Annotated in this window: 50 protein-coding genes and 1 pseudogene (1 of these 51 cut by a window edge); 24 read left to right on the top strand and 27 right to left on the bottom strand. The window is 39.6% G+C overall.

What is annotated here, in order from left to right; all coding sequences use genetic code 11:
* On the bottom strand, nt 1-1,938 hold the 5' portion of the coding sequence (gene aceE / locus MKL35_RS08590) for a pyruvate dehydrogenase (acetyl-transferring), homodimeric type (RefSeq protein WP_032011024.1). It extends 780 nt beyond the left edge of the window; 1,938 of the gene's 2,718 nt are visible here — the first part of the coding sequence; the start codon lies at nt 1,936-1,938; the stop codon falls past the left edge of the window.
* Between the two features lie 250 nt (nt 1,939-2,188).
* Nucleotides 2,189-2,881, bottom strand: coding sequence for a M23 family metallopeptidase (locus MKL35_RS08595; protein WP_002053809.1), 693 nt, complete (start codon nt 2,879-2,881; stop codon nt 2,189-2,191).
* A 107-nt stretch (nt 2,882-2,988) separates the two neighbouring features.
* Between MKL35_RS08595 and MKL35_RS08600 the strand changes: the two genes are divergently transcribed.
* A complete protein-coding gene (locus tag MKL35_RS08600) occupies nt 2,989-3,429 on the top strand; it encodes a DciA family protein (RefSeq protein ID WP_004711488.1) in 441 nt (146 codons plus the stop codon).
* A 97-nt stretch (nt 3,430-3,526) separates the two neighbouring features.
* Here the strand turns inward: MKL35_RS08600 and lpxC are convergent, their stop codons facing one another.
* The 8 genes from lpxC to gshB all read right to left on the bottom strand — a co-directional run bounded on the left by lpxC (nt 3,527) and on the right by gshB (nt 12,763).
* On the bottom strand, nt 3,527-4,429 hold the full coding sequence (lpxC, locus tag MKL35_RS08605) for a UDP-3-O-acyl-N-acetylglucosamine deacetylase (protein ID WP_002053908.1): 903 nt from the start codon (nt 4,427-4,429) through the stop codon (nt 3,527-3,529).
* Nucleotides 4,430-4,539: 110 nt separating this feature from the next.
* Nucleotides 4,540-5,715, bottom strand: coding sequence for a cell division protein FtsZ (ftsZ, locus tag MKL35_RS08610; protein ID WP_002053783.1), 1,176 nt, complete (start codon nt 5,713-5,715; stop codon nt 4,540-4,542).
* Nucleotides 5,716-5,879: 164 nt separating this feature from the next.
* The gene (gene ftsA / locus MKL35_RS08615; RefSeq protein ID WP_002053865.1) at nt 5,880-7,142 is read right to left on the bottom strand and encodes a cell division protein FtsA; all 1,263 of its coding nucleotides are present in this window, start codon (nt 7,140-7,142) and stop codon (nt 5,880-5,882) included.
* Between the two features lie 60 nt (nt 7,143-7,202).
* Entirely contained in the window at nt 7,203-8,057 is an 855-nt protein-coding gene (locus MKL35_RS08620; protein WP_004884912.1) for a cell division protein FtsQ/DivIB, read from the bottom strand.
* Nucleotides 8,058-8,059: 2 nt separating this feature from the next.
* Complete coding sequence (locus tag MKL35_RS08625; RefSeq protein ID WP_000063661.1) at nt 8,060-8,986, bottom strand: D-alanine--D-alanine ligase; 927 nt, start codon at nt 8,984-8,986, stop codon at nt 8,060-8,062.
* 37 nt (nt 8,987-9,023) lie between these two features.
* Nucleotides 9,024-10,472 carry a UDP-N-acetylmuramate--L-alanine ligase gene (gene murC / locus MKL35_RS08630; protein WP_004884918.1) on the bottom strand — a complete coding sequence of 483 codons (1,449 nt, stop codon included), beginning with the start codon at nt 10,470-10,472 and terminating at the stop codon, nt 9,024-9,026.
* An 11-nt stretch (nt 10,473-10,483) separates the two neighbouring features.
* A complete protein-coding gene (murG, locus tag MKL35_RS08635; RefSeq protein ID WP_000132437.1) occupies nt 10,484-11,581 on the bottom strand; it encodes an undecaprenyldiphospho-muramoylpentapeptide beta-N-acetylglucosaminyltransferase in 1,098 nt (365 codons plus the stop codon).
* A 234-nt stretch (nt 11,582-11,815) separates the two neighbouring features.
* Nucleotides 11,816-12,763 carry a glutathione synthase gene (gene gshB / locus MKL35_RS08640; RefSeq protein WP_032011027.1) on the bottom strand — a complete coding sequence of 316 codons (948 nt, stop codon included), beginning with the start codon at nt 12,761-12,763 and terminating at the stop codon, nt 11,816-11,818.
* Between the two features lie 161 nt (nt 12,764-12,924).
* On the opposite strand from gshB, the gene MKL35_RS08645 reads away from it, so the two are divergent.
* Together MKL35_RS08645 and MKL35_RS08650 are read left to right on the top strand one after the other, a co-directional pair.
* Entirely contained in the window at nt 12,925-13,137 is a 213-nt protein-coding gene (locus MKL35_RS08645; RefSeq protein ID WP_004711478.1) for a DUF1737 domain-containing protein, read from the top strand.
* 226 nt (nt 13,138-13,363) lie between these two features.
* Nucleotides 13,364-15,556: a TonB-dependent receptor gene (locus MKL35_RS08650; RefSeq protein ID WP_032011030.1), complete on the top strand. Its 2,193-nt coding sequence runs from the start codon at nt 13,364-13,366 to the stop codon at nt 15,554-15,556.
* A 52-nt stretch (nt 15,557-15,608) separates the two neighbouring features.
* On the opposite strand, the gene pyrE is transcribed toward MKL35_RS08650, so the two are convergent.
* Nucleotides 15,609-16,259, bottom strand: a complete 651-nt coding sequence (gene pyrE, locus MKL35_RS08655) for an orotate phosphoribosyltransferase (RefSeq protein WP_000211303.1) — start codon at nt 16,257-16,259, stop codon at nt 15,609-15,611.
* A gap of 38 nt (nt 16,260-16,297) precedes the next feature.
* Here pyrE and MKL35_RS08660 point away from each other — a divergent pair, with 38 nt between their 5' ends.
* On the top strand, nt 16,298-17,122 hold the full coding sequence (locus MKL35_RS08660) for an exodeoxyribonuclease III (RefSeq protein ID WP_006582457.1): 825 nt from the start codon (nt 16,298-16,300) through the stop codon (nt 17,120-17,122).
* Nucleotides 17,123-17,578: 456 nt separating this feature from the next.
* Nucleotides 17,579-17,929 carry an arsenate reductase gene (locus MKL35_RS08665; RefSeq protein ID WP_002053925.1) on the top strand — a complete coding sequence of 117 codons (351 nt, stop codon included), beginning with the start codon at nt 17,579-17,581 and terminating at the stop codon, nt 17,927-17,929.
* A 38-nt stretch (nt 17,930-17,967) separates the two neighbouring features.
* Here MKL35_RS08665 and MKL35_RS08670 read toward each other — a convergent pair whose 3' ends face one another.
* The gene (locus MKL35_RS08670; RefSeq protein ID WP_002053814.1) at nt 17,968-18,405 is read right to left on the bottom strand and encodes a DUF2147 domain-containing protein; all 438 of its coding nucleotides are present in this window, start codon (nt 18,403-18,405) and stop codon (nt 17,968-17,970) included.
* A gap of 149 nt (nt 18,406-18,554) precedes the next feature.
* On the opposite strand from MKL35_RS08670, the gene MKL35_RS08675 reads away from it, so the two are divergent.
* Together MKL35_RS08675 and MKL35_RS08680 are read left to right on the top strand one after the other, a co-directional pair.
* Nucleotides 18,555-19,466 carry an alpha/beta hydrolase gene (locus MKL35_RS08675; protein ID WP_004884930.1) on the top strand — a complete coding sequence of 304 codons (912 nt, stop codon included), beginning with the start codon at nt 18,555-18,557 and terminating at the stop codon, nt 19,464-19,466.
* 178 nt (nt 19,467-19,644) lie between these two features.
* Nucleotides 19,645-20,838: a GGDEF domain-containing protein gene (locus MKL35_RS08680; protein ID WP_031953553.1), complete on the top strand. Its 1,194-nt coding sequence runs from the start codon at nt 19,645-19,647 to the stop codon at nt 20,836-20,838.
* Here MKL35_RS08680 and dsbD read toward each other — a convergent pair whose 3' ends face one another.
* The 4 genes from dsbD to MKL35_RS08700 form a co-directional block, all read right to left on the bottom strand.
* Nucleotides 20,839-22,647 carry a protein-disulfide reductase DsbD gene (dsbD, locus tag MKL35_RS08685; RefSeq protein ID WP_032011032.1) on the bottom strand — a complete coding sequence of 603 codons (1,809 nt, stop codon included), beginning with the start codon at nt 22,645-22,647 and terminating at the stop codon, nt 20,839-20,841.
* Between the two features lie 18 nt (nt 22,648-22,665).
* Nucleotides 22,666-23,433, bottom strand: coding sequence for a transporter (locus tag MKL35_RS08690; protein WP_002053755.1), 768 nt, complete (start codon nt 23,431-23,433; stop codon nt 22,666-22,668).
* A gap of 12 nt (nt 23,434-23,445) precedes the next feature.
* Nucleotides 23,446-23,991, bottom strand: coding sequence for an ankyrin repeat domain-containing protein (locus tag MKL35_RS08695; RefSeq protein ID WP_004711466.1), 546 nt, complete (start codon nt 23,989-23,991; stop codon nt 23,446-23,448).
* A 158-nt stretch (nt 23,992-24,149) separates the two neighbouring features.
* Complete coding sequence (locus MKL35_RS08700; protein WP_002053923.1) at nt 24,150-24,500, bottom strand: HPF/RaiA family ribosome-associated protein; 351 nt, start codon at nt 24,498-24,500, stop codon at nt 24,150-24,152.
* 252 nt (nt 24,501-24,752) lie between these two features.
* Here MKL35_RS08700 and puuE point away from each other — a divergent pair, with 252 nt between their 5' ends.
* From puuE to MKL35_RS08725, 5 genes are all read left to right on the top strand, one after another.
* Nucleotides 24,753-25,718, top strand: a complete 966-nt coding sequence (gene puuE / locus MKL35_RS08705; RefSeq protein ID WP_032011035.1) for an allantoinase PuuE — start codon at nt 24,753-24,755, stop codon at nt 25,716-25,718.
* Between the two features lie 99 nt (nt 25,719-25,817).
* A complete protein-coding gene (gene uraD / locus MKL35_RS08710) occupies nt 25,818-26,321 on the top strand; it encodes a 2-oxo-4-hydroxy-4-carboxy-5-ureidoimidazoline decarboxylase (protein ID WP_004884938.1) in 504 nt (167 codons plus the stop codon).
* Nucleotides 26,318-26,641 carry a hydroxyisourate hydrolase gene (gene uraH / locus MKL35_RS08715; RefSeq protein WP_032011037.1) on the top strand — a complete coding sequence of 108 codons (324 nt, stop codon included), beginning with the start codon at nt 26,318-26,320 and terminating at the stop codon, nt 26,639-26,641. The genes uraD and uraH overlap by 4 nt, the downstream gene beginning before the upstream one ends.
* Nucleotides 26,642-26,665: 24 nt before the next feature.
* Complete coding sequence (locus tag MKL35_RS08720; protein WP_065286467.1) at nt 26,666-28,033, top strand: nucleobase:cation symporter-2 family protein; 1,368 nt, start codon at nt 26,666-26,668, stop codon at nt 28,031-28,033.
* Nucleotides 28,034-28,154: 121 nt separating this feature from the next.
* The gene (locus tag MKL35_RS08725) at nt 28,155-28,880 is read left to right on the top strand and encodes an outer membrane protein OmpK (protein WP_002053945.1); all 726 of its coding nucleotides are present in this window, start codon (nt 28,155-28,157) and stop codon (nt 28,878-28,880) included.
* A gap of 55 nt (nt 28,881-28,935) precedes the next feature.
* On the opposite strand, the gene hpxO is transcribed toward MKL35_RS08725, so the two are convergent.
* Nucleotides 28,936-30,093: an FAD-dependent urate hydroxylase HpxO gene (gene hpxO / locus MKL35_RS08730; RefSeq protein WP_032011044.1), complete on the bottom strand. Its 1,158-nt coding sequence runs from the start codon at nt 30,091-30,093 to the stop codon at nt 28,936-28,938.
* Nucleotides 30,094-30,292: 199 nt separating this feature from the next.
* Here hpxO and alc point away from each other — a divergent pair, with 199 nt between their 5' ends.
* Nucleotides 30,293-31,303 (top strand): allantoicase, encoded by a 1,011-nt coding sequence (gene alc, locus MKL35_RS08735; RefSeq protein ID WP_031953558.1) that lies wholly within the window; start codon nt 30,293-30,295, stop codon nt 31,301-31,303.
* Nucleotides 31,300-31,803 carry an ureidoglycolate lyase gene (locus tag MKL35_RS08740; RefSeq protein WP_032011048.1) on the top strand — a complete coding sequence of 168 codons (504 nt, stop codon included), beginning with the start codon at nt 31,300-31,302 and terminating at the stop codon, nt 31,801-31,803. The genes alc and MKL35_RS08740 overlap by 4 nt, the downstream gene beginning before the upstream one ends.
* Before the next feature lie 119 nt (nt 31,804-31,922).
* On the opposite strand, the gene parE is transcribed toward MKL35_RS08740, so the two are convergent.
* Nucleotides 31,923-33,806 carry a DNA topoisomerase IV subunit B gene (parE, locus tag MKL35_RS08745; protein ID WP_000195970.1) on the bottom strand — a complete coding sequence of 628 codons (1,884 nt, stop codon included), beginning with the start codon at nt 33,804-33,806 and terminating at the stop codon, nt 31,923-31,925.
* Nucleotides 33,807-33,820: 14 nt separating this feature from the next.
* A complete protein-coding gene (locus MKL35_RS08750) occupies nt 33,821-34,402 on the bottom strand; it encodes a YqiA/YcfP family alpha/beta fold hydrolase (RefSeq protein WP_032011049.1) in 582 nt (193 codons plus the stop codon).
* A gap of 211 nt (nt 34,403-34,613) precedes the next feature.
* Here MKL35_RS08750 and MKL35_RS08755 point away from each other — a divergent pair, with 211 nt between their 5' ends.
* A complete protein-coding gene (locus MKL35_RS08755) occupies nt 34,614-35,957 on the top strand; it encodes an alpha/beta fold hydrolase (protein ID WP_209796400.1) in 1,344 nt (447 codons plus the stop codon).
* 63 nt (nt 35,958-36,020) lie between these two features.
* On the opposite strand, the gene MKL35_RS08760 is transcribed toward MKL35_RS08755, so the two are convergent.
* The 6 genes from MKL35_RS08760 to gshA form a co-directional block, all read right to left on the bottom strand.
* A complete protein-coding gene (locus MKL35_RS08760; protein ID WP_032011053.1) occupies nt 36,021-36,746 on the bottom strand; it encodes an SH3 domain-containing protein in 726 nt (241 codons plus the stop codon).
* Between the two features lie 112 nt (nt 36,747-36,858).
* Nucleotides 36,859-37,599 (bottom strand): lysozyme inhibitor LprI family protein, encoded by a 741-nt coding sequence (locus MKL35_RS08765; RefSeq protein WP_032011055.1) that lies wholly within the window; start codon nt 37,597-37,599, stop codon nt 36,859-36,861.
* The gene (locus MKL35_RS08770; RefSeq protein WP_032011057.1) at nt 37,586-39,490 is read right to left on the bottom strand and encodes a glycoside hydrolase family protein; all 1,905 of its coding nucleotides are present in this window, start codon (nt 39,488-39,490) and stop codon (nt 37,586-37,588) included. The genes MKL35_RS08765 and MKL35_RS08770 overlap by 14 nt, the downstream gene beginning before the upstream one ends.
* A complete protein-coding gene (locus tag MKL35_RS08775) occupies nt 39,480-42,773 on the bottom strand; it encodes a type VI secretion system Vgr family protein (protein WP_106479482.1) in 3,294 nt (1,097 codons plus the stop codon). Before MKL35_RS08775 ends, MKL35_RS08770 begins: the two co-directional genes overlap by 11 nt.
* Before the next feature lie 167 nt (nt 42,774-42,940).
* Nucleotides 42,941-43,456, bottom strand: coding sequence for a disulfide bond formation protein B (locus MKL35_RS08780; protein ID WP_006581420.1), 516 nt, complete (start codon nt 43,454-43,456; stop codon nt 42,941-42,943).
* Nucleotides 43,457-43,470: 14 nt separating this feature from the next.
* On the bottom strand, nt 43,471-45,048 hold the full coding sequence (gshA, locus tag MKL35_RS08785; RefSeq protein WP_006581421.1) for a glutamate--cysteine ligase: 1,578 nt from the start codon (nt 45,046-45,048) through the stop codon (nt 43,471-43,473).
* Nucleotides 45,049-45,216: 168 nt separating this feature from the next.
* Between gshA and MKL35_RS08790 the strand changes: the two genes are divergently transcribed.
* From MKL35_RS08790 to MKL35_RS08810, 5 genes are all read left to right on the top strand, one after another.
* The gene (locus MKL35_RS08790; RefSeq protein ID WP_004711430.1) at nt 45,217-45,756 is read left to right on the top strand and encodes a DUF924 family protein; all 540 of its coding nucleotides are present in this window, start codon (nt 45,217-45,219) and stop codon (nt 45,754-45,756) included.
* A gap of 58 nt (nt 45,757-45,814) precedes the next feature.
* Nucleotides 45,815-46,378 (top strand): CC0125/CC1285 family lipoprotein, encoded by a 564-nt coding sequence (locus MKL35_RS08795; RefSeq protein ID WP_004884951.1) that lies wholly within the window; start codon nt 45,815-45,817, stop codon nt 46,376-46,378.
* A gap of 13 nt (nt 46,379-46,391) precedes the next feature.
* Nucleotides 46,392-47,702, top strand: coding sequence for a DUF445 domain-containing protein (locus MKL35_RS08800; RefSeq protein ID WP_004884953.1), 1,311 nt, complete (start codon nt 46,392-46,394; stop codon nt 47,700-47,702).
* 27 nt (nt 47,703-47,729) lie between these two features.
* The gene (locus MKL35_RS08805; protein ID WP_004884954.1) at nt 47,730-48,884 is read left to right on the top strand and encodes a pyridoxal phosphate-dependent aminotransferase; all 1,155 of its coding nucleotides are present in this window, start codon (nt 47,730-47,732) and stop codon (nt 48,882-48,884) included.
* A gap of 105 nt (nt 48,885-48,989) precedes the next feature.
* Nucleotides 48,990-50,357, top strand: a complete 1,368-nt coding sequence (locus tag MKL35_RS08810) for an MATE family efflux transporter (RefSeq protein ID WP_006582440.1) — start codon at nt 48,990-48,992, stop codon at nt 50,355-50,357.
* 56 nt (nt 50,358-50,413) lie between these two features.
* Here the strand turns inward: MKL35_RS08810 and MKL35_RS08815 are convergent, their stop codons facing one another.
* Entirely contained in the window at nt 50,414-51,247 is an 834-nt protein-coding gene (locus MKL35_RS08815; RefSeq protein WP_002053911.1) for an SDR family NAD(P)-dependent oxidoreductase, read from the bottom strand.
* A 196-nt stretch (nt 51,248-51,443) separates the two neighbouring features.
* Here MKL35_RS08815 and MKL35_RS08820 point away from each other — a divergent pair, with 196 nt between their 5' ends.
* From MKL35_RS08820 to phoR, 3 genes are all read left to right on the top strand, one after another.
* Nucleotides 51,444-52,115 (top strand): TetR/AcrR family transcriptional regulator, encoded by a 672-nt coding sequence (locus tag MKL35_RS08820; protein WP_002053829.1) that lies wholly within the window; start codon nt 51,444-51,446, stop codon nt 52,113-52,115.
* Nucleotides 52,116-52,370: 255 nt separating this feature from the next.
* A complete protein-coding gene (gene phoB / locus MKL35_RS08825) occupies nt 52,371-53,081 on the top strand; it encodes a phosphate regulon transcriptional regulator PhoB (RefSeq protein WP_000650776.1) in 711 nt (236 codons plus the stop codon).
* Nucleotides 53,082-53,090: 9 nt separating this feature from the next.
* A complete protein-coding gene (phoR, locus tag MKL35_RS08830; protein WP_002053999.1) occupies nt 53,091-54,449 on the top strand; it encodes a phosphate regulon sensor histidine kinase PhoR in 1,359 nt (452 codons plus the stop codon).
* Nucleotides 54,450-54,516: 67 nt separating this feature from the next.
* Here phoR and MKL35_RS08835 read toward each other — a convergent pair whose 3' ends face one another.
* Nucleotides 54,517-55,713, bottom strand: a complete 1,197-nt coding sequence (locus tag MKL35_RS08835) for an alpha/beta fold hydrolase (RefSeq protein WP_032011064.1) — start codon at nt 55,711-55,713, stop codon at nt 54,517-54,519.
* A 240-nt stretch (nt 55,714-55,953) separates the two neighbouring features.
* Here MKL35_RS08835 and MKL35_RS08840 point away from each other — a divergent pair.
* A pseudogene (locus MKL35_RS08840) lies at nt 55,954-56,705 on the top strand (IS5 family transposase).
* Nucleotides 56,706-56,721: the final 16 nt, after the last annotated feature.

Consider the following 56,721-nt stretch of genomic DNA (forward strand, 5'->3'; position numbering starts at 1 on the left):
TGCCAAGATATGTGAATGACCGTCTTGGTGCTGTAAACCTTCACCGTTCAATGTCGTACGGCCTGCAGTCGCGCCTAACAAGAAACCTTGAGCTTGTGCGTCACCCGCAGCCCATGCAATATCACCAATACGTTGGAAACCAAACATTGAGTAATACATGTACATTGGAATCATTGGCAAGTTATTAGTTGAATAACTTGTCGCTAACGCAGCCCATGCACTCATCGCACCTGCTTCGTTAATCCCTTCTTGTAACATGTGACCGTCTTTTGCTTCACGGTAATGCATTAACTGTTCTTGGTCTTCTGGCGTGTATTTTTGGCCGTGAGCAGCATAAATACCAAGCTGACGGAACATACCTTCTAAACCAAAAGTACGTGCTTCATCTGGAACGATTGGCACTACGCGGTCTTTAATCGCTTTTTCTTTAAGTAAAGCAGCAATTAAACGAACCATCACCATAGTAGTTGATTGCTCTTTGCCACCTGAACCTTTCAACACTGCATCAAATACAGATAATTCAGGAATTGCTAAAGATTCACTCTCACGACGACGTGCAGGCAGGTATCCACCTAAAGCTTCACGACGTGCTTTCATATATTTCATTTCTGGAGAGTTTTCACTTGGGCGATAGAATGGAAGCTCTTCTAATTGCTCATCTGAAAATGGAAGATTGAAACGGTCACGTACATATCTTAAAGAGTCAATTTGCATCTTTTTGATTTGGTGTGTTTTGTTTACCGCTTCAATTTCTTCAGACAAACCATAACCTTTAATGGTTTTCGCCAAGATCACTGTTGGTTGGCCTTTCGCTTTCATCGCTTCTGCATATGCAGCAAAAACTTTGTAAGGGTCATGACCACCACGGTTTAACGCATCAATATCATCATCGCTTAAATCTTTTACAAGTTCCGCAGCTTCTGGGTACTTACCAAAGAATTTTTCACGTGTATATGCGCCACCTTTTACTTGATAACGCTGATAGTCACCATCAACAGCTTCTTCCATACGTGCTTTTAATGCACCGCTTGTATCTTTAGCAAGTAGTGGATCCCAATGACGGCCCCATACTACTTTAATGACACGCCAGCCTGCGCCACGGAAGATCGATTCAAGTTCTTGAATAATTTTACCGTTACCACGTACAGGACCATCTAGACGCTGTAAGTTACAGTTCACTACCCAAATTAAGTTATCAAGCTTCTCACGACCAGCCAGTGAGATGGCACCTAAGCTTTCTGGCTCATCCATCTCGCCATCGCCGAGGTATGCCCAAACTTTACGATCTTCTTCTTTGATCAGGCCACGGTTCATCAAATATTTTTGAATGTGCGCTTGATAAATCGACATGATTGGACCAAGACCCATTGATACAGTTGGGAACTGCCAATAGTCTGGCATTAAATACGGATGTGGATAGCTTGGTAAACCGTTACCGCCAACTTCACGGCGGAAATTACTTAACTGTTCTTCAGTTAAACGTCCTTCAAGGAATGAACGTGCATAAATACCAGGAGCACAGTGTCCTTGGTAATAAATCATATCTCCGCCAAAGTTATCGCTGTTTGCGCGGAAGAAATGGTTAAAACCTACGTCATATAATGTTGCACTTGATGCGAAACTCGCCAAGTGACCACCTAAATCATCACCTGTTTTATTCGCGCGAAGTACCATTGCTAAGGCATTCCAACGAATCAATGCACGAATACGGCGTTCCATATCTTGGTCGCCTGGCATTGCAGGTTGTTCTTCAACAGAAATTGTATTTAAGTAAGGTGTATTGAGACGTTGAATTGGAACATGCTTAGCAATTGCTTGTTGGTAAAGTTTTTCCAACAAGAATGCCGCTCGCTCAGTTCCCATATGTTGTAAAACTGAATCGAATGCATCTTGCCATTCTTGGGTTTCTTGTGCGTCGGAGTCACCGTAAAACGCCATAATTCACCTGTTCCTTGTTCTCTAATCTACTTTGTATTTTTACCACGTTTTGCCCCTCTCAAGTTATTGCCACGGGTGAATGTGAGGGGGCTCTATTATTTTCTGAATGAATAGTCATTGACCGAGCAGTAAACAAAATAACAAAAAAACGCCAATATTGGCGTTTTTTTATACGATCATTGCGTTAAGAAAGGTTTATGTTCATTTCAGATTCATAAATTTAATAACCTTGAACTTTTATGAAACTCTATTAAGGCAACATTGCTAAGTAAGTTGATGGATTCTTACGTTGACCATCTTTAACTACTTCATAATGTAAATGTGGTCCTGTACAACGACCTGTACAGCCCACGTTAGCAATATGATCACCAGCAGAAACCTGGTCACCTACACGAACTAATAAACGTGAAGCGTGTGCATAGCGTGTTAAATAACCATTACCGTGGTTGATTTCAACATATTGTCCATAACCTGTACCCCAACCTGATTTAGTTACAATACCAGGGCCAGTTGCATAGATCGGTGTACCACTTGGTGCCGACATGTCTAAACCACCATGATGCTCTGCACGACCACCCATGGTACGACCACCAAAGTTAGAAGAAACACGTACGCTATCTGGAAGAGGATGAGAAACTAACCAAGAATAAGGATTTGAAGAAGAGGCATTAAAAGAATTTTTTGCAGTCGTATGGCCATATTTTTTTGCCAGTGAGTCATTATTGAGCTCAACTGTTTTAGGACGTAAAGTGACTGAAACTTTAGCACTCGCCGGAAGATCTAAATCATCAGGATGTGTATATGAACCTTGAGATAATGTTTTTGATAACTGTTCCAATCGATCTGAATCAGTAGATTGGTTAATATTTTGATAATCTGCAAAAGCAACCGATGCAGCCGAAGCGGCAAGTGAAAACGCTAATAAAATACGACGCGTGTGCATAAAAACCTCTTGAAACTGTTCTTACTCAAGTTCCTTATGATCTCTTCCTTGATATCAGTTGAAATGAACGCTTAAGATTAGGACAAGAAATCATTCGAGAACGATCAATGTCTAAACCCGATAACGTTTTTCAACAATCCGGAAAACACATAAAAACAGGAAACCTTACGTTTCTAACAACGCAAGTCGCGCAATGGCAAAGACTTACGAAAATAATCCAACCCTTATTGCCCCAACCGGAACAATGGCAGGTTGTGTGTTATCAAAATGGCACTTTAATTATTACTGGTGAAAATCAGGCAATGATTAGTCAACTCAGCTATTTACAGAGCCAATATATATCTAAATTATCTCAACTCGAAGGACTAAAAGACCTACAAAGAATTCAAGTTCGCTTAAGAAATAAAACTATTCCTACAGCGCCCCCATCTGAGCCTTCTAAATCCATCCCCCCGGAAACACAAGAAATGTTACGTAGTGCTGCCGACTTCGTGAGCGACCCTAAGCTTAGCCAAGCTTTACTACGTTTGGCAAGCAATAAAAAATGATGAGCTTTCTATTCCTTAATTAGAATCGTTCTTATTATGTGATTAAAATCACAGTTTTTATTGTTACATTATAACATAGCCAAATAAAGACAATGACTTATGTCACACTCACGTATGGAATTGGACAGTCTTTCTCGTCATTAAATGTTACAATTTCATAATTACTCGGATCACTTTGAACATTGCGTAATAGCTGATTATTTAAAGCATGTCCTGATTTATAGCCATCGAACTTGGCAATAATTTGATGACCAAGTAAATACAAATCACCTACTGCATCTAAAATTTTGTGACGAACGAATTCATCGGCAAATCGTAGGCCTTCTTCGTTCACAACACCTGTATCATCTACACCAATGGCATTGTCTAGACTTGCCCCTAAAGCTAAATTATTTGCTTTGAGGTAATCTAAATCCTTCATAAAACCAAAAGTACGTGCCTCACTGACTTCATACACAAAGGTTTCAGTAGAAAAATCGATAGTCGCAGATTGATATTCTTTTGCAAAGGCAGGATGATCAAAATCAATCGTAAAGTTGAGTTGAAAACCATTATGTGGTCTAAAAATCGCTTTTTTATCATCAATTAAAGCTTCAACTGGCTTTAATATTCTTATAAATTTTTTCGGGGCATCTTGTTCACGCAAGCCACCTTGCATTAACAAATAAATAAATGGTCCAGCACTACCATCCATAATGGGGACTTCAGATGCTGACACTTCTACAATTAAATTATCAATTCCTAAACCAGCAATCGCACTCATCACATGCTCAATGGTACCTACTTTAATATCGCCAGTAACAAGGTTTGAACACATGAATGCTTCTTGAATCAGCAATGCATTAGCAGGAATATCGACAGGTGGATTTAAATCGATACGGCGAAATACAATACCTCCATCCACGGTATGTGGAATGAAATTGATCATCACTTTTTGACCGCTATGAAGACCTATTCCACTCGCTTTTACCACACGACTGAGAGTACGCTGTTTCACCATGCTTTGTAACTTCTTTTTTAAAACCGCTATACGTTAGCATATTTAGTCATTGATCAAAAATAAAAAAAGGCAGTGTTTATACACTGCCTTTCGATAGATTGTACGCTAAATTACTTACGTTGCTGATTTTTCAAGTAATCTTGAATACTCATTGGCGAAGAACGCGGTGATGAACTTGGTGCATTATTCACATCATTTTCAGCATTTTGACGCTTATTAATTGCTGGAACATCATCTTCATCTACAGATTGTGCAGATTGAGTTGCTGTATGACTTACAGTATTACGCTTTCTTGGTTCTGCATCAGCTGCATTACGTGTTAAACCAGTTGCAATCACAGTTACACGTAATTCATCACGCGCATCTGGATCAAATACTGTACCGTAGAAAATCTCGCCTTCATCAAGGTCAACAATTTGGTTAACCACATCAGTAATGATTTCAGTTTCTCGTAACGTGATGTCATCACCACCTGTAATATTAATTAACACGCCTTTTGCATTAATAATATTCACATTATCAAGTAGTGGACTACGGATGGCTTGTTCAGCAGCTTGACGAGCACGGTCTTCACCACGGCCTAAACCAGCACCCATCATTGCATAACCGCGAGTACTCATTGCAGTTTTCAAATCGGCGAAGTCAAGGTTAATGTGACCACGGTTAACCACAAGGTCAAAGATACTACGTACAGCGTTTAATAATACATCATCTGCCTTTTTATAGGCATCTTTCATTGAAATATCACCATACACGCTTAATAAGCGTTGATTAGGAATAATAATCAATGAATCAACATGTGCTTCAAGCGCTTCAATACCACGCTCAGCAGATTTTTGACGACGACGACCTTCAAAGTTAAATGGCGTTGTTACAACACCAACAGTCAAAATCCCCATTTCTTTAGCAACTTCGGCAACAACCGGAGCTGCACCAGTACCTGTACCACCACCCATACCAGCGGTTACAAATACCATGTCAGTTCCTTCAAGGTGCTGACGAATAATTTCACGGCTTTCTTCTGCGGCAACCTGACCTACTTCAGGGTTAGCACCAGCACCTAGACCACGTGTACTTTGCTCACCTAACTGAATTTTGAAAGGGGCATTCATACAGTCAAGTGCTTGTTTATCTGTATTGGCACAAACGAATTTAACACCCTGAATATCAGACTGTACCATGTGCTGAACGGCATTACCGCCACCGCCACCTACACCAAATACAGTGAAACGGGCTTGACCGTTGCCATCGTTTAGTTCATCTTCTATAAATTCAAATGAGGCCATGACCTTTAGGGTTCCTAATACATTATGGCAGTCACTTCAGCCCGTATACTGCCTTGATTTTCAAAAATAACTAATTTTAAGAATGCTGTGCAATACAAACCTTGTCAAGTACAGTGGTTTTCTCTTACAACTTCCTAACAATTCTACCAATAAATCCATACATCCTAAAAAATGGCTTTAAGTTTGCTATTAAACGCATTCCAGCCATTCACCATTCGTTCCCATACCGAACGGTCATTCCCCTCTTCAGGTTCCTCAACAGCTTCTTGTAATTCGCTTTGGCTAAACATAAGCAAACCAGCTGCTGTCGCATACATTGATCGGCGTAATGCAGCCTGATGCTGATCATCAGCATACACCTGTAATGGTGGATTACCTAAATGAGCAGACACACCCAGCATACGACGAGCCAAACTTACCATACCTTCGATTTGACAAGCATCGCCTGTCAACACTACACCATGATACAGGCCATGGATTGCACCGCTTTGTTCGAGTTCTTCGCGAATCTGGCTAAAAATCTCTTCATAACGCGCAATAATAATTTCTGATAACTCAATACGACTAATCGTTTGAGGGCCATCAATACCCTGAACTTGAATCATATGGTCAGGCTTAACAGCACTTAGATCAACACAGCCATGCAGAATTTTAATGCGTTCAGCTTCTTCAGTAGTTGTTTGCAACACAGCAGCAATGTCACGTGTCACATGCTCACCACCACGTTGTAATGTACGTGCTAAAGCCAAACGGCCATCTAAATAAACTGCTAGGTTGGTAATACCTGCACCAATATCAACTAAACAAACGCCATATTCTTTTTCATCTTTCAGCAAACTTGCTTCAGCCGTAGCCAAGCAAGAGACCACCATTTTCTCAACACCAATGTTCGCACCTTTCATAGCACGATCAAGGTTTTGCATAGTGGCAATCGGCATCATCATGAGCTGATAGTGGCCAGTCATGCTGTGAGCAGTCATATTGATTGGGTTTTGGACCCATTCTGCAGAATCACCTAACTCAAACCCGAGTGGCACTGCACTCGCTAGATAGTAGTCTGAAGTCACATGACTTGCTTTTGCTAACTCTAATGCACGGACAACTTCATTGGTTGTAATCACATGTGCTGGGTTAGCAACAGGTGTGCGTCCAGAAGCATAGAAACTTTGCAACTCGGTACTCGGAATAGATACCCACGCACTATGAATGCGACATTCGGCCATATTTTCCGCTTCAGCAACGGCGTTTTTAATCGCAGCAATGACTTTATCGAGACTTACAATTTTTCCTTTGTTCATGCCTCGATTGCGAGCAGTTGCCATACCGATAACCTGAATGTTATCCGGCGCATGAATTTTTCCAATCAAAACTGAAACTTTATGCGTCCCAATGTCAATCGCAACAACTGAGGGAACAGCTTCACTCATCACTCATACCATTTCTTTGTTGTCTAATACCAGGCAAATTGCCTATTTTAAAGCCACGTATTATGGCTTTGCTTTTGCACCACCTGCAATGCTTGTGTCATCACTCGTTACAACAAACTGACCATTCACAATTTTAGGTGGGGTTGCATTCTTCCATTGAATAGATAATCCATTACGATATCGCAAATCAATGGCTGAGATTTTCGTCCACACAGGTTTTAGGTCAGATTGTGCCAAGTGACTTAAACGTTGCAATTTATTCATTGTTTGATCTTGGTCAACAATAATTCGCAAACCAGAATCAAACTGCATAAACCAAGTCATTCGCTCTGTTAGATATAACTCTTTTAAACGCAAATTAACAGGATGGAATAACTGATTAATTTCATTATAGCGTCGCATCATCATTTTAGACTGGCTTACCGGACCATGTAACAGCGGAAGCTCAGGATGAAGTCTCGGTTCTGCCTCACTAAATACGTCACCACCATCGCTTAATAAGCGACCTGTTCCCCAACGGGCGATCGCATGGCGAGGCATCACACGAACACGAATACCATTTGGCCAGGCACGAGATACGACAACTCGGTCTACCCATGAAATTTCTAATGCTTTATCACGAATCTGCTCTAAGTCAGACGTAAAGTAATTATCTTTTACAATCGGCTGCACATATCGCATCACTTGCTGATTCTCAACCGGAGTTGTTGAACCTACCACCTCAAGCTTTGCGACAGTTGCATCAGTAATAACTTTATATAGACCGTAAATTCCGACCGCCAAGACTAAAAAGGCAATAACCAACAGCACCCATCCGCCAGCATTGGCAAGCTTTTGCTTGCGCGTAGGCGGTTTTTCATGAATGGAGGTAATCGCCGCACGTTTACGGCGCATGGAAGCCGGAAGTTGTGCCATATTTAAGCCGTACCTTCCAATGTTTGCTCAAGAATTGCAACACACAATTCATCAAAGCTATAGCCCACGGCTTTAGCAGCTTTTGGCACAAGTGAATGGCTGGTCATACCCGGCACAGTATTTACTTCTAGAAGCCAGAAATTACCTTGCTCATCCTGCATTGCATCAATACGGCCCCAACCTTCTGCACCTACAGCCTGAAAAGCGCGTAAGCATAAGGCTTGTAGTTTTTTCTCTTCGGTTTCGCTAAGACCACAAGGAATGCCATATTCGACATCATTGCGTTGATATTTTGCTTCATAATCATAAAAAGCAACATCTGCTGGTGGCTGCAAACGAATAACAGGTAACGGCTGGCCATTTAAGAATGAAATCGTAAATTCGCGTCCCGTAATCCATTTTTCTGCCATGACAACAGCGTCGTGCTGAGTTGCCTTTTCAATTGCTGCTGCAAAGTCTTCAGCCTTTTCAACCTTACTCATGCCTACACTTGAACCTTCATGTACAGGCTTGATAATGACAGGTAAACCTAATTCAGCAATGACTGAGTCTAGATCTGTTTCTTTAGTAATAATGCGATACGGTGCAGTTGGTAAGTCACTACCTTGCCAGATTTGCTTGGTTTTGACCTTATCCATGCCTATTGCAGAACCTTGTACACCCGTTCCTGTATAAGGGATGTTTAACCACTCAAGCACACCTTGGATTTGACCGTCTTCGCCACCACGACCATGCAATACAATAAATGCACGGTCATAGTTTACAAGTTCAGTTACGCTACGGTCTTGCGGATCAAATGCCTCAGCCTGAACACCTGAACGTAACAAAGCGTCCAGAACTGCCTGACCACTATCTAAAGACACAGCACGCTCAGCCGATTTTCCACCAAGTAACACAGCAACTTTGCCGAATTTTGTAGCATTTGACACGTTTAAATCCTTAACCCGATAATTCAATACTTTTTGTTTATTTCACATACAAATGGTGCTGTGCAAGTTCTACTGAAATTGCTCCCACGTTACCTGCACCTTGCGTTAATAACAAGTCATTTGGTTGTAACACATTTTGCATGATGTTTTGCAAATTACCTTCAACCGGATCAATTAAAATCGGCTCAACCTGACCACGCAAGCGAATACTACGCGCCAAAGTACGGCTATCTGCGCCAACAATTGGTTTTTCTCCAGCCGGATAAACTTCTAGTAATAATAATTGGTCGACTTGAGATAAAACTTCAATAAAGTCATCAAAACAATCACGAGTACGAGAGTAACGGTGTGGTTGGAAAAGCATCACTAAACGACGGTCAGGATGACTTTGACGAGCAGCTTTAATCGTAGCTTCCACTTCTTTAGGGTGATGTCCATAGTCATCGACTAATTTCACATTACCTTCACCAAGCTCAAATTCACCTTGTACTTGGAAGCGACGTCCAACACCACTAAAGCCTTTTAATGCACGGCTAATTGCTTCATCGGAAACACCTTCATCAGTTGCAACACCAATCGCAGCCAACGCATTTAAAACATTATGTAAACCAGGCTGATTAATGGTTAAACGCAATGGCTCACGGCCTTTACGCAATACCGTAAAGTGCGAACGCATGCCATCTTGTTCTACATCAATTGCACGGATGTCATTATCTTCGTTAAAACCATAAGTAATAACTGGACGACCTACACGCGGCAAAATCTCACGAATATTTGCGTCATCACCACAAACTACAGCTAAGCCATAGAATGGCAAGTTATGAAGGAACTGTACGAAAGTATCTTTTAATTTATCAAAACTGCCTTCATAGGTGTCCATATGGTCAGCATCGATGTTGGTCACAATCGCTGCCATTGGCTGCAAATAAAGGAAAGATGCATCCGATTCGTCAGCTTCAGCAACAATAAAACGGCTTTCACCAAGTGCCGCATTTACGCCTGTACTGTTAAGTAAACCACCGATCACATAAGTTGGATCAAGATTTTCTTCAGCCAACATTGTAGTTAATAAACTTGTTGTCGTGGTTTTACCGTGTGTGCCTGCTACCGCAATACCATGACGGTAACGCATAAGCTCACCGAGCATTTCTGCACGGCGTACGATTGGGGTACGTTGCTCAATTGCGGCTTTCACTTCCGGGTTTTCTGGATCAATAGCCGTTGAAACAACAAGCACATTGGCGTTTTTAATATTTTCTGCTTCGTGTCCAATATAGACCTTAATGCCATTTTCTTCTAATTGTTGTGTAGTTTTTGAAGCTTTAATATCTGAACCGGAAATTTTATATCCTTGGTTAGCTAACACCTCAGCAATACCACACATACCTGCACCGCCAATACCCACAAAATGAATATGTTTGATACGGCGCATTTCAGGCACTTTAATCAATTTTTTTGCTTGGTTTGCAGCTGTTGTTGGAGACATAGTAAATCCGATTACATTTTTTGAATAAGATCAACCACATGCTGAGTTGCATTTGGTTGGGCATGTTGACGCGCTTTCACTGCCATTTCTGTAAGCAATTGGCGGTTCATCAACGTAGTAAACAATTGATTTAAAACTTCTGGTGTCATGGTCGATTGCTGGCAAATTTTTGCAGCTCCGACATCGGCCAGAAATTTGGCATTTGCAGTTTGGTGGTCATCTACCGCAATTGGAAGCGGCACAAAAACTGCTGCAACTCCAGCGGTAGCAACTTCTGTCACAGTTAAAGCGCCCGCACGGCAAATAATCAGGTCTGCTTCGCTATAGGCTTTTGCCATATCTTCAATAAAAGGCAAAACCTGTACAGTTAAATTTGCTGGCGCATCTGCGTACAAAGCTTGAGTTGCCTCAACCTGTTGCTGACCACATTGATGGAAAATATTCAATGGCACTTGAAGTTGTTTTAATGCCGGAGGTAAACGTTCATTAAGTGCTTTTGCACCTAAAGACCCACCCACAATTAAAATATTTAACGGCTTACCCGCTTGCTCACGCTCATCGTAGCGCCATTTGGGGCTTAAAATATCTGTAATTTCGCGGCGTACCGGATTTCCGGTAGTCACTACTTTTTCGCTCGCAGGAAAAGTATTTGGGAATGCTTCGCATACTACTTTAGCTACACGTGACAACTGTGCATTGGTAAAACCGGCAACTGCATTTTGCTCATGAATGAGAACAGGAATACCTAATAAGCGAGCAGCCAGACCACCCGGTCCTGCAACATAGCCACCAAAGCCAGCTACTGCATCAACTTTAAGCTGTTTCATATAGCGCATCGCGCTAAAAGTTGCTTTTAAAATTTTAAAAGGCGCAGCAAGTTTACGGATGACTCCGTTGCCACGTACGCCTTGAATATCAATTTGATATATTGGAATATTTTGATCTTTTAATAACCGATTTTCCATACCTGTTGGCGTGGCTAACCATGAAACTTGACAACCTTGCTGTTGAAGTTGTTTGGCTACGGCGAGGGCTGGAAAAACATGTCCACCAGTACCGGCAGCCATCATCATGACATGTTTAGGTTTGCTTTGCTGTGAATCTGTCACGGTCTAATTCTTCAACTCAAAAAACAATGGAAATTGTCATCTATTTTTGTAGCCGTTTATTTTAATCCTAAAGCTTCATTAACGAAAAGCGAATTTCACTCGTTTATAACAGAAAGATGTGCTTTTTTGAAAATATGCCTACAAAGCGCTAGCGTATTTCATATTGTGGTTTTATTAATTGATATATTTTTAGGTGATTTCCCAGCATTCGCTTAGGAAATCACTCAAACTGGATTATTGAGCAGGACGACCCGCTTCTAATACGTCAAATAGATCATCGGCAATCGATGTACCAAATTGAGCATCAATTTCACGAATACAGGTTGGGCTAGTGACATTAATTTCAGTAACATAATTACCAATCACATCTAAACCTACAAAAACCAAACCTTTTTCGCGTAAGAAAGGCCCGATTTTCGCTGCAATCTGCTTATCATTTTCAGTAAGTGGTCGTGCTTGACCTAAACCACCTGCCGCCAAATTACCACGCACTTCACCATTTTGTGGAATACGAGCTAGGCAGTAAGGAACAGGTTCGCCATTTACCATTAAAATACGCTTATCCCCTTCTACAATTTCAGGAATATAACGCTGTGCCATAATTGGACGAGTACCTAATTCTGTCAGCATTTCCAAGGTAGAACCAATATTTACACCGTCTTGGTATAAACGGAAAATTCCCATCCCACCCATACCATCAAGTGGCTTAACAATCACATCGCCATGTTCCTTAATAAATTCACGAATCAGGCTCTGCTGTGATGTCACAAGTGTAGGCACTTGTAGCTCTGGAAACTGCGTAGCAAAAAGTTTTTCATTGCAATCACGCAGTGATTGAGGCTTATTAATAATCCATGAGCCTTCACGCTCAGCTTGCTCAAGCACATAAGTCGTGTAGACAAAATTCATATCAAAAGGCGGATCTTTACGCATGAGTACAACATCATAAGCCGCGATCGATTCTTTTTTCTTTTCGCCCAACTCATAATAATGGCTGTAATCTTCAAAAACTTTTAACGGAGAGATTAGACCGTAAGCTTTACCTTGATCGATATATAAATCTTGCTGTAATGCATAACCTAATTCATGTCCACGACGGCTCGCCGCCCACAACATTGCCATGGTTGAATCCTTTTTCAGATTTACGGTTTCAATCGGATCCATGACGACAAGTACACGCATGCTCAAGCTCTTCTTAAAATTTAAATTAGTATGAGTATAACTGAGATTTTTCACTCGTTTTTCTTAATTTCAGTAAAACCTTATCTGTTATTTCTTTATCTTGAATTCAGATAAATTCAGTTAAACTAAGGTCATAAAATATTATTTTTTAAAGGCTAAAGATGAAACTTTATCGCTATTTAACAGGCCCTGATGACTCTGCTTTTTGCGCACGAGTCACCAAAGCACTCAATCATGGCTGGGAATTATATGAAGCACCCACCATGACCTTTAATGGCACTCAAGTGATAGTGGGCCAAGCAATTTGCAAAACGATTGATGAAAACTATGATCCAGAAATGGATATTGTAGATGTGCTCAAAAACAATGCTTAACTCTAAGGGTGTTTTTTAATAATGAAGCACCCTCTTCAAACCTCTATTCATAAATAAAACTAATCATTTCAATCAAGCAATTATTCATCACATAAATTATTTTTTTAAAATCAACAATTAAAAATCTATCACGATAATTTTATAAGCAATAGTTCTTTTATTCTAAACAATTAAATGATTATAATTATCATTTATACTTTTATTTTTGTTAATTGACTTTATTTTTATGTTAAAAATTTCTATATCATCTCCCCAAATTAAAAGCTCGTTCCCACTTAGCCTACTCAGTTTAATGATCTTGAATATTCAAGGTGCCTACGCAGAGGAATTAGCGGACTCATCTTCAAAAGTTGCAGCAGTCATGCCAACTATAAAAATTGAAGCGATGAGTGAACTCGATCCCATCAAAAGTTATATCGACTATGACAAAGCCAATGTCACACGTAATGGTTTAGACAAAAAAGATATTCCGCAAACTATTGATACTATTGATGTTCAAAAATATAAAATTTATGGATCAAATGACTTAAGCGTCATGCTGCAAGGTACACCAGGCGTATCAACCAGTTACGATATGCGCGGCGATGGGATCACGATTCGTGGTTTTGGTGCAGACACAGGCGATATTTACCGCGATGGTATACGTGAAAGTGGACAAGTACGCCGCAGTACAGCCAATATCGAACGTATTGAAATTTTAAAAGGCCCTGCTTCGGTTTTGTATGGTCGTAGCGCTGGTGGTGGGGTTGTAAATATGGTGAGTAAGTTTGCCAATTTTGACTCTAAAAGTTCAGTTGGCGCATATGCGGGTTCATACGATAATTACGGAACAACGGCTGACATCAACCAAGTACTTAACGACAATTTAGCAGTACGTTTGACTGGAGAATATGGCGAGGCAGGCAGCTTCCGCTCAGGTATTAAAAATAAAATTGAGATGCTCTCTCCAAGCTTTACCTATAAAAATGACGATGGAACACTCACTTGGACCACACAATATACCTATGACAAATTAGGTCGAGTTCCTGACCGTGGGCCAACGCGTGAAAATCTACCTGCAGGTACATCTATCAAAACAGGATTTGCCCAAGATGACGATTATGTTGATGATATTTTGCAAGTGGTCCGCACCGATGTAAATTATGAATATGCACCTGACTGGAACTTCCACTGGGCAGCGAGTTACCGTCAAGCAGAACAGAACTTTGACCACTTTTATTTTGGGACTTATTGTGGGTTAGATGGCAAAGATTTAAAAGGCAAAACCTGTACAACAAAAAAAGGCTATATCAATCAAATTTACTACTGGCAACAAACCAGCAATAAGACCACCACCAATACCTTTGATATTAAGGGCAAGTTCAAAATAGGCTCGCTTGAGCACCAAATTATGGTCGGTACAGACTGGACCTATGAGCAACGAGAACCACGTCTAGCCAATAAGACTCAAAACGGTTCAGCCATTTATGGTTATGTTAATCCGCTCACTGGTGAACGTGAATATAGTCGTGGCAATAGCCCTCTTTTAATTAGCCAACATAACTACAATGAAGGTACCACTTATGGTGTATTTGTTCAGGATTTAATTGGTCTAAATGACCAACTTAAACTCATGATGGGCCTACGTTATGATTACTTTGACTTTTCAACTACCAATAAACTTAATAATGATCATCGTAATGTAAAAGACAGTAGTCTTAGTCCAAATGTGGGTTTAGTCTGGCAACCCGTTCCAGAACATAGCTTTTATACGTCTTACTCTAAGAGTTTTGCACCATTTGGCGGACAAATGGGTGTTAACCAAGTTACTGGGAGCACCGATGTCACAAAAATGGATAAAGAGCCTCAATATAATGAGCAATATGAAGTGGGTGTAAAAAGTGAATGGTTAGATAATCGGTTAAATACTCAATTTTCTGTCTTTGATATTCGTAAAAATAATATTCGCTATAAACCAAACCCAGACAGTGAGCCAGATGTATGGGCAACTGCGGGTCAGCATCAATCTCGTGGTCTCGAATTTAGCTTTATTGGGCGTGTACTTGATAATGTCTTTGTTCGCGGTGGGTATGGCTACACAGATGCAAAAGTAAAAGAAGACAAGCAAAATCCTGATCGTGAAGGCAACTATTTAGCAAACACATCTAAGAACACAGGTAATTTATTTGTTCGTTATTTACCAACCGAGCAGTGGTATACCGAAGTAGGCGTAACCTATGTCGGTTCTTATTATCCAAATATTAATAATCAAGTAAAAATGGAAGGCTTCAATCGTGTCGATGCAGCAATTGGCTATAGTGCCGACCCGTGGAATGTCACACTTGCGGTAAATAACCTAACCAATAAAGAGTACTGGCGTTCAGACAGCATGCCAGGCACACCACGTAATGTGTTATTGCGTTTAAATTATCAGTTCTAAGTAAAAATATTAAAAAGGCATACCCCTATTTTAGAGGTATGCCTTTTTATTTTTAGATGCCGTATTTTTCACGGTAAGCTTGCATATTAGCTAGCGCTTCTTTTTCGCCTTTCGCTTCTAAATAATCCATTAAATCTTTCATGGTAATTAGGGCGTGCACAGGAATTTCTAATTCTTTTTGAACTTCCTGAATTGCAGAAAGTTCACCTTGACCACGTTCTTGACGATCTAGCGCAACCAAAACACCCGCAATAGTTGCACCGGCATTTTTCAAAATCGTTACCACTTCGCGAATCGCTGTACCTGCGGTAATCACGTCATCAATAATCCAGACTTTTTTACCTTCAACCGCAGCACCAACTAAAACACCACCTTCGCCATGATCTTTCGCTTCTTTACGGTTAAAACCCCATGGCACGCTCTTGTTATGTGTTTGCGACAAAGCAACAGCAGTGGCAGCTACAAATGGAATACCTTTGTAAGCTGGGCCAAAAATCACATCAACATTTTCGCATTGTGTTAATTTATCGGCATAGCCTTGCGCTAAAAGAGATAAAGCTTCACCATCGTTGAGTAGGCCTGCATTAAAAAAATAAGGACTCACGCGTCCAGATTTTAAAGTAAACTCACCAAATTTAAGCACACCGCGTGATAATGCGAGTTCGATAAATGCTTGCGGGTGAAATGACACAGGCGTTGTCATGAGGTGCTCCAAATTCACAATTGAGGTTAAATTTTCGCATGATACCAAAGGATCAGTATCCAAGTGATGTAAAAATTCTTCGAGTCGTTTCCATTAACGTAAATGGCTTACGTTCTTCAGTGACGAAAGGCTTACTTGAATGGTTAGAACAATCCGATGCCGATGTCGTATGCATGCAGGAAAGCCGCATTACCCATGAACAATGGACTGAGAAATTTAGACCCGAGGGATGGCATACCCATCTCTTTCCAGCAGAGCGTGCAGGCTACGCAGGTACTGCAATTTATAGCCGCTTACCCTTTGTCTCTATTAAAGATGGTTTAGGGTTTGAATTGGCCGATAGTCAAGGCCGCTTCATTTCTGCCGAATTCGATTTAGGTTTGTCACATCCCGTACATATTGCATCATTATACTTACCTTCAGGCTCAAGTGGTGAAGAAGCGCAAGCACGTAAAGATTTATTTTTAGGTGAATACGCCAAAATCTTAAAACAATGGCGTGATGAGAATAAGTCCATCATTATTTGTGGCGATTACAACATTGTTCATAAACGGATTGATATTAAAAACTGGTCGGGCAACCAAAAGTCGTCTGGCTGTTTACCACATGAGCGTGCTTGGCTTGATCATATTTATGATGAACTTGGCTATGTAGACACCTTCCGTGTGGTAAGAACAGAAGCCGAATTGTACTCATGGTGGTCAAATCGCGGACAAGCACGTGCGAAAAATGTAGGTTGGCGTATTGACTACCAAGCATGTTCACCAGACTGGAAAGCACGCACAGTAAATGCATGGGTTTATAAAGATCAATGGTTTAGCGATCATGCTCCAGTTATTATCGACTATAAAATTCAAGATTAAGTGAACAAGTGTTCACTTGCATTGTCGTTTTTGCTTACAACACATGTCGTTTTTGAGTATTTTTCTTACACACGTTTAACGGCATTATAGCCCCACGGCACAGGGAAGCAGTCAGGATGACGCAAAAGGATAGGACGCCGTAGGAAGATAAAATAAACTTAAGATAAGTTTATTTGCAAGGATGTGACAATGGACGTTGAAATGAGACCCGCATGATCAGGATGATTAAATGCGGGTTTTCTCTTTTCTATCTCTTATTTTTTGCGCTAAGTTCTTTTAGTTTTCTAGATTCTTCTTATTGAGTTCATTATTACCTTGTCTTATGACAATAACATGACATTCTTTATTGTTTTAATCATTATTTTTCATTTGTTTTAAAAGTATCGGTATAAAGTAGTGCCCAAATGCATTTTGGGTTAGGCTGTGTGTTCTTTCTTTTTGACATGGTCCGATAAAATGTTAAAAATTTATGGTATTAAAAACTGTAATTCAATGAAAAAAGCATTTGATGCCTTACAAGCAAAAGGTTTGAGTTACGAATTTCACGACTATAAGAAACAAGGGATTGATGCCGATACCTTGAAAATCTGGTTAAAAGAAATTGGACAAGATACCGTTCTCAACAAGAAAGGTACTACGTGGAAAAAACTATCTGAAGATGAACAAACTCGTGCTTTAAGCAGCGAAGATCATCTTATTGAAGCACTTATTGCTCAGCCAAGCTTAATTAAACGACCAGTTCTACAGACCTCTAAAGGTTTTCTGGTGGGTTTTGATGAAACTGCCTATCAAAACTTAAATGCATAAAAAAACGAGCCAAATGGCTCGTTTTTTTATTCACAGATTTAGTTGGCACGAATCCACGTTTGGTTACGGCCCAATGCTGAAACACCAATATAGCCGCGTAATTTAAGCTTTTTACCACCCTCAGCCAACTCACCTTTTAATTTGTAAGTTTTGCCAGATTTAGGGTCTAAAATTGTACCGTTTTCATAACTGGTACCACCTACATTTTTTAGATTATGTACAATGGTCACACCTTTAAGCGGTTTGTTTTTATACGGACCTTCACATTTTGTACAAGAGTTTTCTTCACCTGGTGTCAAAATGCTTTGAATGGTTGCAGTTAAGGTTCCATCCTTCTGTTCCGTAAACTTTACTACGGCTTTGGGCTTATTGGTTTGGTCATCAATCGTTTTCCATACCGTTCCGTTTAGTGGGTCAGCCGCATTGGCAAATGCAGCCATACCAACAAGTCCTAAAGCTAAAGCAATCTTTTTCATTTTTGTAATATCCTTGGGTCTTTCAAGACTTCAGTATTCAAAACTCGCAACGATATTGCAATTTTTGAATGTGACTGTTTCGTGTAACCTTGTAACCTTGAAAAATAAAATTTATAGGGAAACAAGTTATTAACATAAGCGGATACTATATGAATATACCAAACGTTTTAAAATATTATTTAACAGAAACATTTCTTAAAACAGCAATTCGCAAACCAAGTCAGTTGAATTTACCTCCAACTGCTTTACGCCCTATGCTTGAACAACTTTGCCGAGCATTTCCAAAACAAAAAAATGTAAGTGTTCGTCCGATCCGACTTGCTGGTGTAAAAGGTGAGGAAATTAAAGCTCAGGATTCAGCAACCCAGCTTATTTTTCATATTCACGGCGGCGCTTTTTTTCTGGGCAGTGTAAAAACCCATCATGCATTTATGACGGATTTAGCTGCCCGCACCCAAATGCAAATCATTCATGTGGACTATCCACTTGCACCGGAACATCCATATCCTGAAGCGATCGAAGCATTATATGACGTATATCAATCATTATTAGTTCAAGGTATTCAGCCCAAAGATATTATTTTATCGGGCGATTCATGCGGGGCTAATTTAGCTTTGGCACTTTGCTTGCGTTTAAAAGAACAACCCGAACTCATGCCAAGCGGTCTAATTTTATTGTCACCTTTCTTAGATTTAACCTTAACCAGTGAATCTTTAAGATTTAACCAAAAACATGATGCCTTGCTTTCTCTTGAAGCTCTGCAAATAGGTATTCAACATTATATTGGCAACCATATTGCAGCAGATGACCCACGTGTTTCGCCTATTTTTGATAACTTAGAAGGTTTGCCACCGACTTTAGTACAGGTGGGTTCTAAAGAAATTTTATTAGACGATGCAAAACGCTTTAGAGAAAAAGCTGAAGAAGCAGGTGTCAAAGTACATTTTAAACTTTATACAGGCATGTGGCATAACTTCCAGATGTTTAATGCTTGGTTCGACGAAGCAAAACATGCGATGGCAGATATTGCCGAATTTGCTCATGAACTTGATAAAACTTAATTAAAATGAATGAAGTGATGAGTTTGAAATACCTCTCACTTCATCTTATTTATAAAAACTTTAATCTTAAGGTTTAATGAGTGAATCATGGTATGTTTAGGTTATGAATCATTCAAACTCCCCCATTTTAGGATGATCTGAAGAAGAGATATCACTATTTAGGAGTTCCTTTATTATTATGAAAATTCGTTTAATCACTCATCCTATAAATAAAATAAAACAGGTGATTCTCGAATTCATCCATAACAATCATATTATTAATTGGACCCCGTTACAAAAAAGTGCACTGATGCTGACCCTCGCCTGTGCAATGAATTTCAGTTGGATTTTATGGAAAGGCTATATCTTAATAACGCCTAGTGTCTGGCAATGGTCAAATTTACCTTTAGTCGAATCACAGCTCTGGCTCAACTTATTGACCTTATTTTTATTAGCTTTGCTGATTATTCCGTGTTACCGCTATAAAGACCAAGACTGGGCTCAAAAAATTGTTCCTCTTATTAGCGTGCAAGCCTTTATGCTCATGCTGTGTCACGATGGTTATTTAATAGGAAGTATCAGCCCAGCCACAATGGTCGGTTATGTAGGTACGATTGGCGTAGGTTTAGTTTTATTTGAAAGAAAAATTGTTTATAGCGCTTTTATACCAGCAACAATTATTTTAGCCGTGTGTACTTATTTAAGTATGAATGGGGTTATACCCTACGCTCCACTATTTAACTTCACGGCTATCCGACATGCTCAAACCAATCCATTTTGGTTAGGGAGTATGCTTTTTTTTATTATGCCGATTTTAGTGGCGTGCTTTATTTTATTTGAAATTCTACTAACTCAATGGCGCCAAAGAGAAACTTATATTCAACGCTTAAGCCAGATCGACCCATTAACTAATGTATTAAATAGACGCAGTTTAAATGCTCATCTTGAAACACTGCACGAGCAACAATTCGATTATGCTTTAGTCCTTCTCGACATAGACCATTTTAAAAAAATTAATGATGTATATGGACATCATCAGGGCGATCAGGTCCTGATTAAAATTGCTCAATGTCTTTCTGAAAATTTACGTAATGAAGACATCATTGGTCGATTTGGTGGAGAAGAATTCATTTTATTACTCCCTCATACCGACATTATTCAAGCGGAAAAAATTGCGGAACGTTGCCGACTTGCCTTACAAGGGTTATCTATTTTCAATAATCAGAATATTCAGATTCATGTGAGTGCAAGCTTTGGAATTAGTAGCTCTGCTTTTGCAAACGATCCCTACATTGTGATTCGACAGGCCGATGAGGCACTTTATGCGGTAAAAGCTTCAGGGCGTAATCAAGTCCGCACTTTTCAACAAATACCACATATAAAATCAATTTGACTATTTAGCTTTCGATAAGCTTGCAAGCTGTTGCAAAAGCTCTTGCTGACTAAAGGCACCTGTTAAACGCAAAGAACGAATTTCTTGTTGTTGCTTATTTAAAAAGAGATACGTTGGTGGTCCAAGAATATTCCACTGCTTGAGTAGAGCTTCATGTGACTGATCATAATGGCTCAAATCAAGCTTAATGAGGTAGTAAGGCGCAAGAGCTGACTGAACTTCTGGTGCTTTTAAAATACGATGCTCAATAGGCTGACAAGCCACACACCAGTCTGCATAGACATCAACGACAATAGCCCGATCAGCAGGCGCTGCTGCTAAAATTTTCTGAAAGTCTGCGGCTGTAGTTGCAACATGCCATTCAGCCATATGGTCGGAACTTTGCAAACTTCGATTTTGAAAATGCTGATACTGGTTATAAGCAACAAATGGCGTTACCAATAAAAGTAGTAAGGCATATAGCCACTGTAACTGCCCTTTTTTCCAAAAGAACTGATACAGCGCATAAATAATAAAAGCCAGCCCTAGCAATAAACTAAGCACTTGCATGCCCCAATCTGGCAATAAAGGGCGAATAAAATAAAGACTTAATCCTAACATCAGAAAAGCAAAAATTACTTTAATCTGATGCATCCAGTCACCTGCTTTAGGTAAGAACTTTGCACCTAAAACACTGGCAATGAGTAAAGGAATTCCCATCCCAAAACCTAGACAGAATAAAAGCAAAGCACCTTGCCATTGGTTCTGGGTTTGAGAAATAAATAATAAGGTTCCAGCTAAAGGTGCAGTCATACATGGACCAACCAAGAGCGCAGAAACTACGCCCATGACCCCGGCACCAACCAAAGTACCACCTTGTTGCATAGACTGAATACGATCAAGCCGATTTAACCACGTTTGCGGTAAACGAAGCTCAAACAATCCAAATAGATTCAGCGCAAAAACTACAAACAGTAAACTAAACGCGATAAGCGTAGCAGGCTGTTGTAACCAGCGTTGGAAATTTAGCCCTGCTGAAGAAGCAATTAAACCTAGACCTGCATAAACCAATGCCATACTACACACAAAGGTAAGCGCAATGGTCCAAGCCTTTAAACCCTTATGCTCTCGAATAATCAGTGAGGTTAAAATTGGCAACATTGGTAAAGAACATGGCGTAAATGCAAGCAGCATGCCTAAACCTAAAAACAATAAAACACCATACCAAAGTGAGTGTTCAATTAATTTAGCTGACCAAATCTGGTCTTGTGCAATTTGGGGAGCGGCCGCTTCAGCTTTATTTTCTGAACTTGTCGGATCTTCTAAAGGTTCTTGAAATACTGGTTTATTTGCCAAATCTAATAAGCGTTTCTGTGCTGTTCCTGCTTGATTTTGTACACCAACCAGACCATCTGCATCGGTTTGAAACTCAATAGTTTGTGGTGGATAACAAATACGGTCTTTGGCACAGCCTTGCCAAGTTACAGTGTAGTGCTCTGAAGGTTTAGTCTTAATCTGGAAGTTGACTTGATGGTAATAAACCTGACTTTGCCCATAGTTCTCATCATATTGAGAAACGGCTTTAGGCAAATTTAAAGCTAAAGGTTGATTACCCTGCTGGACAGTAAATTTATGCTGATACAAATAATAATTTGGCTGAATCTGCCACGATAACTTTGCGGTATGCGATTGTGGCGATTCAACCGAAAATGAAAAAGCCTGTTCGGGTGAAAGTAGCTTATCTTCTGCAAAAACAAACTGGCTCAATACAAAACTAGCAGCTGCTAGAAAATAAATAATTCCCTGAGAAATAAGCTTTTTCATTAACATCAATTCAAGTTGGTTTTATCAAAATAAGAATGCCATGCCCAAGCCACCATGGTAGCCTTTATCTTGACCCTCTAAATCGACACCTACACTTGCATCAAGTTGAGTACGTTTATTAACTGCATACACTAAGCCTGTACCTAAACCATATTGGTAGTCTTGGCTTTCAGCTTTACGGTAAACAAATTCAGAATAGCCAGAAAGTTTGCCAGCAATTTTATAATTGATTGTTGGAATAGCTGTTACAGCCCAGTTGCTGTTTTGCACTTCGTAACGCATCGTAATTGCAGTATTGATTAAATCATTATACTGATAAGCCACTGCTGAACTTAAACTATAAATATCGTCATGTTCAGTAAACTCATCATTACCCGTTGCAATAAGCGCTTGAGCCAACACAGCCATTGTTAAATTTTCATCATTTAAATCAATCGCTTTTTTTAAGCCGATGCTTACATCACCTAAACCAGAGGTATCTGTCTTTTTACCAGCGCGCTTGGTTTGAGTCCAACCCGGACCTTGCCAACCCAATTGTAATTCTAAGTCTTTCGCCAAACCTGTACGGAATAACATATCGCCATGTACAGTTACGGTTTTTTCTTTCACGCCATCAACAGTTGCTTCTGTATAAGTTGCACTTGGCAAACCTTGTTCCCAAGCTAACTGCCCCACTGGAGTGATACCTGTCCCGAAGCCCGAACCTGGACGGTCAAACGAGAACTCTGCGGCAAAACTACTTCCTGCGGCAACAGTGGTCAGAGCAAAAGTTAAAATTTGAAATGTTCTCATTCTATATTCCAATCAAGTTGTTAGTTCTTTTGACATTTTTGCTCCATGATGGCGCAATAACTCTAGTGTTTCACGCTCTTCTTGAAGCGCTTCTGACCAATCTATTTCATCAAAATCACAATCAAAGAACAACTGACTGATTGAAGATAAAATGGTGAGTCCTTCTTCATCACGTGTGTTTGGATCAACTTTTTCATCAAGTAAACGTTGAACCGCTGGTGCGCATGCCGAACTTGCTGCATCCCATAGTGGACCATAAAATTCTTCTGCATCCCAAAGATGAACATTTGCCTTTGCCTGAATTAAGGCTTCAAGGATATCGAGATAAACTTGTAATGCTTGATCTTTTTCTTCTTTTGATAAGGGAGTGCCTGCTTCATACGCTTCCGAAACATCTTCCCACCATTTAAAAATTCCATCACAAATAATTGATACAGGTGGCCCTTGTTCCGGATCAATGAAATTCGGATCAAGCCCCTCAGCAAGTAATTTTTGTACTTGCGTAAGTTCTAATTCTTCTATGGCTTTAATTAAAGCCTGCTGCTGGGTGGTTAACATGACCATCTCTCAAAAATATATTAGGGCTATTATGCCTAATCTCTGATGAAGATTTTAGAGGTCAATGCTATTGCATTGCAAACCAAAAGTTGTGAAGAGTTTTTATCCGTCTTTTTTATTTTTCATAAAAAAAGCCCCGAAGGGCTTTTTAGCAATTTTTAAACTTCATCATCAATGAATTCTGGTTGACCACCTCTCGGGTGTTCCTTTTTCTCAAAAGTATGTTCAAGGCTACGTTTTAGTTTTTCAATCGCACCGTGAATTGAGGCATCAATATTTCCTGCTTTATGGTGCACTGCCACTGGTTTCAAGCCAGCAGGACGTGCTTCGATCATACAGTGGATATCTTTATCGCCACCTTTGTCCCCATTTTCATCACTAAAATGAACCGAGAAATGTGTAATACGTTCGCTATGACGTTGGAATTCTTGAGTAAGTTCTGCACGTACATAAGTAATTAAACGTTCACTATTATGGATGTTTTTATCTGTGCGGATTTCAATATTCATAAATACCATCCTCTCTTTCTTACTGTGGATCTTTTCTATGCAAAACTTTTTTATGTTGGCATGTTTTAAGCATGCATGAACTGACTTTAATTGTACATTTTGATGGTGTAATGGTTTGTTATCTCCTGACTTAAACGTACCGCTTTTAATTTATTTTGAAGATCTTCATACCTTCAATATCAGTCCATCTATAAAAATATGCAAGCTGATTTTTTAAATTTTTATGAAAAATTGAACAAAAGGAGAGCAATTGTGACCGAATCTTATCTATCTGGAGCAGAACTCATTGAGCAGATTCAAAAGTCTCCTTATTCACGTGATTTAATCGGTTATCACGGACAGCCTCCAGAGGTGAAATGGCCCAACAATGCTAAGATTGCCGTGCAATTTGTGTTGAATTATGAAGAAGGTGGCGAAAAGCATATTGAACACGGCGACGCAGGTTCGGAGCAATTTTTATCAGAAATTATTGGTGCTGCAAGCTATCCAGCTAAGCATATGTCGATGGACTCTATGTACGAATATGGTTCACGTGCTGGTTTTTGGCGCATCCATAGTGAGTTCCAACGGCGCAAGCTTCCAATGACTATCTTCGGCGTTGCCATGGCGCTGGCCCGTAACCCTTATATTGTCGAAGCAATTAAAGAAGCTGATTATGATGTCGTTTCTCATGGCTACCGCTGGCTTCACTATCAAGATACCGACATTGAAGTCGAAAAACAGCACATGGAACAAGCCTTATCAGTTTTAGAAAACTTGTTTGGAAATAAGACTATAGGTTGGTATACCGGACGTGATAGTCCTAATACCCGTCAGTTACTCGCAGAGTTTCCACAAATACAATACGACTCTGATTATTATGGTGATGACCTGCCTTTTTGGACCACACTGACCAATACGGCTGGTGCATCACGTCCTCATCTCATTATTCCTTATACGCTCGAATGTAACGACATGAAATTCTGCTCACCGGGCGGATTTAATAGCTCAGAGCAGTTTTTCCAATATTTAAAAGATAGTTTTGATGTGCTGTATGCAGAAGGTGAAACTGCACCAAAAATGATGTCTATTGGAATGCACTGCCGTATTTTAGGGCGTCCGGGTCGCTTTAAAGCCTTACAAAAATTCCTCGACTATATTCAAATGCACGATCGTGTCTGGGTGTGTCGTCGTCAGGATATTGCAGAATATTGGTTTAAAAATCACATAACTCGTTAGTTGGTTATTAATTTTCCAAATTCATTAGTGAAAGATTAACCACTCTTGGCACTGTTATTGCTAAAACTCTATATCATGATAACGAGTTTAGGAATAACAGTGTTTTTAGCCGAGTTTAATCAAGCCCCATCCGAGCAACTCAAGACTCTGTTAAACAACTGCGTCCATATTCCTGCTTGGGCCGAAAAAATTATTTCAGAACGTCCCTACTCTTCAACATCAGTTCTTTTAGGGCATGCAGAACAATTAAGCCACACATGGTCATGGCAAGAAATTCAGGCCGCTTTAGCAACCCATCCAAAAATTGGGGAACGACAGGCAAAAAAACAACTCAATGCAAAAGAGCAAGATTTTTCAGCTAAAGAACAAGCTGGTATCTCGTTGGATGAACAAACACAACAAGCTCTGCTGCAAGGTAATCTTGAGTATGAACAGAAGTTTGGTTTTATTTTTTTAATTAAAGCAGCCGGCCTCAGTAGCGAAGATATTTTAAAAAAACTTCATCAACGTCTTCAAAACAACTTAGCTATAGAAAAAGTCATTGTGCATGAGCAACTCGCAGCAATTGCTCTATTACGTCTATCACAGGAAGTACAAACATGATCAGCACTCATATTTTAGATACGAATTTAGGTAAACCGGCTGCACAGGTCGAAGTGAAATTGTTTCATGCAGCAACTCACGAACTAATTGCGACCGCAACCACTAATCAAGATGGGCGAGTGAGTGATTTTGAAATAAACAACTTGAGTGAAGGTGCTTATCAACTTGAATTTGAAATTGCTCCTTATTTTGCCTCCCAAGAAGTCAAAACTTTTTTCCCGCGTGTTTGTATTCAATTTTTTATAGAAGACATCAATCAGCATTATCACATTCCATTACTAATCAGTCCCTTCGCCTACTCCACTTATCGCGGCAGCTAATTCAAATATAAATAGGAGAAAAATATGAATCATCGACAAAAGAATGCGATTTCTCCAGAGCATGAGTATTTAGGAATTTCGAAAAGTTTTGCTTATGGCTTACAGCATGTACTTACCATGTATGGTGGCATTGTAGCGCCGCCCCTCATTATTGGAATGGCAGCTAGTTTAAGCTCGGCACAAGTCGGAATGCTCATTGCAGCAGCGCTATTTGTGGGCGGATTGGCAACTCTCATACAAACCATAGGAACAAAATATCTAGGCGCAAAGTTACCGCTAGTTCAAGGTGTTTCTTTTGCAGGTGTGGCGACCATGGTTGCCATTATCACCACAGGCGGTGGTCTACCTGCAGTTTACGGGGCAGTCATTGTAGCCTCTCTAGTTGGGCTTTGCCTTGCGCCCTACTTTTCAAAAATCATTCGTTTTTTCCCACCTGTTGTAACCGGATGCGTCATCACGATTATTGGGCTATCTCTATTACCTGTTGCAATTCGTTGGATGATGGGTGGTAACGAGAAAGCACCCAACTGGGGAAGTGTAGAAAATATTTCTTTGGCACTACTGACCTTAGGTATTGTGATTATTCTGAATATACTACCTCAAGCCGGTATTCGTCGCTTATCCATATTATTGGCGATCATGGCTGGTAGTATATTGGCCTACTTCATGGGTTTTGGTGATTTTAGTCACGTAAGCTCAGGTGCATGGCTGCAATTCCCTCATCTATTTGCATTTGGTTTACCGACTTTTGAGCTCAGTGCAATCTTATCGATGCTGATTGTTACCTTAGTAATTATGACGGAAACCACTGCTGACATTATTGCGGTCGGAGACATTGTAGGAACTGAAGTCGATTCAAAACGTATTGCCAATGGCGTTCGTGCAGATATGTTTTCAAGCGCTATTGCACCTATTTTTGGTTCATTCATGCAAAGTGCTTTTGCCCAAAATGTTGGACTGGTGGCAATTACAGGTATCAAAAGCCGTTTTGTCGTAGCGGCTGGTGGGGTTATTCTCATCATTTTAGGTCTATTGCCTGTTATGGGTCGCCTTATTGCAGCAATTCCTATGCCTGTACTTGGTGGTGCAGGTCTGGTCTTGTTTGGATCAGTTGCAGCGAGCGGAATCCGTACTTTGGCAAAAATTAATTATAACGATCAGAAAAATTTGATTATTGTCGCGACTGCTTTATCAGCAGGGATGATTCCTATTATTAACCATGAATTCTATGCTCACTTTCCAGTTTGGGTACAAACTTTGTTCCATTCGGGTATTAGTTCAACTTGTATCTTTGCTATCTTATTGAATTTGTTATTTAATCATTTACCTTCATTTCGTAGCTCATCTGCCCCTCAATTGAGCCAACCCATAAATACACGAAATACACATTAATGAATTCGTTTTTAGCGCCCCACTTCGGTGGGCTTTTTTTTAACCGTTGATCAAATTTGGCTTCATTTTTGCTTAAGACCCTGTATCCTTAGCGTGCTTTATTTGGGGGGAGATCATTTAAATGCAATTAAAGCAACTTGCGGCTACTTGTGCCTTGTTATCTGCAACAGCCATGGTTCAGGCAAAACCAATTTGGCAAGATTTTAGCGTGACTGGTCTTTATGGTGAAAACTATGAAGTTGTAGACGCAAAAGAAACTACCATCACTTTGGAATATGCAGCAAAAGTTAAATATGCTGATGTGTTCTTCTTCATGGACCGTATGCGCGGTGAAGATGATCATAAAAGTACATATTTTGAGTTATCACCACGTTTAAGCTTAGGTGAAATATCTGGCAAAAAATTGGCTTATGGCCCAATTAAAGATGTGCTCATTAGTACCACTTGGGAAAGTAATAGCGAAAACGGCAACAATTTCGATAACTTCTTATATGGTTTTGCTGTTGATTTAGATATTCCATATTTTAAATATGCGAATTTAAATTTCTACCGTGCAAACAACGAGAAAACTGATGACGATTATCAAATGACATTCGTCTATGGAATTCCATTTAATATTGCATCTGAAGAATTCTTGGTTGATGGTTTCCTAGATTGGTCAACTGCTGAAGGTGACCATGCCAGTGAGTTGAACTGGACAACTCAATGGAAATGGAATGTAGGTAAACACATTTCTCCTGACACACGCCTGTACCTAGGTATTGAGCACTCTGTGTGGAATAATAAATTTGGTCTACAAGGCCGAGACGAAAATAACGTCAGTGCTTTGGTTAAATACCACTTCTAAAATTTTTTATTTAGAAGCATAAAACAGCAAGGAAAAATTCCTTGCTGTTTTTGTTTTAGTCGAGTGGATTACCGACAATATTACTAATAATACCCTGCATAATATGTCCGCCTTGTTCACGGCGTAATTCTGCATACCAAGCTTGGGTAACAGTTTCATCTTTCATATGGGTTACATCACAACGTTTGCGTGCACGAAGCACCAATTCATTGGCACGTTCATTACGTTTGTTTTGATAGCGGCGTAAAGCATCTTCTAGTCCCAAAGTATTAATTTGCAAAGAGCGCGCTAAATAAATCGCATCTTCCATGGCTTGGCAACCGCCCTGTCCAATATCAGGTGTGGTGCTATGAGCGGCATCACCTAAAATCACCACTCGACCTTTATAAAATTGGGTAAACGGTTCAATATCATGTATTTCTACCCGATTGGTCTTTTGCGGGTCTAAGCGTTCAATGAGCTGCTGTACAGGCTGGCACCAATCAGCAAAATATAGTTTTAAGAGCTTTTTATATTCATCCCGATTATTCTCTAAACCTACTGGCAAAGGCACATCTAAAAAGAAATAAAAACGTCCATCCGCAACTGGCATCAGAGATGCACGTTTACCCTCTCCTACATAAGTCGTCCATTGCTGAGCTGGCGCTAAATCTTCAGAGATGTCAACCAAACCATTCCAGTTCACATAACCTGCATAACGGCGCTGTACCTGCTGACCTAACACATAGGCACGAGTCATTGAATGCGTACCATCAGCCCCAATCAGTAAGTCGGCTTGTGTTGAACTACCATCTGCAAAATGTACTTCGACATAATCAGCTTTATCCTCAAGGTTTACCATTTTTTTGCCTAAATAAATCTGATCTCGACCAAACTCATCCATCAGCATATTTTGTAAATCGGCACGTGCGACCGGATAAGGGCGTTGTCCCACTTCTTCAATTAATGGCCGTAAACTGAATTGTGTCATCACATCTCCAGTTAAACCATCTACATAAGCTAAATCATCCATTTGCCCACCAAGTTTGGCGATTTTCTCGGTTAATCCCAGATAATTTAGACATTTCACACCATTCGACCACAGCGAAATTGCAGCACCGACTGGAAGAATCTTTTCAGTTTGCTCAAAAATACGAACTTGGTGACCAAATTTCTTTAATGCAATGCCTGTGGTTAGACCTCCCATTCCCGCACCAATAATCACCACATTCATAACACGCTCCTATAGATATTCACCTATAGGGTGCTTATGCTAAAAACATGCCATCGTTCAAAATTTATTGAGCTTTTCCACCAAACTGGCATGCACCATGCTTATATATTTAAGTATAGAACTGGTCTCAACACGCTCAGTGTGAGTGCAGTTTTAAATGAAAAATCATGTTTTTAACAAGAAATACGGATACTCCATTATGGCAACATTGCACGCTCCAGCTTTTGAACTTCCTGAGATTTTGAATACTAAAACTAATTTGGCGGATGCCCGAATTGGTGCACAAGTGATTGAGTGTTCAGATGATTTCTTTGCAGAAGCAAAGCGTATGCTGCAATTTGAAGCACCTATTTTTGTTGAAGATAAATTCGATGATAACGGCAAATGGATGGACGGTTGGGAGACCCGCCGTAAGCGTCATGCAGGCTATGACTGGTGTATTGTGAAGTTAGGGGTAAGTGGAAAAATCAGTGCACTTGATATCGACACCACGTTTTTCACAGGAAATTATCCTGCATCTGCCTCATTGGAAGCATGTTATGCACCAAATGGTGACCTTACAGGGGCAAAATGGCAGAGTATTTTGGAAAATACCGAGCTAGGACCGAGTCAACATCATATTTTTATGGTCAATAATGATGCAATTTTCACGCATATACGCCTCAATATTTTCCCAGATGGTGGTGTCGCCCGTTTACGCGTTTATGGGGATGTTCATATTCAGGTGTCTGATACAGAGCAAACACTCGATTTATTGGCTCTTGAAAATGGCGGTCGCGTAATTGCCTATAGCGATGCGCACTTTGGACACCCGCGTAATTTGATTAACCCAGGCCGTGGCGTCAATATGGGCGATGGATGGGAAACCAAACGCCGCCGCGCACCAGGTTATGACTGGTGTATTCTTGCGTTGGGTAAAAGCGGAAAAATTGAAAAAATTGAAATTGATACGGCACACTTTAAAGGGAACTTTCCTGCCCAAGTATCGATACAAGCGGTCTACCTTGAAAATGCAACCGATGCACAGTTAATTCCACAAAGTATGTTTTGGTCTTATTTACTAGAAGCCCAACCTATGCAAATGGACCATATTCATGAATATGTGAATGAGATTTTACAGCATGAAAAAATCTCACATATCCGTATTAACATGATTCCGGATGGTGGCATTAGTCGTGTCCGTTTATGGGGGAAAATTGCCAAGTCATGATCATAGATACTGTTCAGATTCAGCCCTTAACTACTGAGAACTTTCAGCCCTTCGGAGAAGTTATTTGTTGTGATGGGCATGATTTTTTTCATATTAATGATGCCCACACCGAACGCTACCATGCGCTCGTTGAAACTGAAATTGAGGGTGAAGCAAAAGCAGGGATCAGTATTTTCCGTAACATCAAGGCCAGTGTCTTGCCTATGGAAATTTCCATGCTAGAGCGACATCCGAAAGGTTCTCAAGCATTTATTCCATTACAGCAACAAAAGTTTTTAATTATTGTCGCACCCGCTTTAGATGAAAATACTCCCGATATTTCCAAGCTCTGTGCTTTCATCTCGAATGGTAAGCAAAGTATTAATTATCGGGCAGGCACATGGCATCACCCTTTGCTTACCTTTGAGGCACCCAGTGATTTTGTAGTAATAGATCGAATTGGAGGGGGTGCAAATTGCGATGTTTTTCAATTTCCACAACCTATAGAAGTTAGGTTTTAAATAAAGAATAATTTATACAGACTTGTCTGTTTAAGTCTGGTTATTTAAATACTGCATACTATTGTGTAATTAAAATAAAAAATCCCCGCCTATTGTGCGGGGATTTTTTTTAATTCTTTTTAAACCGTGATATCAGCTAAGTTACCCTTTTGCTCAAGCCACTGCTTACGATCTGCTGCACGTTTTTTCGCAAGGAGCTTGTCGAGTAAACCTGCTGTTAAATGTGCATCATCTAGATCGAGCTGAACCAAACGACGGGTGTTCGGATCCATGGTTGTTTCACGTAGTTGAATTGCATTCATCTCGCCCAATCCTTTGAATCGGGTAATTTGCGGATTCTTATTACCTTTAACATTTTTTAAAATGGTTTCAAGCTCTTCATCATCTAGCGCGTAATGAACATCTTTACCAATGTCGATACGGAACAATGGCGGCATTGCTACAAATAAATGACCTTCTTCAACCAATGCTGGAAAGTGTTTAACGAATAAAGCACAAAGCAGAGTCGCAATGTGCAGACCGTCTGAGTCGGCATCGGCCAAAATACAGATTTTGCCATAGCGCAGTTCTGACAAATCATCACTGCCCGGGTCTACACCAATCGCAATCGCAATATCGTGAACTTCCTGAGAAGCAAGTACTTCATCAGAAGAAACCTCCCATGTATTTAAGATTTTTCCACGAATTGGCATGATAGCCTGAAAGTTCTTGTCGCGCGCCTGTTTGGCACTACCACCAGCCGAGTCACCCTCGACAATGAATAACTCACTTTCTTCACGCGTTTGGCCCACGCAGTCTGCCAATTTACCCGGTAAAGCCGGACCAGAAACAATCTTTTTACGCTCAACTTTTTTCGCAGCTTTTAAACGTCGACCCGCTTTAGAAATTGCCATTTCGGCAAGTTGCATGGCAATTTCAGCATGTTGGTTGAGCCAGAGCGCAAACGCATCTTTAGCAATATTTAAAACAATATTGGCGGCTTCACGACTCGAAAGACGCTCTTTGGTTTGACCAGAGAACTGTGGTTCTTGAAACTTGAGCGACAAAATATAGTTCACGCCATCCCAAACATCTTCAGCCGAAAGTTTAAGATTACGTGGTAATAAATTACGTAACTCACAGAATTCACGTAGCGCTTCGGTCACCCCCGAACGCAAACCGTTCACATGAGTACCACCTTGTGCAGTTGGAATCAAGTTGACATAACTTTCTTGAACCTGTTCGCCACCCTCTACATTCCAGCAAATCGCAAACTCACACGCGGCACGGTCTGCTTGGCCACTGCTTACAAATGCAGGATTTGGCAAAATTTCACGATCTTGTAATTCATCCATCAAATAATCGACAAGGCCATTTTCAAATTGCCATTCGATTTTTTCATCATTAATTTGATCGATATAAGTAATTTTTAAACCAGCTGCTAAAACAGCTTTGGCTTTTAAATTATGTTTGAGTGCTTTTAAAGCAAATTTTGGGCTATCAAAATATTTAGCTTCAGGCCAGAAACGTACCGTAGTTCCTGTCGCACGTTTAGGTGCTTTACCTTCTAACACCGCTAAAGGAGCAACAGGTTCACCTTGCTCAAATGCCATCTGGTATAAATTACCCTGACGCTGAACTTCTACCTCAACACGTGTAGATAAAGCGTTTACAACTGAAATCCCTACACCATGTAAACCACCTGAAAACTGATAGTTATCAGTACTAAACTTACCACCAGCATGCAGCTTGGTTAAAATGATTTCGATACCACTTTGGCCATATTCAGGATGAATATCAACTGGCATACCACGGCCATTATCTTCAACTGACAATGAACCATCTTTATAAACCGTGACACAGATTTTGTCGGCATGACCGGCTAATGCTTCATCGACAGCATTATCAATAACTTCTTGGGCTAAATGGTTAGGACGAGAAGTATCGGTATACATCCCCGGACGACGACGAACAGGGTCTAAACCGGAAAGAACTTCAAGCGATTGAGCCGTATATTGTGTCACGTTGTACGTTTTCCTTATTTGATGGTGTGCGCAAAGAATTCGATCACTAAGGGTAATTTTTCTTCAAAATCTTCCATGGCATGATTGCCATGAGCATCCGTCAAAATCAATGAGGATGGTGTTGCAGCACTATAATAGCGTTGTGCTTGACGATAATCCAAAATTTCGTCGCCTTGTTGCAATAAGACGAGTATTTTGTCAGCATTTTCAGGTTGTTTCAGTTCCAGTTGTTCTAACTGTCGTAACTGAACATGATCAATTGACCATAGATCATTCACCTTATAAGGCATGCTTTCAACTTGAAATAACTCATCAAACAGCTTCCATGGTTGCATAGCAGGGTTAATCAGTACAGCCGGAACATTATATTTCGCGACAAAATATGTCGCAAAAAATCCACCAAGACTACTGCCGACTAAAGCTACCTTTTCTAAAGACTGAATCATTTCTGAAACTTGTGCTACGACCTGATCTGGAGATCTATTTAAATCTGGCAAATGCACATTTACGCCCAATTCGCTACAATATTGCTTAAGGCTCAGCCCTTTAATCGAAGAAGAGCTGCTATTAAAGCCATGGAGGTAGATAATATTCATATATTTCCCTCTTAAATTGAGAACAAACTCACATTTTTGTTCTCAGTTTGTATATAAAAACGCTATTGTCAGACAAGAAAAACGTCTCAACTTACCATTCATCAGTATTTTAAAAACATGTGTTATTTAAACTACTAAGATGGAAACGTTAGCTGCCGTTCATAAAAAGTACAGCTTAAAACGTCGGTTATAACGTAAATGGGGAAAAGATATGCCGAGCTTAACACCGTTACATGAAACTTATTGTAAATGGGACCGTACGCCACCAAGTCAGGCCGACGTACTAGAGGGTTTAGCTCAACTGTTCAGCACCAGCTTAAATGGTGTACATGAATTAATACAAGTCATTAATATTGAAGTGTTAAAAAATGCTTTTGGTATTAGTGCTCAAAATGCTAATAATTTTCAAAAACGCCCATCTGTGCAAAAGGTCTACCAGTTTTCCTATGGTGCCTTACAAAAATATGGTCGTTATTTTTTAGCGCCGGGTTTACGTCGTATTATTGAAAAGTTTCCGACCCTTCATGAAAAGCCGTTAACACCTACACTACATTTTTTGGTGGGTATTTTAAATGGTATCTTCGGAGACTATCTGCTTAAGCAACATAGTCCACTTGCCTTGCCAATGGTCCTTTACGATCACTACGGTGCAATCCAGCAAGGCGAACTTGCAGGGCGTATCGTAATTTTAGTTCATGGTTTGTGTATGAACCATCTTACTTGGTCAAATGCACACTATGGTGGCATTGTTGAGCGTCTGTTAGCACAGCGTGACCATAACACCATGTTATATTTAAATTACAACACAGGTCGCCGCATTTCAGCCAATGGGCGCAGTTTTTCAAACTTATTAGAAGATTTAGTACAGCGCAATCCAAGAATTACTAGCATTGATCTAATTGGTCACAGTATGGGTGGCCTGGTTTCCCGTAGCGCACTGTTTTACGGTAAACAAAATATGTACCAATGGATTCATATGGTCGAAAACCTCGTCTGTATTGGTTCTCCGCACCATGGTGCAGTACTGGAGCGTTTTGGATTTGCTATACAAGATAAGCTCGGAGCTTTCCCATTTGTTGGGTTACTGGGTCAGCTAGTTAATATCCGTAGTAATGGCATTTTAGACTTACGCCATGGTAGTGTTCGTGATGATGACTGGGAATATATGGATGCCCGTATCGGCATGATGGATGACAACCGTGCGCCGGCTCCACTACCCTCCCATATCAATACCTTTTTAGTGGCAGGAACACTCGAATTTGAAAAGGTGCGTAATAAAGCGCTTACCGTGATTGGTGATTACTTAGTCAGTGTGAAAAGCGCACTTGGCGAACATCCTAATCCACGCTTTCAGCTTAAAGTTCCAGACTCACATAAAGCGGTGTTTTATGGCTTAAATCACTTTGAAATTCAGTATCACTCAAGTGTTGCTGAACAAATTACTCGCTGGCTATATCCTCATGTAAATGATTATGTGCAAGACGGTATTCAAACCCATATTATTGATATGCCGAACTATACGCTAGAAGATTTAGAAGGAATTGTAGAGACATAAAAAAAGCCCAACTTTTGTTGGGCTTCTTTAACAAACTAGCTTTTGTAGAAGAAAGATAATATTTTAAATTTCAACCTTCCAAGCTTTATTGGCAATTACTTTTCCATTTTTTATATTTAAAACAATATTGTAAGCTGCTGTACCACCATTATTAAAAGTATTTAAAATATAAATATTATTATTTAAATAATATATTTTAAAATCAGCAAGCTCGTTCTTATCACTATCTATACCATTTTTAGGAAAAAAGTATTGTTCTATATCATTTTTACCAATTTCTATTTTCTTATCTTTATCCTTAATTATGATTTTATCAAGTTGTAAAAAATCATTATTAGGTAAAGTACCATCAGTACCAAAGAATTGTTTATTCTTAAAATACTTATATTCACCTTTAAAAGTTTTATAAAGTTTAGGATCTAAAATAGCTTTTTTTGCATACACTTCTACTATTATGTTTTTATCATTATAAACAGCTTTTTCTCTAGAATATTGAGATAGTTTAATAGAAGTGTAACTACTAAAATTATTTATTCTATTTTTATAGATAAATCCAGTTACACCATTACTTGCATTAACTAAACAAAAATTATTAGTCTCTTCATCCATCACACAAGAAACAATTTCATTATTATTTAATTTGGTTGTAACTTTCGAACTTAAACTTGAATTTTCCCTTACATTCACATACCCATCTTTATCTTGAATAAAACCAAAATCAGCATATGAAGCTTTAATAGATCCAATAATGAAAGCGGTAAAAACTATAAGTTTAAGATATTTTTTCATTTAAGCTAAGCTCGTTATTTAATTTGAATTTCTATTTTATAATAATAGCAATATCATATTTTAAGCTGATATTACTATTATTAAATATAATCAAAATCTTAATAACATATAATTACTCTTCATCATCATGACAATCATTTTTCTTGTTTTTTATATTCACATCAGTTGTATAATTAATTGCAAAATTTAAATTTATTAAATCTTCTTTTCTAAAGACTTTCGGAACTATATTCCAAACATTTTTACCGTTAGTAACGAATGCCAAATTAAATTCCGGAACTTTATTATTATTCGTATCAATTTGATATTCCACAGAAAATCCATCTTTTTTCTTGCCAATAATATTATATATACGTGGCTCCTTTAACCCTTGATCACAAGCTTGATATATATAAATTTTGTTTTTTAAAATTTTAATTGTACTTTCACTACAATAACACCCACCTGTTTCTAACTCTTTCATAATACCATTTGTGTATTTAAATGGTTTTATTAGGTTTCCCTCTAAACTATCAAGGTCCAAATATGACTTTTTCAAATCTTTTATTTTAGAATTATTAAAATCACTTAAACATTTATAGTTTTCACTACTTGCTTCTTTCCCATTAAATTTACATTTTAAATTTCTATCTTTCAACCAAGAGCGTTGAGTATCTACCAGATACTTAACTTCATTTTTATTATCACTGATATAGCTTTTTATATCTGAATATATACTATTCAGATCATGCTCACTATTACTATATATTGTTTTCTCGTCTAACCGTTGTGGTTTATAATCTGCAGCATTTGAGCAGGCACTCAAACTAAAGACTAACAGTAAGCCAAGAAAATTAATATTAATGCCTTGCATCATATACTCCTTTAACAAATAATTGATATTCACTATTACGTCTTTTAGTTAAACCGAGATCTGGAACCCTTTTTCCATTTACAGTTATTTTATTTATATCTAACATTTCTTTAGGCCCATCTTTATAATTAGTTTCATTAATAAGCTTACATAAATTAGGTGCTTTACTAGCAATATTCCCAATATTGAATGCTAACGATACTAAAGCATCAAATTCATATTGGTAAAGCGGAACTCTAATAGCTTTCTTAACATAAGCTTCATGTTTCAAAACATCTTCATCAAAATAAGTTTTAGCTTGAGATATTGAGATAAAATCTTTTAAAGCCTTTTTCCCTAAAGCTTTACATGACGCTTGACCTACTAGATGTCCCCAACCAACTGTACAATATCCCTTAGAATCATTGTAATAATATGTCCCTTGCCCGTCAGGAGTTAAATACTTACCTTCCCATTCTTGAATAAATAACCTTGCATTTGTACTTGTTGTTAAATTGCTTATAGGTATTCTATTTCCTTTCGGAGTCTGAGAAGGAGTTTGAGGTAACTGTAAATCAAAACTATTTCTATATCCTTCTAACAATATTGCTAAGGGATCAGCTATATCATCACGTCTTGAATATAGTCCGTGCTCTTTTATTGTAAGATTTGACGCATCATCTAATGAAAAACCATTGCCTGTAAAATATTCAAAATGTAGCATCGAGACATTATGTGCTGTTTTTCCAGCAATAGGTATAACTGCTGGTCCATTGTTTTTTTTCATTACGCCTGTTTTACCCAATATTTGGCCTTGCGTAACGGGGTCGCCCACTTTTAATGTTATTGATTTTGGATCTAGTTCACCATACCTAATTATAAACTCTCTACCATCATCAGTTTTATGTCTAATACTTATTTGATTAGTGTGTAAATAAAATCCTTGTGAAGCTATTACTTTACCAGGCGCTATAGCTACTACTTCAAAGCCACTTTCTGCCTTGCTGACAGGTTTACAATTACTATATAAATCTCTTCCCGCGTGTCTTCTATTACCACCTCTATTTCTTCCAAAAATTGCCATAGAAGCATTAGTATCATTGAGTTTAGCGCCCCAATAATAATTTGACAGTTCTCCACTTATATCATTAATAGGTTTTTCTTTAAAAGGAAAAATAATACTTGGTTTATAATTAGATATATTTTGTTTTGGATTACCAGTATCTTGACTTTCAGCATTCACATTTTTTAATTCTGGTGCTGTACTATTAAGAATCTGATCTTTAATATAATTATAGACTTTATCTGCACTAATATCAGACACCCAATCTGGAGCTTTTGCTAATGTACCAAACCAATGGTCATCTTTATCATCATGATTATCCTTCTTAGCAGCTCCATTATTAATATTAGAGTTATTATTTATTTTTTTTGGTTCTGCTTTAACTCCCTTGTTTAAAGGTAACTTTAGTATTTGTCCTTCAGAAATCTTATTTGCATCATTAATTTTATTTATTCTTTGAATCTCTTCAATATTACAATTCATTTCTTTTGAAATTTTTAATAAAGTATCGCCTTTTTTCACCTTATATGTTTTTCTACTATATTGACCAGCTTGCCCTTTCTCTCTGAGCTGAGTTTTTATTAAAACTGATGGACTATATAGCTTGACAATAGCATGGCTTTTTTCAAGACAGACTCTATTGATAAGTTGCATTTGATTTAAAATATTTTGAAAGTAGATATCAAGAACTACTCCTTTATCTCTACTTATGTCAACAATTGCTCCTTTAGAATTTGTTAATCCTTCAGCAACGAGTTTATTACCATTTTTTATTTGATATTTAGCATTCTTAATGGGATGTCCTAGCAAGTCTAATAGAATAAAGGTTACTAAACACTTATTTTTCATTCTTTTTCACTCCTAAAGTAAAATCCTCATCATCCCATTCATCAACAATTACATCCCACAGTTCTTGCTCTTTTCCAACTAAAACTTTTATATTCAACGGATCTTCTTTTGTAATTTTCCCAGTTCGCCCATGTTCATCTAGGCCTCCTGAGATAAATGAATTTGTTGCTGGAATAAAAGCTTTATAACTAAACTGACTAAAATCATTCTGCCAAAACAAATCATAAACATCCAACTTATTACTATACATCATGGTACTTGGCAGTTGAGGAACCTCATAAGAAACCTTGGCCCCACCCGTAAACAAATGCTGCCCAGCTTTACTTTCAAACTTACCACCTGTTGTTGAAAACACGCCATTGGCATTAATTTTGAGCTGTGACCCACCAGCTGTTAATACAATTTCTTTTGGACTCGTAAGCTCGATTTTTTCTTCAGTAGAAATGAGCTTGATGACTTTCTTGGCAATTGCTTCAATAGCATCATCTTGCGCTTGTAGTTCGAGCTTTCCTTTTGCTGCATAAGCACGCAAACCTTTTTGAGCAGCAAACAAACTGATTTTGTCTTGTGCATGCCCAATAATATTTTTCTGTGCACTTAAATTAATTGAACCGCTGGCACTTTCAGCAATATCTTGCGATGCTTGCAGGATAATATTTTCAGGTGTGGTCAAGGCAATGCCATTTGGTGAAGCTAATAGCATTAAGGCTTGTCTAAAGATTTTGCCTTGTTCTTGCTGTTTAGTATCGGAACTGCTTTCTAAACCTTGGGTATAACCCTCCATAAAGCCTTGTAAAGAACTCAATGCTTTAGAAGGTGACACTTCCAATTTACTGCCTTTACTAAAAGTGCCACATACACTCATCATGTCAAAGTCTTTAGTCTCAACATTGGCTAAGACTTTTCCGACCTCTTTAATACTCTCAAATGGATTTTTATGAATGCGATCTTTAATGCTGGCAAGTTTACCTTTAACGATGTCGGCACCATGTTCTTCAACGTTTTCGATGAACGCTTTTAAGTTTTCCACTGCATCTTTGGCATCGCTAAAGAAAGCATTAAATTCATCTACAACGCCTTTTGCGTTTCCGCCTAGAGCACCAATATCCTCAATAAAGCCGCCACAGCTTTTGAGTGCATGAATAGGATCGTTATTAATGCCTTCCTTAAATAGGTTTACCGTACTATTTAATGCTTGTCCTGTGGTTTTTAGTTCAAGCGACTGGATGAATTTGGGTAAGCGATTAATCACGTTTAAAGCATCAGTTTGTTGCTTGGCTGCAACTTCACTGAGCATTTTCATGCTTTCATAGCCTTGTGAAAGTAAAGATTGTGCTTGTGCAGCCTCTAAATGGTCGGCAATCGCTTGCTCTTGTGCATAGGTACTAATGAGCATGCCTTTACCCGCACGCACAGCTCCCCAAGCATCTGTTCTGAGTTCAAAGCCTTCACCTCGGCCTTGGCTCGTCTCTTGTTCTTTTGGATGGCTTAAATTACCCAAATTCAGCTGTGTTGCTGCATGGCTACTTTGGAGCTGAGTACTGATTTGTCCGGTTGTGTCATCAAAGCGTAATTGGTTGAAGCCACTTCCATTGATTTCTTGACTGCGAATCCCGCTCAGTTTTTTAGTTGCAGGAAGTTGCCCTTTTACATCGAACTTAGTGGGTGAGCGCTGCGCTTCATGGATGCGCCCAGTCACAAATGGACGGTCAATATTGCCGTCAAAGAAGTCAATAACAACCACTTCACCAATACGCGGCAAGAAACGTGCCCCATAACCTTCTCCTGCCCAAGGAGTCAGTACATCCACCCAAGCCGAGTCGGTATCATTGTCATTGCTACCTGCACCACCATCATGGCCATGATCATCACTACGGGTAAATAGAAAACGTACTTTAATGCGTCCCCATTCATCGACATGAATGGTTTCTCCCTCTGGTCCCACGACTTTTGCTCGTTGTGGGTAGGCAATTGGGCGATGCTGTTCTGGATTATATTCAGGCGCAGTTTTGATTTGACGGCGTATTAGAGTCAGCTCATTACCTTGACGTTCGATATCATCATAACCATTTTGATCCCAACGACTTTGGGTTAATAACTGGCTAACCTGCTGGTGTAAATCTTTAGGTAAGTTATTTTGATTATAGAAGTTTTTAGCAATGATCAAGAACTCTTGATCTGCCCCTTCATGCTGATCAATTTCAGGGTGCTCGCGTAGATTAAACCAATACCCGACTTGGCTATCGCGGACACTACTATAGGCTTTAAAGTATTTAGCCCGACTCGCATGCATGTCGGTGAAGTGCTGATTTAGTTTTTCTAATTGACTACTGCCTGAAGCCGTTGCCTGATCTTCCCCTTTTAAATCTTGCATCCAAGCCGGGCTTACATGCCATGCTTGCTCAAGACTTAAAGTGGCGGAGTCAAAGCTGTCTGAATGTGTATGCGTGGTAACAACCGAACCATTACCCTCTTCTTGTGCAAGGGCATCGGGTTGCCAGCGCTGCACATGTACCGCTGTCGGTTGCAAACTCCGTACTGCAACAAAGCCAGTAATACTATCTTGATATTCGGTTGCGCTACTTCTGTGATAGCGAATACTACGACGCTCTAAAGCCTGATACTGGCTATTGTCATCAATTAATCTTAGTTTTTGAGTTTGTATTGGCGCGGTAAAATGCGGAACAAAAAGCTCTGTTTCATCAATGAGCCAACTAATACCTTCACTTCGCCATAAGCGTGTAAGAAAGTCATAGTCAGACTCATTATGCTGCATAGTAAAAGGTCGAATATCATAGTTTTGACCTAAGCCACTCAAGTCTAAACTTAAACTCGAAGCAAACAGTGGACTTTTTTCTTGCCACTCTTTAAATAAAACTTCGGTAATTTCTACGATACTTTTATTCATAAAAACACGACTATTACGGCGTTTGTGCCATAAATTTGTCGCATCTTCTATAGTCAGCTTATAAAGCGTTAAAGCACCATCACTTTGTCCATAACTGGCTTCAGTCACAATACCTGTGGTTCGGAACAATTGGCCTGAATCTGTGACTTGATCAACAGCGACCTGAACACCAATAAATTGCTTCAATGCAATTTGGGCATTGGTTGAAAGGCAGATCAATTCCGCCATTAGGCCACCATTCAACTGATGTTGACCTTCTATACGTTGTAAGAATATTTGGTTATTGAGTAGTTCATTAGAAAATTGTACATGGATAGCACGTTTCTGAGCATTTAGCCCTATTTTTTCCAAGACACTAAATATATTAAAAACCATTTTTTTATAATCATTAGGATATATAAACGGCTGCACTTTATAAAAAACAGAACTATCTGTCTACAAAATTATGCGTTATTTCTATCAATTTTTCTTATATTTTCACTTGTTCGAATATGATTAAAAAAAGCCCAACTTAAGTTGGGCTTTTTTTAATCATATTAAATTCACTTTTTAGCAGTCTTAAATGCCGGATAAAAACGGAATAACTGCCATAAACAAACCAGTAAAAGTAAAAGGAAATAAACCAAAGACCATACTGGTAAAGACTGACCTAAAAAAGTCCAGTCAATTGCAGCACACTCACCTGAACCCGAAAGCACTTCTTGTAAAACTGCTTTCATGGGTAATGCATCGATTAAATAATTTAAACCTGGTCCACAACTTGGTACTTGGTCTGGTGGTAAATGCTGTAGCCAAACATGACGGCCTGCCACGCCCACTGACCATAAAATTGCAATGCCTGCTAAAAATGCATAGAAGCGTTTAACCGCATTAGAAACCGGGTTATGCAAAAATGCAATGAGCGCCACGAACCCCATTGCCATTAAGCCAACACGTTGAAAAATACAGAGCGGACATGGCTCTAACCCTTTTACATGTTCCAAATATAACGCAAAAGACATGCCGACAATGCTTGCCAGTACAAGCAGTCCACTCACCAAACGGTAACTTAATCGCATGTAAAACCTCATTTTTATCTATATTGTTCAAGATATTGATCAAAACTGATCTGACTATCTTGTTCAAGTTGTTCTTGCTGCTGTAAAGATTGTGCAGCCAATTGTTCAAAATATTGCAAAGTCTCTGCACTGATTTCATGCTTTTCATAACTTTCAGCATGCATCTGTGCCATATGACTGCCAAAGCTCCAGGTTCCACCATGCTTTAACGTGTCATCAATCACATGCGCAGATAGTGTTTCATCTACTTCATCAATACGTTCTTGCATCACGGCCAAAGCCGAGCTGTACAGATCTGTCGCATAGGTCTGATCGAGTAACTTGGCACAATCCTGCATATTAGAAATGTGCTGACGTGCCCAATCTTCAATATGGTAAGACCCGTTTAAATCAGTAATCGTCGCATTTGGCGCTCGGCCACGATTGACCACTTCTGTCTGGTTCTTCTCAATCAAATCTTGCTCGGGACATAACAACTCAGGGCTATCACTGAGCAAGCAATAAAGCGCCAGAGCCTCAAGGAAACCAGCCGTTGTTTCATTTACACCAATTGGCGAATATGGATTTACATCCACTGCACGAAGTTCAACATAACCCACTCCTCGATTTTGCAAGGCTTGAGAAGGTGTTTCTCCCGCGTGCGGGACCTGTTTTGGACGCACGAGACTGTAATATTCATTCTCGATCTGTAAAACATGATCATTAATTTGCAACGGTTCACCAGAGGCATCATTTAACCCTAAACGGCTAAATGGCGGGTAAGGAGAATGTACTGCTTTTTGTAAACCAGCCAGATAACCAGATAAGTTGTTGTAATGGATACCTAAACTTTTTTGTGCCGAGTTCTGGTAGCCTAAACGTCCCATCCGTAATGCTGTAGCATACGGTAAATAGTATGACCCTTTGATTAAAGGCAACAAATGATGTTCATGTCCGGTCAAGAAACAACGACAAACCGATGGACTCGCCCCGACTAAGAACATAACCAGTGGGGTCAGACGAATAAAGTTACGAATAAGCCCAAAATAACGGTGGCTACGATAATCTTGCAGACTGAGTGCTTTTAATTTTTCGTCAGTTTCATGTTCCTGCAAGGCAGAAAAAAGAGAATCGGGAAAAGATAAATTATAGTGGACGCCTGAAATGGTCTGCATACGGCGACCATAACGAATACCCAAACCACGGCGATAAAGTGTCTTAAAACGACCAATATTAGAAGTACCGTATTGAGCTAATCGAATTCGTTCTTCGTTGTCATCTAGCATACATGGCATAGACAAGGGCCAAAGCTTTTCGCCATTTTCTAAATGACGATGCACAACGGCATGAATATCGGTGAGCTCATGTAGGGCATCCTCAATGGTTGGCTGTGGTGAGGTAATAAACTCCATCAACGCTTCAGAATAATCTGTGGTGATTTTCGGATGTGTTAAAGCTGAACCTAATGCCTTTGGATGTAACTCTTGTGATAAGAACCCATTACTTTGCATACGTAGGCTTTCACGTTCTATTCCACGTAACATGCCTTGTAGTAGCGACGAATCCACCCAAGCAGGAATAACTGATTGAGATGGTGTAGTGGGTTGACTCATGCATTTGCTCGCTTATAAAAGATCACTATATACAAAATCGTGACATGATATGGATATTGATATGATCACATCATTTCGGTTTGGCAATTTTTATCACAATCTTGTTATTTAAGACACGAAAGAATTGTGATTTTATTGAAGAATAATTGCTAAAGAGTTGTCAATATCATGAACGATCAAGACATTTTAAACTTCTGGTTTTCACCTGAACACCGTTCACTTTGGTTTGCAAAAAGTGATGATTTTGACAAAAAAATCCGTGATCAATTTGCAGATATTCATCAGCAGGCAACTCGAGCAGAACTTTGGTCTTGGCGGAAAACCCCAGAAGGTCGTCTTGCAGAGATTATTGTGCTAGATCAGTTTTCTCGCAACATTTATCGTGATCAACCTGAATCTTTTGCATATGACAGCCTCGCTTTAGCTCTGTCACAAGAAGCAATTAGCTTACAACTCGATGCACAGCTTAATCCTGACCAGCGCTCATTTTTGTATATGCCATTTATGCATAGTGAATCAAAATTGATCCATGAGTTTGCTTTAAAGTTATTTCAACGCCTCGGCAATGAAATTAATTTAAGCTTTGAGAAAAAGCATAAAGTGATTATTGATCGCTTTGGACGTTATCCTCATCGCAATGCCATCCTTGGACGTGCCTCAACACCAGAGGAAACTGAATTTTTACTAGAACCGAACAGTAGTTTTTAAGACTTCTCTTTTTTAATGCTGAGTCATCCATTCTTCCATGCTCAGCTGGGAGTTCACCATGAAATATCTCTCTCTTTGTTTAGCTTTAGGCACTGCCTTAACTCTAAGTGCTTGTTCAACTATACCGAGCAAACCAAAAACCTTCGATCAGCTTGGCCAGTTTTCAGCCTATCCGTTAAATGCTCAAACGTTTCGAATCAGTTTCCAAGCTGACTCAAACATGAGCTATGGAACAGCTGAAGAAATTACTTTAGTGAAATCAGCACAAACGACCGTACAAAAAGGCTTCCGCTTTTTTAAAGTACAAAATGACCCAAGTAATCAAAGCCAAAAACCACCTCGTCAGGCTGTGGTTTATCCAGCTGCACCGAGTTTTTATCCGTATGGTTATGGGCGTCGTTATCCGGGTTTCTGGCATGATCCGTTCTATGATTTCCCACAAGTGGTCAATATCGACCCTGTTCAAGTGTCGTATACTATTGAATGTTATCGGGATCAAAAGCAGGCCCCTCAAGACGCTTTTGATGCAACGTTAATTCTCAAATCCATCGGACAAAAATATGGCTTAAGTCCGACAGGAGAGTTGTTGCCACCGCCTGAACCGCCAGTAAAACAAAAATGAATAGGATGACTGTATGAATATGGCAGAAGAAGTACACCATGCACCCAATCTGAAGCGCAGCAAATATTTCGCTACTATGGCGCTTGTTATTGTAGTAGTGCTGTGGATTGGGTTATTGATTGCCAATCGCTTTCTGCCTGAGTATACAAACTTAATTCATATTTTGATGTTAGGTGCGGAAGCTGGCGTAGTGGGTGGACTAGCAGATTGGTATGCGATTACCGTTTTGTTTCGAAACCCATTTGGTAAGCTTCCTATCCCTAAATTTTTGCGGGATCATACCGAAATTATTCCGCGCAATAAGGCCCGTATTGCAGAGTCAATGGGCCGCTTTGTGCAGGAAAACTTTCTGTCACCTCAAGTGGTAGAGCGAAGCTTAGAAAAAACTGACCTAAGCCTCGCCATTGGACAATGGCTAGCCAGTCCACAAAACAATACGCAAGTGGTACAGCTTATTCAGCAAACTGTACCTAAAGTTTTTGAATTTGTGAGCCAAGAACAAATTGCCAATTTCGTGCAAAACAACAGCGTGCAATGGGTGCGTAATACTCAAGTCAATAAACTTGCGAGTGAAATGCTGCGTGCAGTATTGGAAAATGATTTCCATCAAGATGTATTGCAGCGTGGTCTCGATATCGCGCATGAGTGGGTGGTACAAAACCCGGATAAAACTCGTGAATTAACCCGAAAAATGTTTAAAGCACTAGGCGTCTGGTCACTTGCAAAAGGTGCAAGCTGGATTGGTATTGATGTTCAGCAACGTACTATTGACTCACTGGTTGAAAAAGTAGAATCCATGCTGGCCGACCACGAGCACCCATGGCGACAGGAAATTGAAACTATTGCCCATTCGCTTATGCTGGAGCTAGCAAATCCTGATAGTGTTGCCAGTCAACGCTTAAATAGCGGTAAAGATGCGCTATTAGATAGCCCTCAAGTTCTAAATTTCATTAGTGGTGCTGTGACTATTTTGTGTGATGCCATTAAAGAAGATTTAATGAAAGAAGACTCTGGTATTGCAATGAACCTCAGAGCTGCCATTCAGCAGTTGGGTGAAAACCTTGTCCAAAATGTAAAAGTTCGTGAAGTTCTCAACAAAGAAATGACAGGACTTGCCATGAACTTTACGGACCAATATAGCCATAAAATCATACGCTATGTGAGTGAGCGCATTCATGAATGGGACTCACGTGAAATGATTGGAAAAATTGAAAACGAAGTCGGTGGCGACTTACACATGATTCGTGTCAACGGTGTTGTGGTCGGTGCATTTATCGGTTTAACTCTAGGTGTAATTCGCGCAGCGATTGAATCGATTTTATAACGTTAATAATTATCTTAAGAGAATAACATGCTACAGCTTCAGTCAAAATTGCCCGCACAAGGGGTCACTATTTTTAGTACCATGACGGCAATGGCACAGCGCTTAGGTGCACTTAACCTTTCACAAGGTTTCCCGGATTTTCCTGCACCGCCTGCTTTGCTCGAAGCTTTAGCTCAGGCAACTTTGGCTGGACATAACCAGTACCCACCTGGTGATGGCATTCTCGCGCTACGTGAACAGCTCGCTTTACAGTTTCAGCAGCGTGATCAAATTCAACTTGACCCTATCACAGAAATCACAATTACCCCTGGCGCGACCATAGCAATTTTCTGTGCCATACAAGCCTGCATCAATGCAGGTGATGAAGTCATTATTTTTGATCCGAGTTATGACAGCTATGGACCTTCTGTCGAGTTAGCAGGCGGTAAAGCTGTTCGTATTGCTCTACAAGCACCTGACTTTAAAGTGAACTGGCAACAAGTTAAAGATTTGATTAACGATAAAACCCGTATGATTGTGGTGAATACACCCCACAATCCAACTGGCACCATTTGGGAAAAACAGGACTGGTTAGAACTTATTGAACTGATTCAAGATAAAAATATTTTGGTTTTATCCGACGAAGTCTATGAACACTTAGTTTTTGATGGTCAACAGCACTTTAGCGCGTTGCATTTTCCAGAGCTTAGAGAACGTAGTTTTGTGATTGGCTCTTTTGGAAAAACCTTTCATGTGACAGGCTGGAAAACCGGTTACTGTGTTGCTGCACCTGAATTAATGCGTCTATTCCGGCAAATTTATCAATATGCAAATTTCTGTGGTACGACGCCTTGTCAGATTGCGCTTGCGCAATATATGCAGCAACATCCAGAACATATTCAGGAACTTTCACAGTTTTATCAGACTAAACGAGATCGTTTTAATCAGGCAATTCACAATAGTCGTTTTTTATTTAAACCATCTCAAGGGACTTATTTCCAAAACCTTGATTACAGTCAGATTAGACCCGACTTAAACGATGTTGAAATGTGCCAGTTTCTTGCCGAGCAACATAAAATTGTGGCTATTCCTGTTTCAGTGTTTTACCAACAAGCACCTGAGTCTTTACGCCTGATTCGTTTCTGCTTTGCTAAAAATGATGAAACATTGCAAAAAGCAGGAGAAATCTTGAATGAATGTTAATAAATTTAGAAACTTAGCATAGTAAAACACTACAAGAAATTTCAACTAAATATGCTAAGTTGAATGTCCGCCCCGCTCATCAAAGAGATGGGCGATGGAGAACACATGCCACCAAGACAATCTTTAATACATCAGCAAAATCTATGGAAAACATTTTTTGTTTTCTTATTGCCGCTCATTGCTACCAATATCTTGCAAAATTTATCTGGCACCATTAATACCATCTTTGTTGGACAAATGATGGGTGTCGATGCAATTGCCGCAGTCTCTGTATATTTCCCCATTTTGTTTTTACTACTTGCCTTTATTATTGGAGTTTCAACTGGTACTACTGTTTTAGTTGGACAGGCATGGGGCGCGCAGGATATAGAAAAAGTTCAAAGTGTGGTGGGTTCTACTCTTTTTATGACCATCATTGGGGGAGTCATTACCGCGATTATTGGGGCATTCTTCGCCCATGATATTTTAGAGCTTTTAGGTACTGACCCCAAGGTGATGCATCTTGCTTTACCTTATGTGCGATGGATGCTCGCAGGTAGTCCACTTTTATTTGTTTATATTATCTATACCTCAATTTTACGTGGTGTAGGTGACAGCACCACGCCCTTACTGGCACTGGCTTTAACCAGTGTAATCGGTGTGATTATTACCCCAATTTTGCTTAAAGGTTATTTTGGCTTCCCTGCTCTAGGGATTATTGCACCCGCTATAGCATCAATTATTAGTTATATTGCGATTTTAATTTTTCTTGCGATTTATCTAAATAAGAAAAAGCACCCACTTCGACCGAACCGCCAGCTTTTGCAGCATATCCGCCACAACCCAGAACTGAGCAAGATCATTTTACGTCTGGGTGTGCCAACTGGTATTCAAATGATTACCACCTCTATGGCGGGACTCGTGATTGTAGGTTTAGTTAACCGCTTTGGCGCTCATGCCACAGCTGCCTATGGTGCCGTTAACCAAGTACTCAACTATATTCAGTTCCCTGCTTTGTCTATCTCAATTGCAGCTTCAATTTTTGCAGCTCAAGCAATTGGTGCGGGTAAGTCAGACTTACTCGCACGTGTCACCCGCACAGCTTTAGGCATGAACTTTTTATTTACAGGTGTGTTAATTGCACTTGGCTATCTATTTTCAAAATATTTGATGGCCTTATTCATTACCGACCCAACTGTGGTGGTATTAGGACAGCAGCTCTTATTTATTGTACTTTGGGCAATTTTATTTTTTGGTGCAGGTGCTATTTTTGCATCAATCATGCGGGCCAGCGGTACAGTTACCGTCCCAATGCTGTTAAATATCTCGGCTATTTTGTTGATTGAAATCCCATGCGCTTACTGGTTTAGCTCCATGTGGGGGCTTAAAGGGATCTGGATTGCTTATGCCTTGGCATTTGTGAGCCTTTGTATCGTTCAAGGCTTGTATTACCAGTTTATATGGAAGAAAAAGAAGATCAAAGTTCTTATTTAAAACAGCTTAAGCCTTATAAAAAAAGCCATCAATTGATGGCTTTTTTAATTTAAATCTTATTTCATCCATTTGGTTACAACGGTTGAAGCACGTTGATATCCAGTTGGGAACAAACGCTGAAGTGCATCAAGAAATTTTGCATCACTACCAATCAATAAACGGCGTTTATTTTTCAAAACGGCATCTAGAATTTGACGAGCTGCTTCTTCTGGTGGGGTACGTAGGAATTTATCAAAGTTTTGAATAGATTTAGCTGGGTCCATACCCAAACTACTCAAACTGTCATTCATTTTTGCAGCTTTAGCAATATTGGTGCGAATGCCGCCAGGATGTACACATAGCGAACTTACGCCACATTTTTCAATGTCTAACTCTTGGCGTAACGATTCGGTAAATCCACGCACCGCAAATTTGGTTGCATTATAGCCAGACTGAGTTGGCTGAGCTGTTAAACCAAATAAGCTCGAAATGTTAATAATGTGCCCATCTTGAGTTTGCTTAATGAACGGTAAAAATTCTTTGGTACCGTAAACCACGCCCCAAAAATTAATTCCAACAATCCACTCTAAATCTTCGTAGCTTGCGCCTTCTACAGTTGAACCTAAAGCGACACCAGCATTGTTAAAAATTAGATTAACAGAGCCATGATCTTGAACGGTTTCCTGTGCCCACTGCTTTACCGCTTCACGATCAGAAACATCCAACTTTTTAGTCGTTACAGTAATATTACTGTACGGTTTTAATAGCTCAACAGTTTTCTCTAAACCCTTTTCATTAATATCACTTAATGAAAGATGGCAGCCTTGTTTCGCCAAGAGAATTGCTAATTGTTGCCCAATGCCAGAACCTGCACCTGTGATTGCAGCGACTTTGTTTTTAAAATTTTTCATTGTCCATCCTTTGTTTTTCGATTTGCACAACCGGTTCATTGCATGTGCACTTTAGACTCTTTTAATATAATTTTGACAATATTCATTGTCAATATAGTACACTGTAATTTCAGATAGATTGGCACAATTCTGCTGACGGCTTTATCATAAGCCTCATACTTGCTGAAAAACCGATAAATCAGGAAACCATTTATTTATGGCGACAAACGACTCAACCAATAAAAAGAAAACAAAAACTGCGGGTAAAGAACGCCAGTTCAAAGGATTATCTCTTTCTGAGCGTAAAGAGGCACGCCGCGAAAAACTCATTGAAGCCGGTATTGCGACTTATGGAACCCTTGGCTTTTTTTCAGTGACGGTAAAAGATGTCTGCCAAGAAGCAAAACTCACTGAACGTTATTTTTATGAATCATTTAAAAAGAGTGAGGATTTATTCCAAACTATCTTTTTAAAAATGATTGAAGAATTACAGCAAAACTTAATGCAAGCTGTGATTAAGGCTGCACCCGATCCAGAAAAAATGGTCGATGCAGGGTTAAGAGCGCTACTGACAACCTTAAAAGATGACCCTCGTTTAGCTCGTATCGTCTATGTGGATGCCGTTTTGGTTCAGGAATTACATAATCAGGCCACCATTCAGGAAACCCTTGCCCAGTTTGACCGTATGATTCAAGCGTTCGTTATGCTGACCATGCCGCAAATACAGCACAAGGAAAATGAGCTCTCTTTAATTGCAACGGGCTTAAACGGATATGTGACTCAAATTGCGATTCGATGGGTCATGGGTGGCTTTGAGCAGTCTCTTGAACAAGTTTTAACAGCCTGCCGTATCGTTTTCTTGTCTTTGTTGGCACAAGTTTCAAAATAATATTAAAGTTTTTTGACACTGCTTTCAGGCTAAAAACCTAGCAGGAAGCAATCTGTTAACATATTGAATGGATTTAAGAAAATTTATGCATCCCTGTCATCATTCGGTCATGTGCTTGCCGTATTTTTGTCACAAATTATTGCTAAATTCGATTTTATAGACTTTTCTGCAATGAAATTGTCATAATTAATCTTTGTAATAAGCCTGTCATAACTACAAAACGGTTCACCGTTAAAATCTACAAGGTATTACGCTGTGAAAGATGACTATATTTTAATTGTCGATGATGAGCTTCCTATTCGTGAAATGATCCATACTTCTTTGGATATGGCAGGCTTTCAATGTTTACAGGCTGAAGATGCCAAACAGGCCCATCAAATTATCGTCGACCAACGTCCAGCACTTATCTTGCTTGATTGGATGTTACCTGGAGGCGTAAGTGGTGTGGATTTATGCCGCCGCTTAAAACGCGATGAAAACCTAGCAGAAATTCCAGTCATTATGCTGACTGCGCGCGGTGAGGAAGACCACAAGGTACAAGGTCTAGATGCCGGTGCAGACGATTATATGACTAAGCCATTTTCAACACGTGAACTGGTTTCTCGTATTAAAGCTGTTTTACGCCGTGCAAATGCGCTAAGCGGTGAAAAAACAATTGATGCCAATGGTTTAATTCTTGATCCTGTAAGCCAACGCGTAAGCTTTGGTAACAGCATTTTAGATATGGGACCAACAGAATATCGCTTGCTTGCATTTTTTATGACCCATCCAGAACGTGCATATACACGTGCCCAGTTGCTCGATCAGGTGTGGGGCGGTAATGTATACATCGAAGACCGTACCATCGATGTACATATCCGTCGTTTGCGTAAAGTGTTAGAACCTTTTGGTGTTGACCGATTTGTTCAAACCGTACGTGGTACAGGTTATCGTTTCTCTACACGTGCAGATTTAGCCGCAGGTTAACCAAAATTTATGTATGAACCCTACCCCGTCCCTGAACAGGTACGTGAACAAAAGCTTTCCCGTTACAGTAGTTTGTGGACGTTTGCTAAACAAGATTTACGACTTTTATTATTTTTCCTGATTATTGCAGGTTTAGTCGGTTTAGGGGTTGGGTATTTCTGGAGCTGTATTTTTATCGCCTTCGTGGTGTTTTTTGCGCTCCAGTTACGTTCTTTATATTTGGTGAATGACTGGATTGCCAACAATCCTTACGATGTTCCTCCCAACCTAAGTGGTATTTGGGGGGCATTATTATTTAATGTGTATCGTGCTCAGCGTCAGGAACGAATTGTTCAGGCCGAAATGGTTGGGCTAATTGACCGTGCCCAATCTTCTTTAGTTGCCCTAGCTGAGGCAGTTGTTTTAATTGATGATCAACATCAAATCGAATGGTGGAACCCAGCCGCAGAGCGTTTACTGGGAATTAGTCCACTTGACCGTGGTCGCAACTTATTAACTATTTTGCGTCAGCCTACTTTTATTGAATATTTTAACAATATTGATCAAGCGCCCGATGGGATTAAACTCCATTCGAATCTTGATGATGACCGTTATGTGCAAGTCAAACTCACACGGTTTGGTGGTGAAAGCCGCTTACTTGTCGCTTATGACGTGACTCGTATGCATAACCTTGAGCAAATGCGTAAAGACTTCGTCGACAATATTTCGCATGAACTACGTACCCCCTTAACTGTACTGAGCGGCTACATCGAAACATTTACCGACCAAGAAGATATTAGCCCACGCTGGAAACGTGCATTTGACCAAATGCAATCACAAACAAAACGTATGAATGCGTTAGTGAATGATTTATTGCTGTTATCAAATTTAGAAAACAACAAAAAAATTGCAAAAAATCAGATTATTGAAATGCCGAGCTTAATGAATCAACTGTTTGATGATGCTCAGGCCTACAATGCCGATTATGGACACACACTCAATTTACATATTGATAGCCACTGTGACCTGATTGGTTCCGACATGGAAATTGCCAGCGCATTTAGTAACTTAATTACCAATGCCATTAAATACACACCCAAAGGTGGAACCATTACCATTGGCTGGCATGATGACGGTGAACATGCTTACTTTAGCGTACAAGATACCGGTATCGGGATTAACCCGAAACATTTACCACGTCTGACCGAACGCTTTTATCGCGTAGATAGTGACCGTAGTCGCCAAACAGGTGGAACGGGTTTAGGCCTTGCGATTGTAAAACATGTACTGATGCAGCACGGTGCTTATTTAGATGTGCAATCTAAAGAAAATGAAGGGTCAACCTTTACCGCAGTTTTTCCAAAAGAAAGACTATATAACATGACTTAAAGTTGCCTTCTCATATATAAAAAGCCGACTCTTGAAAAGTCGGCTTTTTTGTCACATTTCAAACTATTTATTTAAAATTAGAGCAATAAGATTTAGTCTGATTTTTTTCTATAATATTTAAAAAGTTGGTGGCAAAAGTACTACTCTGACGCAGTGCATCGCGATGATCTCCACCATCAATTGTTTGATAAATAGTTGGCTTTTTTGATTTGCATAGCTGTTGGTAATAAGCATATGTCCCTCTCGGGTCAACCAAATGATCTTTAGAACCTTGTACGATCATTAATGGTACGGTAGGCACCATATTTTCAATGGACTGTTGCTTCAGATAAGTCAAAAGAGGGCTTAAATCTGCATTAGCTTTAAATATACTAGAAGGAGATTTCTTCAAGTCAGATTGAAGTTCAGATAAACAGCGGCTACGTGCTTGCGTTAGCACAGTGTTCATTTCGGGACTAATTAAATTTTCAGGGACAATGCTTGGTTCTGCTGCTTGTGCTCCCAATAACACAATCGGGAAGAAAGCTGCCACGCTAGGTTCTGGGTTTGGATTAGTTTTTACATACTCTGCAATGCCTTCATATTGATAGCCACCTGGCGCAAGCGCAATCGCTCCTTTTAAATCTAATTCAGGTGCATCTTTTTGCCCATAAGCCGCCACGGCAATAGCAGCAGCTCCGCCTTGGCTATGGCCCATCACTAGCCATTGTTTATTAAAATCTTTTGGCTTAACTGCATGTAACGCTCGTACGGCATCTACCACCGTGTGCAGTTGGCTCTTGGCATTCATATAAGGATGTGCACCTAGCGTACCTAATCCCTGATAATCGGGTGCAACGACCGCATAGCCGCGTGCAAGCCAAGAATCTAAAGCTTTGGAAGCAACTTCTTGATAAGAATGAACAGGGCCACCTACATAGTCACCAGAAGGTGCACAGGTGTCAGCAACTCCGGTCGTGCCATGCGCCCAAGCCAGTATAGGCCAGCCATTTTTTGGAGGCGTTCCTTTTGGTAATAAAACAAATGCTGAGGCAACGATAGGTTCACCATTCACACCTCGACTACGATAATTGACCAGCAAACGTTGATCTGCATGAGGAAATAAACTCGTCACATCATGTTGTTCGATGGACAGTATAGAACCCGGTTTTTCACTCACTATTTGCTTACTCAAATCTGTCATTGGAGTAGCCATAGCAGAACCGGATGCCAAACATATACTACTCAATAAAAATTTTAATAAAGAATTACTTTTTCTAATCAAGGGATTACTCCTCTACTTTCTAATCATCATTTCAAATTGAACTTATAAAAAATATGCCCCTATTGCATATAACGAACCCAACAAGAGGCAAATGAAAGAACTCACATACCAAAATAGATCACTATTTCCACTAAATCTAGCCTTTAACCATGGAAATGCCAAACCACGCAAAATAAATGGAATGGCAACTAGGGCTTGTTGAGAATTAACAAAGGGTACTGATTAATTTATAATAGTACTATGGATAGATACATACTTACTGATGCCCAATGGGCAAAAATGGAACCTTTTTGCCTAGGTAAAGTGACCGATCGAGGTCGTAGTGGAAAAGATAATCGATTATTTTTAGAAGCAGTCCTTTGGATTGCCCGTACAGGCAGTCCATGGCGTGATCTACCTGCTCATTTTGGTAAATGGAATACCGTCTTTAAAAGATACCGTGATTGGGTGAAAGCTGGTGTATTTGAAACTATTTTTGCATCTGTAAATGAAGATGTTGATTTGGAATACGCCATGATTGATGGAACGATTGTTAAAGTTCATCGACATGGGCAAGGTGCAAAAGGGGGACTTTCAAACAGTCTATAGGTAGATCTCGAGGTGGAATGACCTGTAAAATTCTTGCCTTAGTGGATAGTCTAGGCAACCTCATTAAGTTTCGATTAATGCCTGGTCAATATCACGATTTAGTAGAAACCAAACCTTTAATCGAAGATGTTGATTTTCAGGCATTACTAGCGGATAAAGCATTTGATGCAGATTGGCTCATCCAAGAACTCAATGAACGTAAAGTGAAAGTGGTGATCCCACCTAAATCTAATCGAAAAGTAATGAGAGCATTTGATACGATTATGTATAAATGGCGTCATCTCATTGAAAACTATTTCTGTAAGTTAAAAGAATTTAAACGTATAGCGATGCGTAGTTGTAAAACAGATACGAGTTTTGAAGCCATGATTCAATTGTGCGCGAGTTTAATTAACTCTCGGTAATTCTCAACAGACCCTA

Source organism: Acinetobacter sp. AOR41_HL, from assembly GCF_027854645.1.
Taxonomy (GTDB): Bacteria; Pseudomonadota; Gammaproteobacteria; order Pseudomonadales; family Moraxellaceae; genus Acinetobacter; species Acinetobacter nosocomialis.

Bases quoted from the DNA above. Each gene is read 5' to 3' on its own strand.
- MKL35_RS08595 (WP_002053809.1), bottom strand. From the start codon at position 2,881: ATGCACACGCGTCGTATTTTATTAGCGTTTTCACTTGCCGCTTCGGCT.
- MKL35_RS08600 (WP_004711488.1), top strand. From the start codon at position 2,989: ATGTCTAAACCCGATAACGTTTTTCAACAATCCGGAAAACACATAAAA.
- lpxC (WP_002053908.1), bottom strand. From the start codon at position 4,429: ATGGTGAAACAGCGTACTCTCAGTCGTGTGGTAAAAGCGAGTGGAATA.
- ftsZ (WP_002053783.1), bottom strand. From the start codon at position 5,715: ATGGCCTCATTTGAATTTATAGAAGATGAACTAAACGATGGCAACGGT.
- ftsA (WP_002053865.1), bottom strand. From the start codon at position 7,142: ATGAGTGAAGCTGTTCCCTCAGTTGTTGCGATTGACATTGGGACGCAT.
- MKL35_RS08620 (WP_004884912.1), bottom strand. From the start codon at position 8,057: ATGGCACAACTTCCGGCTTCCATGCGCCGTAAACGTGCGGCGATTACC.
- murC (WP_004884918.1), bottom strand. From the start codon at position 10,472: ATGTCTCCAACAACAGCTGCAAACCAAGCAAAAAAATTGATTAAAGTG.
- gshB (WP_032011027.1), bottom strand. From the start codon at position 12,763: ATGCGTGTACTTGTCGTCATGGATCCGATTGAAACCGTAAATCTGAAA.
- MKL35_RS08645 (WP_004711478.1), top strand. From the start codon at position 12,925: ATGAAACTTTATCGCTATTTAACAGGCCCTGATGACTCTGCTTTTTGC.
- MKL35_RS08650 (WP_032011030.1), top strand. From the start codon at position 13,364: ATGTTAAAAATTTCTATATCATCTCCCCAAATTAAAAGCTCGTTCCCA.
- pyrE (WP_000211303.1), bottom strand. From the start codon at position 16,259: ATGACAACGCCTGTGTCATTTCACCCGCAAGCATTTATCGAACTCGCA.
- MKL35_RS08660 (WP_006582457.1), top strand. From the start codon at position 16,298: ATGATACCAAAGGATCAGTATCCAAGTGATGTAAAAATTCTTCGAGTC.
- MKL35_RS08665 (WP_002053925.1), top strand. From the start codon at position 17,579: ATGTTAAAAATTTATGGTATTAAAAACTGTAATTCAATGAAAAAAGCA.
- MKL35_RS08670 (WP_002053814.1), bottom strand. From the start codon at position 18,405: ATGAAAAAGATTGCTTTAGCTTTAGGACTTGTTGGTATGGCTGCATTT.
- MKL35_RS08675 (WP_004884930.1), top strand. From the start codon at position 18,555: ATGAATATACCAAACGTTTTAAAATATTATTTAACAGAAACATTTCTT.
- MKL35_RS08680 (WP_031953553.1), top strand. From the start codon at position 19,645: ATGAAAATTCGTTTAATCACTCATCCTATAAATAAAATAAAACAGGTG.
- dsbD (WP_032011032.1), bottom strand. From the start codon at position 22,647: ATGTTAATGAAAAAGCTTATTTCTCAGGGAATTATTTATTTTCTAGCA.
- MKL35_RS08690 (WP_002053755.1), bottom strand. From the start codon at position 23,433: ATGAGAACATTTCAAATTTTAACTTTTGCTCTGACCACTGTTGCCGCA.
- MKL35_RS08695 (WP_004711466.1), bottom strand. From the start codon at position 23,991: ATGTTAACCACCCAGCAGCAGGCTTTAATTAAAGCCATAGAAGAATTA.
- MKL35_RS08700 (WP_002053923.1), bottom strand. From the start codon at position 24,500: ATGAATATTGAAATCCGCACAGATAAAAACATCCATAATAGTGAACGT.
- uraH (WP_032011037.1), top strand. From the start codon at position 26,318: ATGATCAGCACTCATATTTTAGATACGAATTTAGGTAAACCGGCTGCA.
- MKL35_RS08720 (WP_065286467.1), top strand. From the start codon at position 26,666: ATGAATCATCGACAAAAGAATGCGATTTCTCCAGAGCATGAGTATTTA.
- MKL35_RS08725 (WP_002053945.1), top strand. From the start codon at position 28,155: ATGCAATTAAAGCAACTTGCGGCTACTTGTGCCTTGTTATCTGCAACA.
- hpxO (WP_032011044.1), bottom strand. From the start codon at position 30,093: ATGAATGTGGTGATTATTGGTGCGGGAATGGGAGGTCTAACCACAGGC.
- alc (WP_031953558.1), top strand. From the start codon at position 30,293: ATGGCAACATTGCACGCTCCAGCTTTTGAACTTCCTGAGATTTTGAAT.
- MKL35_RS08740 (WP_032011048.1), top strand. From the start codon at position 31,300: ATGATCATAGATACTGTTCAGATTCAGCCCTTAACTACTGAGAACTTT.
- MKL35_RS08750 (WP_032011049.1), bottom strand. From the start codon at position 34,402: ATGAATATTATCTACCTCCATGGCTTTAATAGCAGCTCTTCTTCGATT.
- MKL35_RS08755 (WP_209796400.1), top strand. From the start codon at position 34,614: ATGCCGAGCTTAACACCGTTACATGAAACTTATTGTAAATGGGACCGT.
- MKL35_RS08760 (WP_032011053.1), bottom strand. From the start codon at position 36,746: ATGAAAAAATATCTTAAACTTATAGTTTTTACCGCTTTCATTATTGGA.
- MKL35_RS08765 (WP_032011055.1), bottom strand. From the start codon at position 37,599: ATGCAAGGCATTAATATTAATTTTCTTGGCTTACTGTTAGTCTTTAGT.
- MKL35_RS08770 (WP_032011057.1), bottom strand. From the start codon at position 39,490: ATGAAAAATAAGTGTTTAGTAACCTTTATTCTATTAGACTTGCTAGGA.
- MKL35_RS08775 (WP_106479482.1), bottom strand. From the start codon at position 42,773: ATGGTTTTTAATATATTTAGTGTCTTGGAAAAAATAGGGCTAAATGCT.
- MKL35_RS08780 (WP_006581420.1), bottom strand. From the start codon at position 43,456: ATGCGATTAAGTTACCGTTTGGTGAGTGGACTGCTTGTACTGGCAAGC.
- gshA (WP_006581421.1), bottom strand. From the start codon at position 45,048: ATGAGTCAACCCACTACACCATCTCAATCAGTTATTCCTGCTTGGGTG.
- MKL35_RS08790 (WP_004711430.1), top strand. From the start codon at position 45,217: ATGAACGATCAAGACATTTTAAACTTCTGGTTTTCACCTGAACACCGT.
- MKL35_RS08795 (WP_004884951.1), top strand. From the start codon at position 45,815: ATGAAATATCTCTCTCTTTGTTTAGCTTTAGGCACTGCCTTAACTCTA.
- MKL35_RS08800 (WP_004884953.1), top strand. From the start codon at position 46,392: ATGAATATGGCAGAAGAAGTACACCATGCACCCAATCTGAAGCGCAGC.
- MKL35_RS08805 (WP_004884954.1), top strand. From the start codon at position 47,730: ATGCTACAGCTTCAGTCAAAATTGCCCGCACAAGGGGTCACTATTTTT.
- MKL35_RS08810 (WP_006582440.1), top strand. From the start codon at position 48,990: ATGCCACCAAGACAATCTTTAATACATCAGCAAAATCTATGGAAAACA.
- MKL35_RS08815 (WP_002053911.1), bottom strand. From the start codon at position 51,247: ATGAAAAATTTTAAAAACAAAGTCGCTGCAATCACAGGTGCAGGTTCT.
- MKL35_RS08820 (WP_002053829.1), top strand. From the start codon at position 51,444: ATGGCGACAAACGACTCAACCAATAAAAAGAAAACAAAAACTGCGGGT.
- phoR (WP_002053999.1), top strand. From the start codon at position 53,091: ATGTATGAACCCTACCCCGTCCCTGAACAGGTACGTGAACAAAAGCTT.